This is a genomic window from Methyloversatilis sp. NSM2 (genome assembly GCF_038066675.1).
Classification (GTDB): Bacteria; Pseudomonadota; Gammaproteobacteria; order Burkholderiales; family Rhodocyclaceae; genus Methyloversatilis; species Methyloversatilis discipulorum_A.
The window spans coordinates 340,174-397,844 of record NZ_JBBUKV010000017.1 but is presented as its reverse complement, the minus strand read 5'-3'; the positions used below and the strand labels follow the sequence as shown (position 1 = coordinate 397,844).

The 57,671-nt window shown below is 68.3% G+C and carries 50 protein-coding genes (2 of these 50 only partly in view); 19 read left to right on the top strand and 31 right to left on the bottom strand.

Translation table 11 applies throughout. The features are described from left to right. The 11 genes from WJU27_RS20690 to WJU27_RS20640 all read right to left on the bottom strand — a co-directional run. On the bottom strand, positions 1 to 312 hold the 5' portion of the coding sequence (locus WJU27_RS20690) for a hypothetical protein (protein WP_020165637.1). It extends 36 nt beyond the left edge of the window; 312 of the gene's 348 nt are visible here — the first part of the coding sequence; the start codon lies at positions 310 to 312; its stop codon lies off the left edge, out of view. An 89-nt stretch (positions 313 to 401) separates the two neighbouring features. After that, the gene (locus WJU27_RS20685; protein WP_341423284.1) at positions 402 to 572 is read right to left on the bottom strand and encodes a hypothetical protein; all 171 of its coding nucleotides are present in this window, start codon (positions 570 to 572) and stop codon (positions 402 to 404) included. 28 nt (positions 573 to 600) lie between these two features. Next, a complete protein-coding gene (locus WJU27_RS20680) occupies positions 601 to 729 on the bottom strand; it encodes a hypothetical protein (RefSeq protein WP_341423283.1) in 129 nt (42 codons plus the stop codon). Positions 730 to 988: 259 nt separating this feature from the next. After that, positions 989 to 2,407, bottom strand: coding sequence for a Re/Si-specific NAD(P)(+) transhydrogenase subunit beta (gene pntB, locus WJU27_RS20675; protein WP_020165639.1), 1,419 nt, complete (start codon positions 2,405 to 2,407; stop codon positions 989 to 991). A 66-nt stretch (positions 2,408 to 2,473) separates the two neighbouring features. Next, entirely contained in the window at positions 2,474 to 4,108 is a 1,635-nt protein-coding gene (locus tag WJU27_RS20670) for a Re/Si-specific NAD(P)(+) transhydrogenase subunit alpha (RefSeq protein ID WP_341423282.1), read from the bottom strand. 587 nt (positions 4,109 to 4,695) lie between these two features. Continuing rightward, on the bottom strand, positions 4,696 to 5,511 hold the full coding sequence (locus WJU27_RS20665) for a PP2C family protein-serine/threonine phosphatase (RefSeq protein ID WP_341423281.1): 816 nt from the start codon (positions 5,509 to 5,511) through the stop codon (positions 4,696 to 4,698). A gap of 102 nt (positions 5,512 to 5,613) precedes the next feature. Beyond that, the gene (locus WJU27_RS20660; protein WP_341423280.1) at positions 5,614 to 6,468 is read right to left on the bottom strand and encodes an HDOD domain-containing protein; all 855 of its coding nucleotides are present in this window, start codon (positions 6,466 to 6,468) and stop codon (positions 5,614 to 5,616) included. 116 nt (positions 6,469 to 6,584) lie between these two features. Continuing rightward, complete coding sequence (gene glcF, locus WJU27_RS20655) at positions 6,585 to 7,826, bottom strand: glycolate oxidase subunit GlcF (protein WP_341423279.1); 1,242 nt, start codon at positions 7,824 to 7,826, stop codon at positions 6,585 to 6,587. Between the two features lie 10 nt (positions 7,827 to 7,836). Further along, entirely contained in the window at positions 7,837 to 8,913 is a 1,077-nt protein-coding gene (gene glcE / locus WJU27_RS20650) for a glycolate oxidase subunit GlcE (protein WP_296807348.1), read from the bottom strand. A gap of 2 nt (positions 8,914 to 8,915) precedes the next feature. Then, positions 8,916 to 10,424 (bottom strand): FAD-linked oxidase C-terminal domain-containing protein, encoded by a 1,509-nt coding sequence (locus WJU27_RS20645; protein WP_341423278.1) that lies wholly within the window; start codon positions 10,422 to 10,424, stop codon positions 8,916 to 8,918. A 260-nt stretch (positions 10,425 to 10,684) separates the two neighbouring features. Next, entirely contained in the window at positions 10,685 to 11,974 is a 1,290-nt protein-coding gene (locus WJU27_RS20640) for a glycerate kinase type-2 family protein (protein WP_341423277.1), read from the bottom strand. 210 nt (positions 11,975 to 12,184) lie between these two features. On the opposite strand from WJU27_RS20640, the gene WJU27_RS20635 reads away from it, so the two are divergent. Together WJU27_RS20635 and murI are read left to right on the top strand one after the other, a co-directional pair. Next, positions 12,185 to 12,751, top strand: coding sequence for a cob(I)yrinic acid a,c-diamide adenosyltransferase (locus WJU27_RS20635; protein WP_341423275.1), 567 nt, complete (start codon positions 12,185 to 12,187; stop codon positions 12,749 to 12,751). A gap of 39 nt (positions 12,752 to 12,790) precedes the next feature. Continuing rightward, complete coding sequence (gene murI / locus WJU27_RS20630; protein ID WP_341423274.1) at positions 12,791 to 13,591, top strand: glutamate racemase; 801 nt, start codon at positions 12,791 to 12,793, stop codon at positions 13,589 to 13,591. Here murI and WJU27_RS20625 read toward each other — a convergent pair whose 3' ends face one another. The 8 genes from WJU27_RS20625 to WJU27_RS20590 all read right to left on the bottom strand — a co-directional run bounded on the left by WJU27_RS20625 (position 13,592) and on the right by WJU27_RS20590 (position 24,757). Further along, a complete protein-coding gene (locus tag WJU27_RS20625; RefSeq protein WP_020165649.1) occupies positions 13,592 to 14,458 on the bottom strand; it encodes a decaprenyl-phosphate phosphoribosyltransferase in 867 nt (288 codons plus the stop codon). It lies immediately after the preceding gene. Positions 14,459 to 14,465: 7 nt separating this feature from the next. After that, the gene (locus WJU27_RS20620) at positions 14,466 to 15,971 is read right to left on the bottom strand and encodes an ArnT family glycosyltransferase (RefSeq protein ID WP_341423273.1); all 1,506 of its coding nucleotides are present in this window, start codon (positions 15,969 to 15,971) and stop codon (positions 14,466 to 14,468) included. 3 nt (positions 15,972 to 15,974) lie between these two features. Then, complete coding sequence (gene aroG, locus WJU27_RS20615; protein WP_341423272.1) at positions 15,975 to 17,045, bottom strand: 3-deoxy-7-phosphoheptulonate synthase AroG; 1,071 nt, start codon at positions 17,043 to 17,045, stop codon at positions 15,975 to 15,977. A gap of 112 nt (positions 17,046 to 17,157) precedes the next feature. Further along, complete coding sequence (locus WJU27_RS20610) at positions 17,158 to 17,679, bottom strand: DUF2062 domain-containing protein (RefSeq protein WP_029143818.1); 522 nt, start codon at positions 17,677 to 17,679, stop codon at positions 17,158 to 17,160. Positions 17,680 to 17,693: 14 nt separating this feature from the next. After that, positions 17,694 to 19,178 carry a metalloprotease TldD gene (gene tldD / locus WJU27_RS20605; protein ID WP_341423271.1) on the bottom strand — a complete coding sequence of 495 codons (1,485 nt, stop codon included), beginning with the start codon at positions 19,176 to 19,178 and terminating at the stop codon, positions 17,694 to 17,696. A gap of 18 nt (positions 19,179 to 19,196) precedes the next feature. Continuing rightward, positions 19,197 to 19,979 (bottom strand): GNAT family N-acetyltransferase, encoded by a 783-nt coding sequence (locus WJU27_RS20600; protein WP_020165654.1) that lies wholly within the window; start codon positions 19,977 to 19,979, stop codon positions 19,197 to 19,199. An 11-nt stretch (positions 19,980 to 19,990) separates the two neighbouring features. Beyond that, the gene (locus WJU27_RS20595) at positions 19,991 to 20,809 is read right to left on the bottom strand and encodes a carbon-nitrogen hydrolase family protein (protein WP_341423270.1); all 819 of its coding nucleotides are present in this window, start codon (positions 20,807 to 20,809) and stop codon (positions 19,991 to 19,993) included. A gap of 27 nt (positions 20,810 to 20,836) precedes the next feature. Further along, on the bottom strand, positions 20,837 to 24,757 hold the full coding sequence (locus WJU27_RS20590) for a YhdP family protein (RefSeq protein WP_341423269.1): 3,921 nt from the start codon (positions 24,755 to 24,757) through the stop codon (positions 20,837 to 20,839). A gap of 159 nt (positions 24,758 to 24,916) precedes the next feature. On the opposite strand from WJU27_RS20590, the gene glnE reads away from it, so the two are divergent. From glnE to trhO, 4 genes are all read left to right on the top strand, one after another. Next, a complete protein-coding gene (gene glnE, locus WJU27_RS20585; RefSeq protein WP_020165657.1) occupies positions 24,917 to 27,658 on the top strand; it encodes a bifunctional [glutamate--ammonia ligase]-adenylyl-L-tyrosine phosphorylase/[glutamate--ammonia-ligase] adenylyltransferase in 2,742 nt (913 codons plus the stop codon). A 26-nt stretch (positions 27,659 to 27,684) separates the two neighbouring features. Then, a complete protein-coding gene (locus WJU27_RS20580) occupies positions 27,685 to 28,062 on the top strand; it encodes a hypothetical protein (RefSeq protein WP_020165658.1) in 378 nt (125 codons plus the stop codon). 129 nt (positions 28,063 to 28,191) lie between these two features. Beyond that, the gene (locus WJU27_RS20575; protein ID WP_020165659.1) at positions 28,192 to 29,166 is read left to right on the top strand and encodes a sulfite exporter TauE/SafE family protein; all 975 of its coding nucleotides are present in this window, start codon (positions 28,192 to 28,194) and stop codon (positions 29,164 to 29,166) included. 61 nt (positions 29,167 to 29,227) lie between these two features. Next, entirely contained in the window at positions 29,228 to 29,941 is a 714-nt protein-coding gene (gene trhO, locus WJU27_RS20570) for an oxygen-dependent tRNA uridine(34) hydroxylase TrhO (RefSeq protein ID WP_020165660.1), read from the top strand. A gap of 37 nt (positions 29,942 to 29,978) precedes the next feature. On the opposite strand, the gene WJU27_RS20565 is transcribed toward trhO, so the two are convergent. Together WJU27_RS20565 and WJU27_RS20560 are read right to left on the bottom strand one after the other, a co-directional pair. Beyond that, positions 29,979 to 30,896 carry a DUF808 domain-containing protein gene (locus tag WJU27_RS20565; protein WP_020165661.1) on the bottom strand — a complete coding sequence of 306 codons (918 nt, stop codon included), beginning with the start codon at positions 30,894 to 30,896 and terminating at the stop codon, positions 29,979 to 29,981. 92 nt (positions 30,897 to 30,988) lie between these two features. Further along, on the bottom strand, positions 30,989 to 31,261 hold the full coding sequence (locus tag WJU27_RS20560) for a hypothetical protein (RefSeq protein ID WP_020165662.1): 273 nt from the start codon (positions 31,259 to 31,261) through the stop codon (positions 30,989 to 30,991). 81 nt (positions 31,262 to 31,342) lie between these two features. Between WJU27_RS20560 and WJU27_RS20555 the strand changes: the two genes are divergently transcribed. Further along, entirely contained in the window at positions 31,343 to 32,011 is a 669-nt protein-coding gene (locus WJU27_RS20555) for a biliverdin-producing heme oxygenase (RefSeq protein ID WP_020165663.1), read from the top strand. Here the strand turns inward: WJU27_RS20555 and WJU27_RS20550 are convergent. The 8 genes from WJU27_RS20550 to WJU27_RS20515 form a co-directional block, all read right to left on the bottom strand. Beyond that, the gene (locus tag WJU27_RS20550) at positions 31,995 to 34,166 is read right to left on the bottom strand and encodes a GAF domain-containing protein (RefSeq protein ID WP_020165664.1); all 2,172 of its coding nucleotides are present in this window, start codon (positions 34,164 to 34,166) and stop codon (positions 31,995 to 31,997) included. The genes WJU27_RS20555 and WJU27_RS20550 overlap by 17 nt on opposite strands. Before the next feature lie 2 nt (positions 34,167 to 34,168). Continuing rightward, complete coding sequence (gene ppsR, locus WJU27_RS20545; protein ID WP_232416066.1) at positions 34,169 to 35,356, bottom strand: transcriptional regulator PpsR; 1,188 nt, start codon at positions 35,354 to 35,356, stop codon at positions 34,169 to 34,171. Positions 35,357 to 35,614: 258 nt separating this feature from the next. Continuing rightward, positions 35,615 to 36,106 carry a TspO/MBR family protein gene (locus WJU27_RS20540; protein WP_020165666.1) on the bottom strand — a complete coding sequence of 164 codons (492 nt, stop codon included), beginning with the start codon at positions 36,104 to 36,106 and terminating at the stop codon, positions 35,615 to 35,617. Next, positions 36,103 to 37,272, bottom strand: coding sequence for a geranylgeranyl diphosphate reductase (locus tag WJU27_RS20535; protein ID WP_341423268.1), 1,170 nt, complete (start codon positions 37,270 to 37,272; stop codon positions 36,103 to 36,105). Before WJU27_RS20535 ends, WJU27_RS20540 begins: the two co-directional genes overlap by 4 nt. Positions 37,273 to 37,274: 2 nt before the next feature. Next, positions 37,275 to 38,639, bottom strand: coding sequence for a BCD family MFS transporter (locus WJU27_RS20530; protein WP_341423267.1), 1,365 nt, complete (start codon positions 38,637 to 38,639; stop codon positions 37,275 to 37,277). 1 nt (position 38,640) lies between these two features. After that, positions 38,641 to 39,522 (bottom strand): chlorophyll synthase ChlG, encoded by an 882-nt coding sequence (gene chlG, locus WJU27_RS20525; RefSeq protein ID WP_081629107.1) that lies wholly within the window; start codon positions 39,520 to 39,522, stop codon positions 38,641 to 38,643. A gap of 161 nt (positions 39,523 to 39,683) precedes the next feature. Next, positions 39,684 to 41,096, bottom strand: coding sequence for a transcriptional regulator PpsR (gene ppsR / locus WJU27_RS20520; RefSeq protein ID WP_232416067.1), 1,413 nt, complete (start codon positions 41,094 to 41,096; stop codon positions 39,684 to 39,686). Positions 41,097 to 41,201: 105 nt separating this feature from the next. Continuing rightward, positions 41,202 to 42,098: a cobalamin B12-binding domain-containing protein gene (locus WJU27_RS20515; protein WP_341423266.1), complete on the bottom strand. Its 897-nt coding sequence runs from the start codon at positions 42,096 to 42,098 to the stop codon at positions 41,202 to 41,204. Positions 42,099 to 42,499: 401 nt separating this feature from the next. Between WJU27_RS20515 and bchF the strand changes: the two genes are divergently transcribed. From bchF to puhE, 12 genes are read left to right on the top strand one after another with little or no spacing between them, the layout of a single operon-like run. After that, positions 42,500 to 43,021, top strand: coding sequence for a 2-vinyl bacteriochlorophyllide hydratase (gene bchF, locus WJU27_RS20510; protein ID WP_020165672.1), 522 nt, complete (start codon positions 42,500 to 42,502; stop codon positions 43,019 to 43,021). Then, entirely contained in the window at positions 43,018 to 44,298 is a 1,281-nt protein-coding gene (locus WJU27_RS20505) for a ferredoxin:protochlorophyllide reductase (ATP-dependent) subunit N (protein ID WP_020165673.1), read from the top strand. Before bchF ends, WJU27_RS20505 begins: the two co-directional genes overlap by 4 nt. A gap of 11 nt (positions 44,299 to 44,309) precedes the next feature. Beyond that, on the top strand, positions 44,310 to 45,893 hold the full coding sequence (bchB, locus tag WJU27_RS20500; protein WP_341423265.1) for a ferredoxin:protochlorophyllide reductase (ATP-dependent) subunit B: 1,584 nt from the start codon (positions 44,310 to 44,312) through the stop codon (positions 45,891 to 45,893). Then, positions 45,868 to 49,644: a magnesium chelatase subunit H gene (locus WJU27_RS20495; RefSeq protein WP_341423264.1), complete on the top strand. Its 3,777-nt coding sequence runs from the start codon at positions 45,868 to 45,870 to the stop codon at positions 49,642 to 49,644. The genes bchB and WJU27_RS20495 overlap by 26 nt, the downstream gene beginning before the upstream one ends. A gap of 31 nt (positions 49,645 to 49,675) precedes the next feature. After that, complete coding sequence (bchL, locus tag WJU27_RS20490) at positions 49,676 to 50,602, top strand: ferredoxin:protochlorophyllide reductase (ATP-dependent) iron-sulfur ATP-binding protein (protein WP_020165676.1); 927 nt, start codon at positions 49,676 to 49,678, stop codon at positions 50,600 to 50,602. 2 nt (positions 50,603 to 50,604) lie between these two features. Then, positions 50,605 to 51,300, top strand: coding sequence for a magnesium protoporphyrin IX methyltransferase (gene bchM, locus WJU27_RS20485; RefSeq protein WP_020165677.1), 696 nt, complete (start codon positions 50,605 to 50,607; stop codon positions 51,298 to 51,300). Next, positions 51,297 to 52,751 carry a BCD family MFS transporter gene (locus WJU27_RS20480; protein WP_020165678.1) on the top strand — a complete coding sequence of 485 codons (1,455 nt, stop codon included), beginning with the start codon at positions 51,297 to 51,299 and terminating at the stop codon, positions 52,749 to 52,751. Before bchM ends, WJU27_RS20480 begins: the two co-directional genes overlap by 4 nt. A 25-nt stretch (positions 52,752 to 52,776) precedes the next feature. Then, positions 52,777 to 53,547, top strand: coding sequence for a photosynthetic reaction center subunit H (gene puhA, locus WJU27_RS20475; protein WP_020165679.1), 771 nt, complete (start codon positions 52,777 to 52,779; stop codon positions 53,545 to 53,547). Further along, complete coding sequence (puhB, locus tag WJU27_RS20470) at positions 53,544 to 54,254, top strand: photosynthetic complex putative assembly protein PuhB (RefSeq protein WP_341423263.1); 711 nt, start codon at positions 53,544 to 53,546, stop codon at positions 54,252 to 54,254. The genes puhA and puhB overlap by 4 nt, the downstream gene beginning before the upstream one ends. Positions 54,255 to 54,264: 10 nt before the next feature. Continuing rightward, positions 54,265 to 54,735 (top strand): photosynthetic complex assembly protein PuhC, encoded by a 471-nt coding sequence (gene puhC, locus WJU27_RS20465; RefSeq protein ID WP_341423262.1) that lies wholly within the window; start codon positions 54,265 to 54,267, stop codon positions 54,733 to 54,735. Continuing rightward, the gene (gene acsF / locus WJU27_RS20460) at positions 54,732 to 55,808 is read left to right on the top strand and encodes a magnesium-protoporphyrin IX monomethyl ester (oxidative) cyclase (protein ID WP_341423261.1); all 1,077 of its coding nucleotides are present in this window, start codon (positions 54,732 to 54,734) and stop codon (positions 55,806 to 55,808) included. The genes puhC and acsF overlap by 4 nt, the downstream gene beginning before the upstream one ends. A 5-nt stretch (positions 55,809 to 55,813) precedes the next feature. After that, positions 55,814 to 56,608, top strand: coding sequence for a putative photosynthetic complex assembly protein PuhE (gene puhE, locus WJU27_RS20455; protein ID WP_341423260.1), 795 nt, complete (start codon positions 55,814 to 55,816; stop codon positions 56,606 to 56,608). 342 nt (positions 56,609 to 56,950) lie between these two features. Here the strand turns inward: puhE and WJU27_RS20450 are convergent, their stop codons facing one another. Then, on the bottom strand, positions 56,951 to 57,400 hold the full coding sequence (locus tag WJU27_RS20450; RefSeq protein ID WP_020165684.1) for a CBS domain-containing protein: 450 nt from the start codon (positions 57,398 to 57,400) through the stop codon (positions 56,951 to 56,953). Between the two features lie 199 nt (positions 57,401 to 57,599). After that, on the bottom strand, positions 57,600 to 57,671 hold the 3' end of the coding sequence (pufC, locus tag WJU27_RS20445; RefSeq protein ID WP_341423259.1) for a photosynthetic reaction center cytochrome PufC. It continues 1,014 nt past the right edge of the window; only the last 72 of its 1,086 coding nucleotides appear in the window; the start codon falls outside the window, past its right edge — the gene reads right to left on this strand; it ends in the stop codon at positions 57,600 to 57,602.

Here is a 57,671-nt window from a genome sequence, read left to right as displayed (position 1 = left end):
CACGCGGTCGAGGCCGATGCGACAGACGACCGACTCATTGGCCGGCACCGGGTCCTGCCCAGGGGTGAAATACATCGCGTCACGCAGATGGATGAAGGCGCGCGCTCCGTCGTCGGTCGGCGAGCCCGCCGCCAGCGCATCCTTGATGCCCTGTTCGATCGACGACGTCAGGACGTGGTGCTGCATGTACTGCGCCCGGCTGATGACGAAACCGGAGATGAGGAAGCCGTCGACCACGAGCGTGACCGCCGTTTCAAGCTGATTCTCGGATTCGGCGAACTTGACGATGAGTTCGAGTATCGGGTCTTGCATGGCGCCTCCTTGATGAGGGGTTCGTGATCAGCTTCTGCCGCATCCCAAGAGTACTCCGCAGCAGCGCGCAGAACCATCAGCCCGGAAACTCAGGCTGACTGGCTCTTGTCGGCGTCGGCTTCAGGCGATGGCGGCAGGATGAAGGCAGAAAGGCGACGGGCCTCGTTCATCAGACCCTGCAGCTTGGCGAAGGCGACGCAGGAACCGGAGAAGGACACCGCACCGATCAGCGCACGCAGCGTGGCGAGCGCGACGCGCACCGTGCCGTGGATTTCGCCGCGCGCGAACTCAGATGGCGACCATCTGCTGCATGTCGGCCATCTTGACCACCTTGCCCGACCACCAGGCCAGCGCACCGCCGAGCACGATGCCGATGATCATCAGACCGTAGTTCTGCATGCCCGGCGTGGCGAACATGGAAACTTAGCTGCGACCCCGATTACCTCCGCATTTTCATCTCCATTGGCGTTGTCGAGGCAACCGTCCGGGCTGACGGCAGCCGTACATCGTATGCCCACCACCATGGGGCCGGCGATTGTGTGTTCCCCTGACCCGAAACGGACGCAGGGCCTCAGGCCGCAGCGGGGCGTCACGCTGCGCTACAAATAAAAAAGGCGGGCCACAGGGCCCGCCTTGGCACGTCGGGCCGGGCCTTCCGGCCCGACACCGTGTCCGATCAACTCTTGAGCGCCACCAGGATCTCGTCGAGCATCTTCTTGGCGTCGCCGAACAGCATGCGGTTGTTGTCCTTGTAGAACAGCGGGTTGTCCACGCCCGCGTAGCCGCTGGCCATGGAGCGCTTCATGACGATGCTGGTGCGGGCCTTCCAGACTTCGAGCACCGGCATGCCGGCGATCGGACTGGTCGGATCGTCCTGCGCGGCCGGGTTGACGATGTCGTTGGCGCCAATGACCATGGCCACGTCGGTGTCCGGGAAGTCCTCGTTGAGTTCGTCCATCTCGAAGACGATGTCGTAGGGCACCTTGGCTTCGGCCAGCAGCACGTTCATATGGCCTGGCATGCGGCCGGCCACGGGGTGGATGCCGAAGCGCACGTTCACGCCCTTCTCGCGCAGGGTGCGGGTGATCTCGAACACCGTGTGCTGGGCCTGCGCGACGGCCATGCCGTAGCCGGGAACGATGATCACGTTCTTGGCCTCGCGCAGCATCTCGGCGGTCTCGGTGGCGCTGACGGGCGTCACCTCGCCCTGAGGCTCGGCGGCAGCGCCGTCGGCCTTGGCGGCCGGCTTGCCTGCGCCACTGCCGAAGCCACCGGCGATCACGCTGATGAAGTTGCGGTTCATCGCGTTGCACATGATGTAGGACAGGATGGCGCCCGATGAGCCGACCAGCGCACCGGTGACGATCAGCAGGTCGTTGCTGAGCATGAAGCCGGTGGCGGCTGCCGCCCAGCCGGAGTAGCTGTTGAGCATGGACACGACCACCGGCATGTCGGCGCCGCCGATGGCCATGACCATGTGCACGCCGAACAGCAACGCGATCACCGTCATCACGATCAGCGGCGTCATGCCGCTCTGCACGTCGTGCGCGTTCAGGAAAACCCGGCCGAACCCGATCACCACCAGCAGCGCGATCAGGTTGAGCCAGTGGCGCGCAGGCAGCAGCAGGGGCTTGCCGCCGATCTTTCCGTTGAGCTTGCCGAAGGCAATCAGCGAACCTGAGAAGGTGACCGCACCGATGAGGATGCCCACGTAGATTTCGACTTCATGGATGGCTTTCTCGACACCTTCGAGTTGCAGTGACGTGTCGACATAGCTGGCGAAGCCGACCAGGCAAGCGGCCAGACCGACCAGGCTGTGCATCAGCGCGACCAGCTCGGGCATCTGGGTCATCTTGACCGTTTTTGCGGCGTACAGGCCGATGCTGCCGCCCACCACCAGCGCGCCGACGATCCAGGGAATGCCGGCGGGTGAAACGCGCGGCCCGAAGACCGTGGCGAGCACGGCCAGCGCCATGCCGACCATGCCGTACAGATTGCCGCGGCGCGATGATTCGGGGTTGGACAGGCCGCCAAGACTGAGGATGAACAGGATGGCGGCTCCGAGGTAGGCCACCGTGGCAAGGCTTTGGGACATGGGTGTCTCGTCTCTTTCTTGTCTTGATCGGTCGGGGACGGAGCCGAAGGTCCGTCCCCGGGGTCCTTACTTCTGGAACATCGCCAGCATGCGGCGCGTCACGGCAAAGCCGCCGAACATGTTGATCGCGGTCAGCACGATGCCGGCGAAGGCGAGCCAGAGGATGAGCTGGTCCGGTCGACCGTTCGCACCGGCATCGGGCGGCGCGATCTGGATCAGCGCACCGATGACGATGATGCTGGAGATGGCGTTGGTCACGCTCATCAGCGGCGTGTGCAGCGCGGGCGTGACGTTCCAGACGACCATGTAGCCGATGAAGCAGGCCAGCACGAACACCGTGAAGTGGCCCAGGAACGCGGCCGGCGCGAACGAACCGATGGCCCCGAACACCAGAGCCCCCACGGCGAAGATGATGGCCAGCGTCTTGGCGGGCATCGGGCCGCCGGGGCCATGCCCATGACCGCTCTTCTTTTCAACCGCTGCCGCAGCCGGCTTGGGCGCGGGCTTCGGAGCGGCGGCGATGGGCGGTGCCGGCCAGGTGATCTCGCCGTCCTTGATCACGGTCAGGCCACGGATGGCATCGTCGTCCATGTTGACGTTGATGACACCGTCCTTGGTCTTGCACAGCTCTTCGGTCAGGCGGAACAGGTTGGTGCCATAAAGCGTGGACGACTGGCGTGCCATGCGTGAGGCCAGGTCGGTGAAGCCGACAATGGTCACGCCGTGCTTGACGACGGCCTTGCCCGGCTCGGTCAGTTCGCAGTTGCCGCCCTGCTCCGCCGCCATGTCGACGATCACGCTGCCGGGCTTCATGCTCTTGACCATCTCGGCCGTGATCAGGCGCGGCGCGGGTTTGCCGGGGATCAGCGCGGTCGTGATGATGATGTCGCACTCCTTGGCCTGCTGCGCGTACATTTCGCGCTGCGCGGCCTGGAAGCCTTCGCTCATGACCTTGGCGTAGCCGCCACCGCCCGAGCCCTCTTCCTCGTAATCGACCTTGACGAACTCGCCACCAAGCGAGACGACCTGGTCGGCCACCTCGGCGCGGGTGTCGTTGGCGCGCACGATGGCGCCCAGGCTGGCCGCCGCACCAATCGCGGCCAGGCCGGCCACACCGGCACCGGCAATGAACACCTTGGCCGGCGGCACCTTGCCCGCGGCGGTGATCTGGCCATTGAAGAAGCGCCCGAAGGCGTTGGCCGCCTCGACCACCGCGCGGTAGCCACTGACGCCGGCCATGGAGGTCAGCGCGTCCATCTTCTGCGCGCGACTGAGCGTGCGCGGCAGCGCGTCGATGGCCAGCACGGTGACCTTTTTCGCCGCCAGCTGCTGCATCAACTCCGGGTTCTGCGCCGGCCAGACGAAGCCGATCAGGGTCTGCCCTTCGTGCATCAGCGCCACCTCGTCGGCGGTCGGCGGACGCACCTTGAACACGATGTCGGCGCTGCTCCACAGCTCGGTCGCAGAGCCGGCGATGCTGGCGCCCGCTTCGCGGTAGGCGTCATCGGACAGGTCGGCCAGATCACCCGCGCCGGTCTCCACGACGACGCCAAAACCCAGCTTGGCCAGTTTGGTCACCACGTCTGGCACGGTGGCCACGCGCTTTTCGCCCGGGAAGATCTCTCGGGGGACGCCGATGCGCTGCGGCGTGGGGGCTGCCGCGCTGGCCGCGGCGTTGTCGTTCGATGCGCCAGAACTCATGGGTAGGTCCTCGGTCGGTTTGTTGGAATTTGGTCAGTTGCTGCGCGATGGGCGTATCAGGGAGCGGAAGCAGTGGCGGAACCGTCGGCCTGCGCCGAACACTGAAGACGCTGCCCGTCGCGGCCTTGTGCAGTTGGCGCCCTCAGCGCATGCTGGCGGCGGACACGCCCTTCGGCAGCGGTTCTGTCGATGGCCCAGAGGTGCCGGGGATCACGGGCAAGGCTTCGGGCACCACAAGGCCATCAAATCCACGAAGGCGGCGTTGTAAGGATCGTACCCTCCCCTGTTCGAAAACGGCCCCTGGCCGCACATGACCGGTACGGCGACAGGCGCATGACAGCCCGCTCGGCGCACCTGCCGGTGCGTCTTCTCCTGCCTTCCGGAGCGCGCAGTCTAGCGTGTCGGGCTTCACGGCGCAGCACTTTGTGCCACAAAAGATGCACGTTGCGCCGCAACACGCTATAGCCGCGCAATGTTCTTGACAAAGGGCAAGGCCATGTGCTGCGGCGCAGCACATGCAGAGCCTCGTGCGATGACGATCAACAGGGGATGCAGCAAAGGGACGCGCGGCGAGATGCCGCGGCGGGTCAGGCGGGGAGTTTGCCGAGCTTGCGACGAGCGGCGTCGAGACGCTCTTTTTCGGCCTTCTGGCGGGCTTCGACGTCCACCAGCTTGATGATGATGAGCGACACGTTGTCGCCGGTCGGGCGACCGCGTTCGCGGGCGCGCTTGATGAACACCTCGGCCGCCTCGCGCGCCGAATACACCGACAGCACGCCGCCCATTTCCTCGTCGGAAAAATACGCCCACAGACCGTCGGAACAGATGACGAAGGTGTCGCCATCGGACAGCGTGTCGGTGCCGCCGAAATCGATCACCGGTTCCTTCTGCGCGCCGAGGCAGTGCAGAAGCAGGTTGCGCTGCGGGTGCGTCTTGGCGCCCTCTTCGTCGAGGCGCCCCTGACGCATCAGTTCGCCGACCAGCGAATGGTCCTTGCTGCAACTGACCAGCTTGTCGTCGCGGAAATGGTAGATGCGCGAATCGCCGCAATGCGCCCAGTCGGCGCGGCCACCGTTCATCAGCAGCACGCAGGCGGTGGAATGCGGATCCTGCTCGGAAGTGAAGCGGGTGAGCTTGATGACGACGTGCGATTCCTCGACCACGCTGCGCAGCAGATCGTGCGGCGACTCGATCGCCGGAGCGAAGCTCTCGAAATTCTCGCGCGCCTTATGTACGACCTGCTCGGCCGCCATCGCGCCACCGCTGTGGCCGCCCATGCCGTCGGCGAGCACAGCCATCAGCATTCCCTTGTGGCGGGAATGCGGAAACACCGCTGCGCGATCCTGCTGTTCCTTGCGATCGCCGATGTGCTGCGCGACGCAGCTGTCTAGTTTGAGCGCCATGAAGCTTTCCGGATACCTGTAGCCGATTCTAGCTTCTCAACAGCACACGCTCGTGTAAGCAGCTGTTCATGTCTGCAAGCACAGGTGCAATTTCACGATTCTTCACACCGAGAAGCTCACGTGCTGTTCGTTGATCTCGTCGATGTACTCGTCGAGCGCGCTCGCGTGTATGCCCAGTTCTTCGAGCACTTCGCCCGAACGCATGCTCCAGATGGGGTCAGGCAAGCCCTTGTTGAGCAGATAGACGTGCGTCGCCAGCGCGACGATGCCTATCGTGCTGCGCAGGCCATAGGTATCGTCTTCCGGCATTTCGTGGTGATAGCGGATGGCCTGAACGATCAATTCCGGCAAACCCCAGTTGCGGGCGACCCAGTAGCCCACGGTCGCATGATCGAGCCGGTAGCGGACGTTCTCCAGACCGGTATCGACCCAGTAGGACTCCTCATCCAGATTCAGCGTGCTCCAGTAGTCGGCGAAGCGCTGCATCAGCAGAGGAACGCCGCAGTCGTGGAACATGGCGGCCAGATAGGCCTGATCGGGAAACACGTTGCAGACCGCGACGCGTTCGCCGGCGATCTGCGAGGCCAGGCTGGCTATCGTTTCGCAGCGCTGCCAGAAGCGTTCCATCTGCGGTCCCGGACCGCCTGCCGCCTGTCGGATCGAAATGCCGCGCACCAGATTGATGGTCTGGTTCAGGCCGACCAGCATCAGCACCTGTTCCGCATTGGCGGGCGCCCGTCCGCGCCGGTAGGCGGGCGAGCGACATACCTTGAACAGCGCAGCAAGCACCCCCGGATCGCGCGAAATGCTGTCGGCCAGGAAGGCAACCTCGAAATCCGGGTTGCGCATCAGGTTCTCGATTTCCTGCAGCAGTCGGGGCTTGGGGGGAAGAAGGACGGCGGACGATTCGAGTACTGCATCGATGACTTCGGGTGCGGGTACGGCTGCATGCTGCATGGCGGGCTCACTCGGAACTGTATTGCGGGCTGCGAGCATTAACGGCCGCTGCCGGCAGTACTTGAGCAAGAAAATGCAACGGATCCGCGGCAAGCGGACCCGGGCCGGTTGCCGCTTCAGGCGCCTAAGTTGAGCGCCTGATCGAGCCACTCGATCCAGTGCCTTACCGGCGTGGCAGTACCGGTCTGCAGGTGGGCAATGCAGCCGACGTTGGCACTGGCGATGCCGGCCGGCTGTTCGGCCTGCAACGAGCGCAGCTTGTTGTCGCGCAAGGTCGTCGCGAGCGCCGGCTGCAGCAGCGAATAGCTGCCGGCCGAACCGCAGCACAGATGACTGTCGGCGACCGGCTTCAGGTCGTAGCCGGCGGCGCGCAGCAGCGCTTCGGCGTGTCCGCGCACCTGCTGGCCGTGCTGCAGCGAACAGGGCGGGTGGTAGGCAAGAGGACGACGCCCGGTGCCACCGGCGGCGAACAGCCCTTCGATCTGTACGCGCTCCGCGGCCAAGATTTCCGACAGGTCGCGGGTCATCGCCGCCACCTTCGCCGCGCGCTCGGCGTACAGCGGGTCATCGGCCAGCAGATGGCCGTACTCGCGCACCGTGCTGCCGCAGCCGGAGGCCGTCATCACGATGGCTTCGACGTCGCCGCGCTCGATCGCCGGCCACCAGGCATCGATCAGCGCACGCATGTCCTGGCGGCCGCCGTCCTGGTCGTTGAGGTGGAAACGCAGCGCGCCGCAGCAGCCGGCGCGCGCGATCTCGACCAGCGAAATGCCGAGCAGATCGAGCACGCGCGCTGCCGCGGCGTTCACGTCCGGCATCAGCGCGGGCTGCACGCAGCCAGCCAGCACCAGCATGCGGCGCTGATGGCGCACCGGCGGCCAGGCGCCGGCGCTGCGCGCGTCGGCCACCTTGGCGGCGAGCGGCGCCGGCAGCAGCGGCTTGGCGAGCCGACCGAGCGCCAGCGCGGTGTTGAACACCGCCGGGCGCGACAAACCTTCGCGCAGCAGCCAGCGCTTCGCGCGCTGCGCGAGCGGGCGCTTCGCACGCCGCTCGGCCACCGCGCGACCGATATCGACCAGTTCGCTGTAGCGCACCCCGGACGGACAGGTCGATTCGCAGTTGCGGCAGGTGAGGCAGCGGTCGAGGTGAGGCAGCACGGTGTCGGCAGGCACCTCGCCTTCGAGCATCTGCTTCATCAGATAGATGCGACCACGCGGACCGTCGAGCTCGTCGCCCAGCAGCTGGTAGGTGGGACAGGTGGCGTTGCAGAAACCGCAGTGCACGCACTTGCGCAGCAGGGTGTCGGCGGCGTCGCCTTCGGGGGTGTTGCGGATGAAATCGGCCAGTCCGGTCTGCATCAGTCGGCGCTCACAGTTCAGCGTACAGGCGTCCGGGGCTGAACACGCCGGACGGGTCGAAAGCCTGCTTCAGGCGGCGATGCACCGCCATCACTTCAGGCGCCAGCGGCTCGAACACGCCGCGTTCCCGATCGACGGCCCGGCCGCCGCGGAACAGCGTCGCGTGACCGCCGACGGCGTTCACCGCATGACGCAGCGCGTCGGCGTCGACATCGCTGCGCAGCCAGCGCTGCATGCCGTTCCACTCGATCAGGCGGGCGCCGTCGAGCGGCAGCACCGGCGTCATCGGCGGCAGCGACAGACGCCACAGTGGTGTGTCGCCGGCGAAGAAATCGTGCGTCTGTTCGCGCATCGACTGCCACAGCGCAGCAGCCTCGGCCGCATCGAGCAGGTCGCCGCCGATGTTGCGCACGGCCGCGTCGAGCGCGGTCTGCGCGCCGGACAGTCGCACCGCCAGCCGGCCATCCAGCCAGGCCGTGGCTGACACCGGCAGTGGCTGGGCGCCCCACTCGCGCATGCGGGTCAGCGCCTGCGCCTCGTCGAGCGCGAACACGCGGGTCTGTTCCGCCTGCGGCCGCGGCAGCACCTTCAGCGTCACTTCGAGCACCAAGCCCAGCGTGCCGAAGCTGCCAGCGATCAGGCGCGATACGTCGAAGCCGGCGACGTTCTTCATCACCTGACCGCCGAAGCGCAGCACGCGGCCCTGGCCGTCCATCAGAGTCACGCCGAGCACGAAGTCGCGCAGGCTGCCGGCACTGATGCGGCGCGGCCCGGACAGTCCGCTGGCGACGGCGCCGCCCAGCGTGGCGTGGGCACCGAAGTGCGGCGCCTCGAACGCCAGCATCTGGCCGTGTTCGGCCAGCAGGCTTTCGATGGCCGACAGCCGCGTGCCGGCGTGCGCGGTGATGTAGAGCTCGGACGGTTCGTAGGCGATGACGCCCTGGGCACCGCGCATGTCCAGCGGCACGCCGTCGAGCGAGCGGGCGAGGAAGTCCTTGGAGCCGCTGCCATGCGGGCGCAGCGCGCGACCGTGCGCGGCGGCCTCCAGCACCTGCTCGCGCAGCACTGCATGAAGAGTGTGGGTCATGGTCAGAAACGCGGCAGTTCGGGATGCGGCAGCTCGCCGTGATGCACGTGCATGCGGCCCATTTCGGCGCAGCGGTGCAGCGTCGGCACCGCCTTGCCCGGATTCATCAGGCCGGCCGGGTCGAAGGCGGCCTTCACGCGGTGGAACATGTCGAGTTCGTCGGAAGCGAACTGGCTGCACATCTGGTTGATCTTCTCCAGCCCCACGCCGTGCTCGCCGGTGATGGTGCCGCCCAGCGCCACCGACAGTTCCAGGATTTCGACGCCGAAGGCTTCGGCGCGGTGCACCGAATCCGGGTCGTTCGAATCGAACAGGATGAGCGGGTGCAGGTTGCCGTCGCCGGCATGGAACACGTTGAGCAGGCCCAGGCCGTACTTCTGCGCCATGACCTCCATCGCCTCCAGCATTTCGGCCAGCCGCTTGCGCGGAATGGTGCCATCCATGCAGTAGTAGTCGGGCGAGATGCGCCCGGCCGCCGGGAAGGCCGCCTTGCGGCCGGCCCAGAAGCGCAGCCGTTCCGCTTCGTCGCTGGAGATGCGGATTTCGGTCGCGCCCGCGGTGTCGAGCAGCGCACGGACGCGGGCGATCTCGTCCTGCACCTCCTCCTCGGTGCCGTCGGACTCGCACAGCAGGATGGCCGCCGCGTCCAGCGGGTAACCGGCGTGCACGAACTGCTCGACCGCGGCGGCGGTGGCCTGGTCCATCATTTCCAGCCCGGCCGGGATGATGCCGGCGGCGATGATGTCGGCCACCGCCTGACCGGCGCGGCGGATGTCGTCGAAGGCAGCCAGCACGCAGCGCGCGACGCGCGGCTTGGGTACCAGTTTCACGGTCACTTCGGTGACGACGCCGAGCAGACCTTCCGAACCGATGGTGACCGCCAGCAGGTCGTAACCGGGGCTGTCCGGCGCGGCGCTGCCGATTTCCATCACTTCGCCCGCCATCGTCACCATGCGCACACGCAGCACGTTGTGCACGGTCAGTCCGTACTTCAGGCAATGCACGCCGCCCGAGTTCTCGGCCACATTGCCGCCGATGCTGCAGGCGATCTGCGACGACGGGTCGGGCGCGTAGTAGAGACCGTAGGGCGCCGCCGCCTCCGACACCGCGAGATTGCGCACGCCCGGCTGCACGACGGCCTGCTGGGCGAGGCGGTCGACCGACACGATGCGGTTCAGCCGCGCCGTCGACAGCACCACACCCTGCTTGTGCGGCGTCGCTCCGCCCGACAGGCCGGTACCGGCGCCGCGCGGCACCACCGGCACGCCCAGACGATGACAGGTGCGCAGCACCGCGATCACCTGCGCTTCGGTGGTCGGCAGCGCGACCGCCAATGGCATCTCGCGCATCAGCATCAGGCCGTCGCATTCATAGGCGCGCAGACGGCCGAGGTCGGTGATCAGACAGTCCTCCGGCAGCACGCGGGCCAGTTCAGCGATCAGGGCCGGGCGGTCGGTACTTCCGGGTGGCGGAACAGCGGTGGCTTCGTGGGCCTGTGGCAGAGCGCTCATGGCGGCTTCCGGTGGGGCAGAGACAGGCGGCAGATGATACCCGCAGTGCCCCGGCGGCGCCTCCTGCAGCGCGGGATCGCTGTCCGTGGAAGTCACCTCTGCTCGTAATGCGGCGTCGGAAACCGCGCCGGCTCCCGATACAGGCCGCTGTCGGGGTCAGAAGACCCCTCCCACAAGACCCCGGCTCGCGACTGCGCTTCCGGAGGCGGCAAAAAGAAACGGCGCCCGCAGGCGCCGTTTCCGGGGAGAGCCGAGGTCGTTCAGACCTTCTTTTCGACGTAGATGGCGCGGAAGTCGTTTACGTTGGTCAGCGTCGGGCCGGTCACGATGAGGTCGTCGATGCCGAGGAAGAAACCGTAGGCGTCGTGCTGGTCCAGCATCGTGCGGGCGTCGATGCCGGCGGCGCGGGCGCGGGCCAGCGTGTCGTCGGTGACGATGGCGCCGGCGTTGTCCTCGCTGCCGTCGATGCCGTCGGTGTCGCCGGACACCGCGTGGATGCCTTTCATGCCGTCCAGCGCGATCGCCAGCGACAGCAGGAATTCGGAATTGCGGCCGCCGCGCGGCTTCTGGCCCGGCTTGATCTGACCCAGAGTGACCGTGGTTTCACCGCCCGACAGCAGCACGCAGGGCGGTTGGACCGGCGTGCCATTGATCGCGCAGGCCTTGGCGATGCCGGCCAACACCTTGCCCGCGTCGCTCGATTCGCCTTCGATCATGTCGCCCAGCACCAGCGGGGTCACGCCGTGCGCGCGCGCCACTTCGGCGGCCGCCAGCAGCGAGGCCTGGGCAGTGGAAATGACCCGGGTTTCGCAGCGCGCCAGTCGCGGATCGTCGGCCTTCGGCGTTTCCGATTCCGGCTTCGCCAGCCAGGCCATCACGGCCGCCGGCACTTCGATGTTGTAGCGGCGGATGATGGCCAGCGCGTCCTCGCGCGTGGTGGTGTCCGGCACCGTCGGGCCGGAGGCGACCACGGCCGGGTCGTCGCCCGGCACGTCGGAAATGACCAGCGTGAACACGCGCGCCGGATAGGCGGCCTGCGCCAGCCGGCCGCCCTTCATCGACGACAGGTGCTTGCGCACGCAATTCATTTCCTGGATGGCGGCGCCGCTGGCCAGCAGCGCGCGATTCACCGCCTGCTTGTCCTCCAGCGTCAGGCCTTCGGCCGGCGCCGACAGCAGCGCCGAGCCACCGCCGGAGATCAGGGCGATTACCAGATCGTCTTCGCTCAGGCCCTGCACCTTGTCGAGAATGCGCTTCGCTGCCTGCTGACCGGCCGCATCCGGCACCGGGTGCGACGCCTCGACCACCTCGATGCGCTGGCACGGCGCGCCGTGGCCGTAGCGGGTGACCACCAGGCCGGACAGGTCGCCCGACCAGTTCTTCTCGACCGCCATCGCCATCGACGCCGCGGCCTTGCCAGCGCCGACGACGATGGTGCGGCCCTTGGGCGGCGGCGGCAGATTGGCCGGCACGCACAGATCGGGATTGGCAGCGTCGAACGCCGCCTGGAACAGCTTGTTCAGGAAATCTTTCGGTTCGGGGGTACTCACGGCAACTCCGTCTGTTCTGTTCATTTGCGGGGGATGTGTGGTCTGCGTGTATGTGCATGAACCGCGCAGCGCTGCCGGGTGATGGCCGCCCGCATATCCGGCTGTCGCGGGGTGGGCGCCAGCATGGGATGATGTGCAATTCTAGCGTGCGCCGGCCTTATATTTGCGCGCACTTATAATCAATACCTCTTATCCAAGTCATCACACGCCATGGGTCATCGACTATCCAAGATTGCCACCCGCACCGGCGACGGCGGCGAAACAGGCCTCGGCGACGGCACCCGGGTTTCCAAATCCAGTGCGCGGATACACGCGCTCGGCGACGTCGACGAACTGAACAGCGCCCTCGGCGTGCTGCTGTGCGAAGACATGCCGGCCGATCTGTCGGCGCTGCTGACCGAAATCCAGCACGATCTGTTCGACCTCGGTGGCGAACTGGCCATCCCCGGCTACCACCTGATCAAGACCGAACAGGTGGCGCGCCTCGATGCCGAACTGGAACGCCTGAACGCCGAGCTGACGCCGCTGAAGGAATTCATCCTGCCCGGCGGCACCCGCGCGGCAGCCCACGCCCACCTCGCCCGCACCATCTGCCGTCGTGCCGAACGCGTGGTGATCGCTGCGGCCGCCGAAGGCAAGGTGTCGGAGGCGAGCCGGCAGTATCTGAACCGCCTGTCCGACCTGCTGTTCGTGCTCGGCCGCACCTACAACCGGCTGGCCGGCTGCGGCGACGTGCTGTGGCAGCGCGGCCGCGCCCACGACGGCGCAACGGACTGAAGGGATGGCCGCGGACACGTCCGCGACCGAGCACTGCCCGTGACCAGCACTCCCGACGCGCCGATAGGCGTATTCGACTCCGGCCTCGGCGGCCTGTCGGTGCTGCGCCATGCGCGCGCGGCGCTGCCGGCCGAGGATTTCCTGTACGTCGCCGATTCCGGCTTCGCTCCCTATGGCGAGCGCAGCGCCGACTGGATACGCGCACGCAGCGCCGAGCTGGGCGAATTCCTGATCGCACGCGGCGCCAAGGCGCTGCTGATCGCCTGCAACACGGCCACCGCGGCGGCCGCGCAGGCGCTGCGCGAGCGCTGGCCGGCGCTCCCCATCATCGGCATGGAACCGGCGGTCAAACCGGCGGTGGCGGCGACGAAGACCGGCACGGTCGGCGTGCTGGCCACCACCGGCACGCTGGCCAGCAGTCGCTTCGCGGCACTGCTCGACACCTTCGGCCGCGACATCCACGTGGTGACCCGCCCGGGCAGCGGTCTGGTGGAAGCGGTCGAGCGCGGCGACTTCGACACGCCGGCCACGCGTGCGCTGGTGGCCTCGCACGTCGAACCGCTGATCGCCGAGGGCGCCGACGTGATCGTGCTCGGCTGCACCCATTACCCCTTCCTGCGCCCGCTGATCGAACAGGCGGCCGGGCCCTCGGTACGCGTGATCGACACCGGAGATGCGGTCGCCCGCCAGCTCGCGCGCGCGCTCGGCCGGGCCGGTCTGCTGCGCAGCGGCCACCACGGCGGCGAACGTTTCTGGAGCAGCGCGCCGCCAACGCAACGCAACGCTGCGCTGCAGCGGCTGTGGGGGCAGGACGCGACGGTCGAACCGCTGACCGGCTGATCAGCGCAGGATGAGGACGGTGACGACCACCCAGCCCGCCATCGCGACGATCAGGTGGACATCGCGGAACAGGTCGTGCGACGGATCGCCGCCGCCGCCCTGCCGATGCAGCAGATAGAGATAGCGGAACAGGCCGTACAGCACGAAGGGCAGCGTGTAGATCAGGTCGCCGGTGCCGTGGGTACGCACCGTGTCCTCGTCCACCGTGTACAGCGCGTAGGCCACGACGGCGCAGGCGCCGCTGATGGTGATGAACTGGTCGAGCAGTGCGGCCGAGTACTGGTCCAGCACCTTGCGGTGGGCGCCGCCGCCCTCCTCCATCAGCATCATTTCGGCGCGCCGCTTGGCGAAGCCGAGGAAAAGCGTCAGCAGCAGGCCGCACATCAACAGCCAGTTCGACGGCGGGATGCCGAGGCCGGTCGTGCCGGCCAGCAGGCGCAGCATGAAACCGGCGCTGATCAGGAACACGTCGAGCACGACCACGCGTTTCAGGCCGTAGCTGTAGCCGAGGTTGATCAGCCCGTAGATGCACAGCAGCCACACCAGCATTTCGCCAACCTGCCAGGCCAGCGCGAGCGAACTGGCGGACAGCGCCCCCATCAGCAGCACCGCTACCGAGGGTGACAGCGCGCCGGAAGCCAGCGGACGCCGCCGCTTGACCGGGTGCAGCCGGTCCTGCGCGACGTCGCGGAAGTCGTTCAGCGCGTACACGGCACTGGACATCAGGCAGAAGGCGGCGAAGGCCAGCAGCGCCGACTGCACCATGGCGGCCTGATGCCAGGCGTGACCAAACAGCAGGCCGAAGAACACGAAGCCGTTCTTCACCCACTGCTTCGGACGCATCAGCTGCAGGGCGGCGACGATCATCGCGGTCTCAGTTGAAATAGCGTTCCTCGAAATAGCAGCCGCAGTCCGGCAGCCATTTCGGTATTGCGTACCACAGGCGGCGCGCCGGCTCCAGCACGCCCGCATGGTAGGCCGCGTAGTCGAACCCGTGGCCGCGGATGCGCCAGAAGGTGGCACCCCGCACCTGCAGCGTGTCCTCGCTCACCTCGCGGAAATAGGGCGTGTAGTCGGCCAAGTCCGGCTTCTCCTTGCTCAGGATCAGGATGTCGCGGCCGGCCAGCGCGCGGAAGTCGGTCAGCACGTCGTCGTGCCGCGCATGGCTGGACGCCGGGCCGAACACCGGCCAGTAGCGGCCGTGGTTGTAGCCCAGCGTGACCGAGGGCGAATAGCCGTCGGTCATCAGCACGTAGCGCTCGACGTCGCTGCCCAGCGCGGCGATCACCTCATCCGCCTTCACCGTCTGCACGACGCCGGCGTACTTGCGCGGCCCCAGCCGCTGCGCCCAGCTATCGACCGGCTGCGTCGCCACCGCGACCACACCGGCCACGTGCAGCAGCGCCAGTACCGCGGTGATGTTGCGGGTACGACGCAGCACGCCGTCGGGCACCGCGCGCGCATACATCAGGAAGGCCAGCGGCACGAAGGAGAACACCCAGTGCAGGCCTATGGTCTTGACCAGCGACAGCAGACCGAACACCGCCAGCGGCACGACCACCAGCGCCGGCAGCGCGGCCTGGCGCATCCAGGCGCCGGGCGCACGCAGCAGGCGCCACGCCACCATGGGCGTCAGCAGCCACAGCATCATGCCGGCGTACAGCAGCGGCGTCTTCCACGACAGCCCGGCACCGCCGTGTCGATTGAACACGTTGAACATGACGTTGGCCCAGCAGTGCTGGCTGTTCCACCACGCGTTGTACAGACCCGCCGGCAGCGCCCACAGCACGAGCAGCGCCAGCCCTTTCCACTTCCAGGCTGCGGGGCGCCACAGCGCCCACACGATGTAGGCCAGTCCGAGCAGCACGGCGAAGTACTTGGACAGGAAGGCGCCGCCGAGCAGCAGACCGGCCAGTGCGAAAGCGGGCATCGACCGTGTGCGCTGCGCGTGCAGGAACACCAGCGCCGAGGCAACGCTGAAATACACCAGCGGGATGTCGGTCGTGATCAGCACGTCGAGCACGCTGGCCGGCGCCAGCAGCATCAGCGTCGCCGCGCCCCAGCGTGTGGCGGCGGCATCGTCGCGCAGAAAGCCGAGCAGCATGAAGGACAACAGCGCCGGCTGCAGGATGGCCGGCAGACGCAGCCACCACTCGGCTTCCGACACCGATATCAGCGCCGCCAGCCACCAGCCCACCATGGGCGGATGGTCGTAGAAGCCGCCAGCCGGAATCTTGCCCCACCAGTAGAAGTAGGCTTCGTCGCCGGTAAAGGGCAGCACCGCGCCCAGCCAGCCGCGGAAGACCAGCGTCAGCAGCAGGCTGATGAAATAGAAACGGCGCCAGCTGGAAGCCGGCGCCGTAGCGAACAGCGTATTCACCGATCAGTCGCGGTCGGCCAGCGCACGGCGACGCGCGCGCACGGCTTCGGCCAGGATGTCGAGCAGTTCGACGCTCTTTTCCCAGCCCAGGCAGGCGTCGGTGATGCTCATGCCGTATTCCGGCTCCTTGCCGGCAACCAGATCCTGACGGCCTTCCTTCAGATGCGATTCGACCATCACGCCGAAGATGCGGTCCTCGCCGCAGGCCATCTGCGCCGCGACGTCGCGCGCGACGTCCATCTGCAGCGCGCACTGCTTGCGGCTGTTGGCGTGCGAGAAGTCGATCATCACCTTGGCCGGCACGCCGGCGGCGGCCAGTTCGCGGCACACCTTCTCGACCGCCTCGGCATCGTAGTTCGGCTCCTTGCCGCCGCGCAGGATGACGTGGCAGTCCTCGTTGCCGGCGGTCGACACGATGGCCGAGTGGCCGGCCTTGGTGACCGACAGGAACACGTGCGGCGACTGTGCCGACTTGATCGCGTCGGAGGCGATGCGCACGTTGCCGTCGGTGCCGTTCTTGAAACCAACCGGGCAGGACAGGCCGGACGCCAGTTCGCGGTGCACCTGGCTTTCCGTCGTGCGCGCGCCGATGGCACCCCAGGCCACCAGGTCGGCCGTGTACTGCGGCGTGATGGTGTCGAGGAATTCGGTGCCGGCGGGCAGGCCCTGCTCGTTCACTTCCAGCAGGATGCGGCGCGCCAGGCGCAGGCCGTCGTTGATCTTGAAGCTGTTGTCCAGATAGGGGTCGTTGATCAGCCCCTTCCAGCCCACCGTGGTACGCGGCTTCTCGAAATAGACGCGCATGACGATTTCGAGGTCGGCCGAAAGACGCGCGCGCTGCGCTTTCAGCAGCTTCGCGTATTCCATGCCGGCCTTGTAGTCGTGGATCGAGCACGGGCCGATCACCACCAGCAGGCGGTCGTCGGCGCCGCGCAGGATGCGGTGGATGGCCTGGCGCGCGGCAAACGTCGTTTCGGACGCCACATCGCTGGCCGGCAGTTCGCGCAGCACGTGCGCGGGCGGCAGAAGTTCGCGGATTTCCTTGATGCGGACGTCGTCGGTGATCTTGTGCATGGGAGCGTTCATGGCTACGTTGTTCGGTACCGCGCCGGCAGGTGTGCCGTTGCAAAGCGGTGGATTCTAACCCGGCGCGGGGTTTCCTTCGTTCGAGCGCATCGTGGCCGGCTCAGTTGCGGCGCTCGCGCCACAGCAGGTGGACCGCAAAATAGCCGATCACCGAGGCGCTGCAGGCCATGATGAACAGCCCGGTCACCAGCGGCAGGCCGGCTGCGCTGAGCCAGATCCAGAAACCTTCGAGCCAGCCGGTCGCCAGTTCGCCGATCTTTTCCGCACTCTGTTCGATCTGCTGCGATTCGCGGACCGACGCCGGCTTGGCGAGCACGAAGCTGCCCAGTTCGTAGGCCGCCCAGTAGATCGGCGGAAAGGTGAAGGGGTTGGTGATCAGCGTGCAGCCGGCGCTGATGGCGATGTGGGCACGCAGGAAGAGCGCGGTGGCGATGGCAAACAGGAACTGGGCGAACGGAATCATCAGCCCGAAGAACAGGCCGATCGACACCGCCTTCGCGACGCTGTGGCGGTTGGCGTGCCACAGTCTGTCGTCGCGCAGGTGATGGGCGAACGGCGCGACGACGCGGGAGGCGAGGATCTGCTCGCGCGTCGGGAACCAGCGTCTCAACCAGGTAGGCATGCTGCAACTGACCGTCAGGCCGTGCCTCCGACGGTGAGCCCGTCGATGCGCAGCGTCGGCTGACCGACACCGACCGGCACACTCTGACCTTCCTTGCCGCAGGTGCCGACACCGCTGTCCAGCGCCATGTCGTTGCCTATCATCGACACCCGTGTCAGCGCATCCGGCCCGTTGCCGATCAGCGTCGCGCCCTTGACCGGATAGGTCACGCGGCCGTTCTCGATCATGTACACCTCGGCACCCGAGAACACGAACTTGCCGCTGGTGATATCCACCTGGCCGCCGCCGAAATTGACCGCGTACAGGCCTTTCTTGACCGAACGGATGATCTCTTCCGGCTCGCGGTCGCCGTTGAGCATGTAGGTATTGGTCATGCGCGGCATCGGCAGATGGGCGAAGCTTTCGCGCCGGCCATTGCCGGTCGGCGCCACGCCCATCAGGCGGGCATTCAGGCTGTCCTGCATGTAGCCGACCAGGATGCCGTCCTCGATCAGCGTCGTGCAGCGGGTCGGGTTGCCCTCGTCGTCCACGGTCAGCGAACCGCGGCGGTTGGGCAGCGTCCCGTCATCGACCACGGTGACGCCGCGCGACGCGACCTGCTGGCCGATGCGGCCGGCGAAGGCGGAACTGCCCTTGCGGTTGAAATCGCCTTCCAGGCCGTGGCCGATCGCCTCGTGCAGCAGGATGCCGGGCCAGCCCGGGCCGAGCACCACGCTCATCGTGCCGGCCGGTGCGGGGCGGGCGTCGAGATTGACCCGTGCCTGATGCACCGCCTTTGCCGCGTAGTCGCGCAGCACCGCGTCGCTGAAGTAGCCGTAGTCGAAGCGACCACCGCCGCCACTGGAGCCCTGCTCGCGGCGATCGCCGTCCTGCATGATGACGGTGACCGACACCCGCACCAGCGGGCGCACGTCGGCCGCCATGTGACCGTCGCTGCGCATCACCATCACCACCTCGTGCGTGCCGGCGATGTGTGCCATCACCTGGGTGACGCGGCTGTCCTCGGCGCGGGCGTAGCTTTCGAGCCGTTCGAGCAGCTTCACCTTGTCGGTGTCGCTGAGCGAGGCGTGCGGATTGCGCGACGAATACAGCGGCACCGGCGACGCCGAGGTGACCGTGCGTGCGCTCAGGCTCTGCCCCTGCGAGGCGATCGCGCGTGTCGCGCGGGCGGCCGCTTCGAGCGCCGGCAGGCTGATTTCGTCGGAATAGGCGAAGGCCGTCTTCTCGCCCTGGATCGCACGCACGCCGACGCCCTGTTCGATATTGAAGCTGCCGGACTTGACGATGCCCTCCTCCAGGCTCCAGGCCTCGCTGCACTGGTGCTGGAAGTAGAGATCGGCGTAGTCGATGCGGTGGCTGCCGAGCAGACCGAACACGCGGTCGAGTTCGCCGCGGTCGAGATCGAAGGGGGCGAGCAGCGTGGCACGCGCGGTGCCCATCAGGTCGGCGCCGGTGAGCGCAGTCGGTTCGCGGGTCGTGACGGTGGAGCCGGTGGTCATGAATGCATCAGTCCTGGTTCAGTTGCGCGCCGGACGCCCGAGGCGTTCGGCGATGGCGTCCTCTTCCTGGCGCGGGAAGAAGTACTTGTACATCGATTTCTCTTCCTTCAGATCACGCCAGCGGCCGCCCAGTTCATCGACACGGCTGCGATAAAGCTCGCGCGTCAGCCGCAGCAGGATGGCCGGCGCGCCGACGCGCTTGCACATGCGCTCCTCGGCGGCCGGGACGAAATCGAGATATTTCTCGTAGAACGCGCGATGGCGCGGGTTCACCTCGATCAGCACGTCGTCGCAGTCCTGGATGCGGAAGGCGTAGATGCACATCAGGTGGAACAGCGTGCCCATCAGCCGCTTCGAGCGCACCGACTGCTCGACCGCGAACTTGCCGAACTCGCACACCTTGCGACCTTCGTCGCGCAGCGCGTGCATCACGTCCGGATAGGTTTCGTCGGCCGACAGGCCGGTGTCGGAGTCGAGATTGACCGTGATGGTGCCGTAGATGTGGCCGTCGAACTCGGCTACAAGGGTGATGCGGTTCGGCGCCTCGTCGATCTGCTTCTTCGTGTGATAGCCGCGCCACGAGTACATCTTCTCGATCAGCAGGCTGGTGCCCTCGCGCTTCTCGTTGTCGCTGCTCAGCAGGCGCACGCGGAACTTGTCCTTCTGCTGCGCCATTTCGCGCGTACCCGGAATGTCCTCCTGCTCGATGCACATCGAGCGCAGCCGTTCGACGTCCATGACCGTCACTTCCGCCAGCGTGTGCGGAAATTTCGACGGATTCCGAGTGGTCTGGTCATTCATGCGGGGAGACCTCAACAAGCGATGCGCCGGTGGCCCAAAGCAGGAAGATTCTGCCTTATTTCAACAAGATAGTCCGAATCCAGATCACCTACGACCACGCCCGGACCACGCGCCAGGCGATTGATCACATTGCCCCACGGATCGATCAGCATCGAGTCGCCCCAGGTGCGCCGGCCGGACGGGTGCACGCCGCCCTGCGCCGCCGCCAGCACGTAACACTGATTCTCGACCGCGCGCGCACGCAGCAACAGTTCCCAGTGGGCCCGGCCGGTGGTTTCGGTGAAAGCGGCACCGAGCACCAGCAGCTTCATGTCACCAAGCGCGCGGAAATACTCCGGAAAGCGCAGGTCGTAGCAGATCGACAGGCCGACCCGGCCGAAAGGGGTCTCGATCGACACCGGCTGATGACCGGCTTCGATCGTCCGCGCCTCGTCGTAATTCTCGGTGCCGCGGGTGAAGGCGAACAGATGGACCTTGTCGTAACGGGCCACCTGGCTGCCGTCCGGGCCGTAGGCGAGGCAGGTGTTGCGGACCTTGTTCGCGGCATCCGCCACCAGCGGCACCGAGCCGCCGATCAGCCAGATGCCGTGCCGGCGCGCGCAGTCGGCGAGGAAACGCTGGATCGGGCCTTCGCCCTCTGATTCGCGTATGCCTATCTTGTCGGCCTCGTCGCCGGAAATCAGCGGAAAGTACTCCGGCAGCGCCACCAGCTGCGCGCCCTGACGCGCCGCCTCGGCAATCCAGTGCCCCGCTTCCTGCAGGTTGTCCGCCACCACCGGGCCGGACACCATCTGCACGGCAGCAACGCGGGTCTTGGTCGTAGTGTTCATGACGCACCTTTCAATCGGATGACAGGCTCATTCGGCCGCCGGCGCCGTCGACAGCTTGGCCACCAGCGGATCCTCCCACGAGCCGGTGACGGCGTAGCGGAACGAGAATATCTGGCCGAGCGGATCCTTCAGCACCTTCTGCGCCAGATAGGTCGCCACCCCGACCGCCGGATTGGCGATCAGCGCGCCGACCGACACGCTGTCGCTCAGCGCCGGCTGGACGTTCACCGTCAGGTTCTGGGTTTCGGCAGCGATGTTGGCACTGCCGCTGATCTGCACGCGCGCGGCCGGCCCGGCCAGTTCGAGATTGTCGGTGTTCATGATGCCACGCTCGACCGCCACCGTTCCTTCGATGCGATCGAAGGCGAAGCCCTCGCTGAACACGTCGCGGAAGTCCAGCGTGATGCGCCGTGGCAGCGACTGCAGGCTGAGGATGCCGAGCAGGCGACCGGCGCCCGGATTGATCTTGCTGAACTGGCCGTTGCTCGCCTTCAGCTCGAACGATCCGGACAGCGACGGGTAGTCGATCGACAGCGGACTGCCCTGCCAGCGCAGCATGCCCTTCATGCCGGCCGTACCGCGGCGCAACGCGCCGGCGTGACCGAGGCGGTCGAGCAGCTTTCCAGCGTCCTCGCTGTCGATGACGAAATCGAGCCGCGTCTCGCGCGTGCCGCGCAAGCCGGCCAGCGCGCGGCCCCAGGCGCCGCTGGCGACGAAGCTGCCCTCGGGCATGGTCAGCGCCAGCCGGTTGATCAGCCAGGCGCGGCGCTCGTTGCTGGCCTGCAGTTCGAGCCGGCCGAGGTTGCGGCCGTCGAGCACGAAGCGCTCGGCCTCGATGTCCAGCGCCGGCAGTTCGTCCAGTTCCTCGTCCGGCTCGACGCTGCTGACCTGGGCGCCCGCCTCGTCCGCCGTGTCGATGCGCAGCTGATCGAAGCGCGCTTTCACCTGACCCTTGCCCTGCGCGTTCCAGCTCACGCGACCGCGCGCCTGGGTGCTGGCAAGATCGATGTCCCACACCTCGCCACGGCGCGTCGCATCGATCTTCACCGCCTCCAGCCAGTGCCCGGACAGGCGCAGATTCTTCGCGTCGAGCTTCACCCGCGACACCGGCAACGCGTCACCCGTCGTGCCGCCGGCAGACGTCGGCGCGGCAAAGGCGCGGCGCAGCGCGTCGAGATCGACGGTCTCGGTGCTCAGCGCCAGCGCGAGGCCCTGATCGGGAAGAGCGGGCATCTGCGGCAGGCCGACCGCGCCACGCTCCAGCACCCAGCCGGCCGGCGTCGAGCGACGCACGAGGTCGGCGCTGCCGAGCCGGCCGGCGTCGATGTGCAGCAGTTCGCGTTCGGCACCGAGCGCCGGCAGGCCGCGCCGTGCCGCTTCGCGCGCATCGAGCGTGCCAAGGCGCTCGACCTTGAGCGCCAGCGCTTCGCCGACCGACTTGCCGAAGGGCGCCGGCAGCGTCGAGGCGACCTGCGACAGATCGGCGTCCAGAACCATGTCGGTGCCGTTGCGGCGCACGCCCAGCCGCGCCTGCCAGCCGGCGACGCCGGACAGCGCCGCCATCCACGGCTGGCCGAACTGGGCGCGCAGCGCGTCCATCGAGGCGCGGCCGCGCACGTCTACATTGACCGTGCCACCGCCGCCGGAGCCGACATCCAGCGTCATCGGAAAGCCGAGCACGCTGGCCTGGGCGCCGCGGATGGACAGCGAGCTGTCGGTAAAGGCCACCTTGCCCGACGCGTCGGTCAGCGGCGGCAGCGTGCTGTCCAGCACGAGCTTGTTGGCGGTGAAACTGTATTCGCCCTCGACCTTGGTGTCCTTCGAATGGCGCAGCGGGATGGTGAGTGCGATCGCCAGCTTGCCGTTGCCTTCGGCACGCATGGTCGAGGTGAAGCCGTCGATGCGTTCGGCCACCGGGCTGGCGTCGATGTAGCGCAGGAAATCTGCGGTCGCACCGCTGGTCGAGCCTTTCACCAGCAGCAGTTCCTCGGCCGCGTCGAGATCGGGAATCTCGGCCGTGGTCGGGCCCAGCTTGGTGTTCATGATGCGGCCGTCACGCGAGGTGATGAGCATGCGCGGCCCCTCGAACAGCACATCGGCGCGCAGGCCGGTCAGCGGCGGCCAGCTGGGACCGAAATCGACGGTCACGTCCTCGGCCTTCACCTTCACCTGGAAGATGCCGGGCTGGCCACGGTCGAACGGGAAATCATCGAGCCGGCCGCGCAACTTCAGCGTCGCCTCCGGCGCGCGCCCCGCGGTCAGCGCAGTGCGCAGCCAGTCGCGCGTGTCGGGTCCGATGTCGAGCGGCAGATAGCGCCACACCGCCCGCGCGTCGCCGTCGAGCAGCTTGGCTTCGATGTCGATCTCGCCGGCCGTGTTACCCGCCGTGCGGTAGCGCCCGCGCGCCTGACCGTGTACGTCGTCGTTGCGGAAGGCGAGCGATTCGATCACCACCTCGGTTTCGCCGTCGCTGCGCGACCAGCCGGCGCGTGCCTTGAACTGTGAGAACGGGATTTCCGGCTGCGGGAACACCGCCGGCAGGTCGAGCACCAGCTCCGGCGCGTCGATCTGCACGCTGCCGCGCACGTCGCTGCCCTCGATGCGGCCACTCAGCCCGCTGACCCCGGGCAGTGCGCCGTCCGCGCGCAGACCGACCCGGTCCAGCCGCGCGCTGACGCGGAAGGCGGTCGGCGCCGACAGCGGGCCGGTCCACCCACCGTCGAGTTCATGCACGACGCCCTGCGCCGCGTGACGCAGCAGCCGGTCGCGCACCGGGTCCGGCAGCGGAAGGTAGGCCGACAGCCGGGTCAGCGCGTCGAGATCGAGCGCGCTGGCCGACACCTCGCCACGCTCCACTTCATTGCCGGCCGCCGCCTGCCAGCGCAGATCGACGCTGGTCGGCGGGACGCGCAGTCCGTCGCGGGTCGCCAGCTGCAACTGACGGGCCGAGGCGACGACGCGCTCCTGGCTCAGTTGTTCGGCGCTGACGCGGCCGGACAGGCTGACCAGATCGAGCAGCGGCAGATCGGGCGCCAGGCGCAGCCGCACGTCGGCCAGCGCCAGTTCGCCAGTCACCTCGGCCAGCCGGGCGCCGTCGAAACGCGTCCATGCACGCGCCGCACCACGCCCCTGCGACAGTTCGAGCGGGTAATCGACCCAGGTCTGCCAGACCGCCATATCGGCGCCTTCGAGCGACACGAACAGTTCGCCCGACGCGCTGCGCCAGTCCTCGCGGTCGGGCAGCGTCACGTCGCCGCGGATGTCCAGTCGCTGTGCCAGCTCGCTCGGCGGCCGTGCCGACAGGCCGAAGCGATGGTCGCGCCCGGAATTGTCGAGGCGGAAATCGACCTGGGTGAGCTGCAGCGGCGGCGCCGTCTCGCGCAGCGCGTCGTCCCACTCCAGCCGCGCGCCCCGGATATTGATCTGACCCTGCGACAGCAGCCAGCGCATGAAGCCGCCCCGCTCGCCGTCCTGTCTTATCTCCAGACCGGCGACGAAGAAGCGTCCGTCCGCTTCGCGGCGTATCCAGAGATCGGGGCCGTTGATGTCGAGCCGGTGCAGATGCAGTTCGCCGCGCACCAGCGACGAAAAGCCGAGCGCCGCTTCGACCTGTTCCAGCCGCAGCGCCGGCTGGCCGGCTTCGTCGAGCAGGGTCAGACCGCGCAGCGACAGCTGCGGATGCAGACCGCTCCAGTCGGCACTCAGGCTGTCGATGCGCACCTGGCGCTGCAGTGCGTCGCCGAGCGACTGTTCGATGCGTGCGCGGTGCTGATCCACCTCGGGCAGCACCCAGTGGCGAGCGACCAGCACGATGCAGGCGACGACGACGTAGGCGATCAGCGCCGCGTCGAACAGCCGCCCGGCGATGCGACGCCACATGGAGCGGGCCGCCGCCGCGCGGACGGTGGCGACCGCGGCGGCGAGTTCAGCGTGGGCGGAGTCGGACAAGATTTGCGGGCAGTCAAACCGGCGATGACTGCATTTATGGAACGATGCGGGAGTTTACCCGCAACGCAGGCGCTGTCGCGCTTTGTAAGGCCATGCTTACATGCCGGCCCGCAACGCGGTTTTTTGCATAATCGACATCTTCATACCGGAAAACCTCTCATGGACGCCCCCGCCGCCATTGCCCACGCCCGCCGCCACAGCCGCTACCTCGCCCGCCTGCTGGACGCGCGGCCGGCGCTGGAAGACGCGCTGGGCAGCACGCTGCAGGCCCAGATCAGCGCGGCCCTGCTGGGCGAATGGCTGACGCAGACGCCGTTCGGACACGGCGACGAGGCGGCGCTGAAGTCGGCGCTGCGCCGGCTGCGTGCCCGCACCATGGCCCACCTGATCGTGCGCGATCTGGCGGGTCTGGCCGATCTGGACGAGGTGACCGAGGGCATGACGCTGCTGGCTGAACAGACGGTGCGGGTGGCGGTCGATCAGGCGCGCGCCGCGCTGGTCGAGCGCTTCGGCGAGCCGCGCGGCGAGGCGGACAACGCCGTGCAGCCCTTCATCTGCATCGGCATGGGCAAGCTCGGCGGGCGCGAGCTGAACGTCAGTTCCGACGTCGATTTCATCTTCGTCTACCCGGAATCGGGCGAAACCGACGGCGAAACGCCCACCGGCCCGGGCAAGCGCATCGACAACTTCGACTTCTTCACCCGCCTCGGCCGCAAGGTGATCGAGCTTCTGGCGGACGTGACCGCCGACGGCTTCGTGTTCCGCGTCGACATGCGGCTGCGCCCGAACGGCGATTCCGGCCCGCTGGCCTGCAGCTTCGACATGCTGGAGAACTACTTCGTCACGCAGGGCCGCGAGTGGGAGCGCTACGCCTGGATCAAGGCGCGCGCGCTGACCGGCGGCGTCAATGACGAACTGGAATCGCTGCGCAAGCCCTTCGTGTTCCGCAAATACCTCGATTTCGGCGCGATCAACGCGATGCGCGACCTGCACGCGCAGATCCGGCGCGAAGTGGCGCGCCGCGACATGGCGGACAACATCAAGCTCGGCCCCGGCGGCATCCGCGAGATCGAGTTCATCGCCCAGGTATTCCAGCTGATACGCGGCGGCCGCGAGAGCGCGCTGCAGATCCGGCCGACGCAGAAGGTGCTCGACCGGCTGGCGATGCGCGGCGTGCTGGGCGAGGACGCAGTCGAGCAGCTGCAGTCCGCCTACGTCTTCCTGCGCCGGCTCGAACATCGGCTGCAGTATGTCGAGGACGCGCAGACGCACAAGCTGCCGGCCACCGCCGAAGACCAGGCGCTGATCGCCTCGGCCATGGGCTTCGGCGATTACGCCGCGCTGCTGGACGAACTGGACCACCACCGCGGCCATGTGAGCCGCCATTTCGACGCCGTATTCGGCGCGCAGGACAGCTCGACCCCGACGCCGCGCGCCGTCTGGCAGGACATCGGTCAGGACAGTGCCCCGTGCGACGACTGCCACAGCGCGCTCGATGGCATGGGCTTCGCCGACACCGAGCAGCTGGCGCGCCGCCTGTCCGCCTTCAAGTCGGGCAGCCGCTACCGCCAGTTGCCCGACAGTTCGCGCACGCGGGTCGACGCGCTGGTACCCAAGCTGCTCGAAGCCTGCCGCGATACGCCGCAGCCCACGGCCACCGCGCTGCGCGGCCTCGACCTGCTGGAAACCATCAGCCGGCGCGCCGCCTATCTGGCACTGCTGGCCGAGTTTCCGCAGGCGCTGAGCCAGGTGGCGCGGCTGATCGGTGCGTCGAGCTGGGCGGCGAACTATCTGGTACGCCATCCCATCCTGCTCGACGAACTGCTGGACGCCCGCCTGCTCACCGCCGAACCGGACTGGCCGGCCTTCGAACAGGCGCTGCGCCAGCAGCTGGACGAGCTGGGCGACGACACCGAGCGGCAGATGGACACCATGCGCGACGCCCACCACGCCCAGGTGTTCCGTCTGCTGGCACGCGATCTGGCCGGCGAGCTGTCGGTCGAACGCCTGTCCGACCACCTCTCGGCGCTGGCCGACGCGATGCTGCGCATCACGCTGGACATGTGCTGGCGCAAGCTCACGCGCCGCCATTGCGACACGCCGCGCTTCGCCGTCATCGCCTACGGCAAGCTGGGCGGCAAGGAATTGGGCTACGCGTCCGACCTCGACGTCATCTTCCTGTTCGACGACCCGCACGAGTCGGCGCCGGAAACCTATGCCCGCCTCGCGCAGCGCATGCTCACCTGGCTGTCCAGCCATACCAGCGCCGGCATCCTGTTCGAAACCGACACCCGGCTGCGACCCAATGGCGAATCGGGGCTGCTGGTCAGTTCGATCGAGGCCTTCCGCGACTACCAGCAGAAATCGGCCTGGGTGTGGGAACACCAGGCGCTGACGCGCGCCCGCTACTGCGCCGGCGATACGGCTGTCGGCGAACAGTTCGAGGCGATCCGCCGCGAACTGCTGACCCAGCCGCGCGATGTCGCCGCGCTGCGCCGCGAAGTGCTGGACATGCGGCAGAAGATGATGGACGGCCACGCCAACAAGTCCGAACTTTTCGACATCAAGCACGACGCCGGCGGTCTGATCGACCTCGAATTCGCCGTGCAGTACATGGTGCTGGCCCACTCGGGCGCGCATCCCGAGCTGACCGGCAACCTCGGCAACATCGCGCTGCTGCGCATCGCCTCCGAAGTCGGCCTGCTGCCGGCACTCGATGCGGTCGCCGCCGGCAACGCCTACCGCCGGCTGCGCCACCTGCAGCACGGCCTGCGGCTCAACGATGCGCCGAAAGCCCGGGTGCCGAAGGACGAGGTGGTGGCCGAGCGCACCGCGATACGCGCCGTATGGTCGCGCCTGTTCGACGACGCGTCGAACTCGGGCGACGTCGAGCGACTCTGACGCATGGATACCTGATGGAGTCACGCATGCACACGCTTACCCTGCGCCGCAGCCTGCTGCTCGCCGGCCTCACGCTCGCCCTTGGCGGCTGCGTCACTGCGCCGCCGCGCCCGCCGGCGCCGACCACCGACGAAATCGTGCAGATGTCGAAGGACGGCATCCCGCCGGCGGAAATCATCCAGCGCCTGGAGGAGAGCCGTGCGCTCTACCCGCTCAAGGCCTCGCAACTGGCGAAGCTGCGCGAGGAAGGCGTGTCGGACGAGGTGATCGACTACATGCAGCAGACCCTGATCGAAACCGAGCGCATGCGCGAGGCGATGCGCGAGCGCGACCGCATGTGGATGTATGGCTATCCCTATTACCCGGCCTACCCCTGGGGCTACTGGCGGCGGCCTTACCGGTAGTACGGCCTCGCCCCGGGCGACACCTGCCGATAAATACCGACCGGTGATATCTATAGAACTAAATATCACTTTTTTGAATAAGCATTGCTGACTAGACTGCGCGCTCCCTGAGATATCGAGCGACGCGCAGTGAAAATCCGCCACATCGACACCCGGCCCACCGAGGTCGGACAAGCCCACGAAGCGCTCGGCCTGCCGCCGGTCGAACAGGTGATAGACCGCGCGCACGCGCACCCGCTGGCCACCGTCGCCAGCTGGTTCATGGGCTTCACGCTGTTCGGTCTGGCCGCCATCCTGCTCGCCCGCGGTCTGCCACTGGGCGACCCGTCGGCGGCGCTGGACATCGTGATCGGCGTCGTCACTTCGGACGAATTCCTGAAGGCGGCCGCCGTCGGCTTCATCGCGCAGAGCATCGACGGCGCGCTCGGCATGGCTTACGGCATTTCCGCCACCACCTTTCTGCTCGGCACAGGTGCGTCGCCCGCGGTGGCGAGCGCCAGCGTGCACATCGCCGAAATCTTCACGACAGGCCTGTCCGGCCTGTCGCATCTGCGGCTGGGCAATGTCGATCGCAAGCTGATGCTCAAGCTGCTGATACCGGGCGTGATCGGCGGCGTACTCGGCGCGCTGGTGGTGACGAAGTTCGACGGCGCCGCGCTGAAGCCGTGGATTTCCGGCTACCTGCTGGTGATGGGCATCTACGTGCTGGCCAAGGCCTGGCGCCATCGCCGCAAGCCGGCGCAGGAGCCTAAGCATGTCGCCAAGCTGGCGCTGTTCGGCGGCTTCGTCGATGCAGCCGGCGGCGGCGGCTGGGGACCGGTGGTCACGACCAGCCTGGTCGGCGCCGGCCAGGACCCGCGCCGCACCATCGGTTCGGTGAACTTCGCCGAATTCTTCATCGCCATCGCCAGCGCCGGTGCCTTCGTCATCTTCATCGACGCCGCCCCGTGGGCGACCGTGGCCGGTCTGGTCGCCGGCGGCATGTTCGCCGCACCGCTGGCCGCCTTCCTGTGCCGCGCGCTGCCGGCGCGTGCGCTGCTGGTGCTGGTGGGCACGCTGATCAGCGGCCTCAGCGTCTACAACCTGATGAAGGCGCTGGGCTGAGCGCCGCCGGAGGCGTATCAGGCGACAGGTATACTTGGCGCCTGATCTCCGGACCGTGAGCATGACCCGTTACGCCAACACCGCCGCCTACCGCTTCGTCCGCCTCGACGACCGCGAAGCGCTGCGCACTCGCATCCACGAAGCGGCGCAGTCGCGCCAGCTGCTCGGCACCGTGCTGCTCGCCAGCGAAGGCATCAACATCTTCCTCGCCGGACTGAAGAGCGACCTGCGCGACTTCTTCGCCGACCTCGGGCAGGACCCGCGCTTCGCCGCACTCGACGTGAAATGGAGCGGGTCGGACACGCTGCCGTTCAAGCGGCTGCGCGTGCGTCTGAAGAAGGAAATCGTCACCGTCGGCGCGCCCGACTTCGACCCGACGGAGACGCCGGCGCCCTATCTGCCGCCGGCCGAACTGAAGCGCTGGTACGACGAGGGGCGGCCCTTCGTCATCATCGACACGCGCAACCGCTGGGAAGTCGAGCAGGGCAGCTTCGACAACGCGCTCGATCCCGGCGTCGACAGCTTCGGTCAGTTCCCGGCCGCGCTCGAACAGTACGCCGACCTGAAGGACACCCCCATCGTCACCTTCTGTACCGGCGGCATCCGCTGCGAAAAGGCCGCACCCTTGATGAAGAAGGCCGGCTTCAACCAGGTGTGGCAGCTCGAAGGCGGCATCCTGCGCTATTTCGAGGAAGTGGGCGGCGCCCACTGGCACGGCAACTGCGTCGTGTTCGACGACCGCGGCGCACTGAAGCCCGATCTGAGCCCGGTCTGAGCCCGGTCTGAGCCCGGCCAGCGGAGTCCGCGCCGGGTCAGGCGGTCGCGCTGCCGCGCAGCTTCTTGGCACCCAGCACCACGGCCAGCGTGATCGCACCGGCGACGACGCCGGTCAGCGCGTCGGCGACGAAGGGCAGCAGCACGCCCAACACCGAACCCACCGCTTCCGACAGATGATGTATCCGGTCGTGCAGCGCCGGGATGCCGTGTGTCAGGATGCCGCCGCCGACCAGGAACATGGCGGCGGTACCGGCCACCGACAAAGCCTTCATCAACCACGGCGCCAGTGCGAGGATGCCGCGACCGAGCGCACGCGTCGCACCCGAGGCGGCGCGGCTGAGGTAGAGGCCGGCGTCGTCCAGTTTGACAATGCCCGCCACCAGTCCATACACCCCGACCGTCATGATGGCGGCAATGCCCGCCAGCACCGCGACCTGGGTGCCGAAAGGCGCGTCGGCCACGGTACCCAGCGTGATGGCGATGATTTCGGCCGACAGGATGAAGTCGGTGCGGATGGCGCCCTTCACCTTTTCCTTCTCCAGCGCGACCAGGTCGACCTGTTCGTCGGCCAGCGCCTTCATGTGCTCGGCGTGGTGCGCGGCGTCTTCATCGGCGCTGTGCAGGAATCTGTGCGCCAGCTTCTCGACGCCTTCGTAACAGAGGAAGAGCCCGCCTATCATCAGCAGCGGCGTCACCGCTGCCGGCAGGAAGGCGCTGATGGCGAGCGCCGCCGGCACCAGGATGAGCTTGTTGCGTACCGAACCCATGGCCACCGCCCACACCACCGGCAGTTCGCGATCGGCCTTGACGCCGGCCACCTGCTGCGCGTTCAGCGCCAGGTCATCGCCAAGTACGCCGGCCGTCTTCTTGGCGGCGACCTTGGTCAGGACGGACACGTCGTCCAGTACGCTGGCGATGTCGTCTATCAGTGCGAGAAGGCTGGCTCCGGCCATGGCGAAATCCTGTGAATGTTGTCGGGATCGATCCGTACGGCATGGATCGCGCGGCGCATGCTACCGGAAGTCGGCGATGAGACTGCAGTCGATCAGCGCGCCCGCGGTCGGCGCAGGTAAAGATCGCATCCGTGCGCCACGCCGGACGCCGCCAGCCAGAACAGCACCAGCGTCGCGCCGCCGCCGGTGAGGGCTGCGCGCAGGGCCAGCATCAGGCACAGGCCAGCGGCCAGCGTCGGCAGCCAGCGGCCCGGCGCGAAGCCCAGACCGCGCCGGCGGTGCAGCAGCGCCAGTGCCGCCGCTTCGAACAAAACCCCTATCATGATCAGGTCGATCAACAAACCATTCGCCAACAGGTCGGACATGCGAGCGCTCCACGCTGAGATCGGCAGCAGGCTGCCGCATCCGCACACCGTACACGACTGACAGGCCGAAACACCTCTCCCATGCACGCCACCGAACAGCCCCCGCTGTCGCAGCGCCTCAGACAGGTGACGGCGGCACATCACGCACGCGCCGAGCGCAGCGGTCCGATGCCGGCGCTGCTGCGCGGCGAACTCGGTCTTGCCGCCTACTGCACCCTGCTGCGCAACCTGCACCCGATCTACCGCGAACTGGAGGCCGCGCTGAGGCAGCATAAGACCCACCCGGCCCTGGCCGGGCTGGACATCGACGGGCTGGCGCGCAGCGCCGCGCTGGAAGCCGACCTGGCCACACTGCACGGCGACGGCTGGGGACACGCGCTGCCGCTGGTCGACGCGGCGGCATGCTACGCGGCGCGCCTGCGCGAACTGTCGGCACACCGGCCGGAACTGCTGCTCGCGCACATGTATGTGCGCTACCTCGGCGATCTGCAGGGCGGCCAGATCCTGCAGCGCATCGTCGCCCGCTGCTACGCGCTGGACGGCGAAGCCGGCACGCGCTTCTACCGCTTCGGCGCGCACGCGCCGGCCGAGCTCAGCGCACGACTGCGCGCCGCACTCGATGGCCCGTCGCGCGACGACGCCACGCGGGCGGCCATCGCCAGCGAAGCCGAAGCCGCCTTCCTGCGTCACGTGGACATTTTCGAGGCGCTGCCGGCCGGCGACGCCGCCGCGCTCAGAGTGGGCGGTTGAATTCGCGCAGGCGGGCATAGACCGCCGCGGCGCGCGTCGCCGACGCCTCCAGTTCCTCGATCAGCGTAGCGACCGGGATCGACGCCGTGGTGTCGGTCAGTTCCATCGCCGCCACGCTCGCATTGGCCAGGATGGCGCCCATCACCTCGTCGGGCAGGCCGCGCGCCTCGCGCGTGGTCAGCTGCGCATCGGCCTGGCCGGTCATCGTCAGCGACTGTTCGAGATGGCGACGCGCCGCCTCGGTGCGCTTCGCATCGGTGAGGTCGGTGAAGATCAGGATGCAACCGAGCACGGCATCGCGCGGGCCCGGCACGACGTCGGCGCGCACGCCCAGCGCAATGCCACCGCTCATCCGCCACTCGCCGCGCCACGACACACGTCCTTCGCGCAGCGACCTCAACACATCGCGCACAGAGGCCTGATCTTCGAACAGCGCCGCCAGTTCGTCGAAATTCGCCGGCTGCCGGCAACCGCCCGGCAGGATGCCGGCGAGCGCCGGACTGGGAAACAGGATGCGACCGTCGCCGTCGGCAACCAGCAGGGGCTCCGGCGACTCGTCGACGGCAGTGCGAAATTTTTCAAGCTGGTGCTGGGCGATGAGCAGGCGCACCGCCTGCGTCTGCATGATCACATCGCGCAGCGAGGCGCCGATCGCGCGCGCCAGCGCCAGATCGGCGCGCGACCACGGGGCCGCGGTGCCGCGCACGATTTCCGACCACGCCTCGAAGGAGCGCCGCGGCGACAAGGTCAGCGGATCGTTGTCGACCATGGGCTTCGCGGGGTCGCCGGCCCAAGTCAGCTTGGCACGCTGCTCGCGCCGGAACCACATCAGCAGATTGCGGCCGCGCGTCGACAGATCGATCGCCAGCACGCCGCACACCACCGGCGTCAGGTAGGCCAGCGCCGGGTTGGCGCGCTCGACCGAGGCGCAGCTGAACAGCATCTGCTTCATTTCGCCGGACACCCAGCCGGCCAGCGCGCGCACCGCCTCGGTGGACGGCACCTCGCCGGCGGTCAGCAGTTCGCCGTCGTGCAGCAGCGCGACACCGCTGGCGTCCATCGGCAGCAGCAGCGTGCGCGCGTTGCGCATCAGTGCCGCACGCCAGTCGCCCTCGGTCGACGTCGCCTCGATCAGCCGCAGTTCCATGCGCCGCACCAGCACGTCGACCTGGGTGCGTACATAGTTCTCGATCGCCGCGATGCGCGTCGACATCACCTCCGCCAGCACGTCGACGGCGGCGCGCTGTGCGTAATGGATACGCCGCGGCGCATAGTGATGACAGGCGATCAACCCCCACAGCCGCCCCTCGCGCACCAGCGACACCACCAGCGTCGCGGTCACGCCCATATTGCGCAGGTACTGGATGTGCAGTGGCGACATGCTGCGCAGGTGGCACATCGACATGTCCAGCTCTTCGCCGCTGTGCGGCAGCCGGCGCGGTTCGACGGCGACCGGCAGGTAGCGCGCATCGACCAGCACGCGCACCCGGTTGCGCAGATAGAGGTCGCGCGCGCGCTGCGGAATGTCGGTTGCCGGATAGCGGTGACCGAGCAGGGTGTCGAGCCGGTCGTCGCGCGCCTCGGCGACGATTTCGCCATGGCCATCGGCATCGAAGCGATACACCATCACGCGGTCGTAATGGGTCAGTTCGCGTATCGACTGCACCGCCGTGTCCGCCAGCGCATCGACGCTCATCGCCTCGCTGAAGCGACGCACCGCCGTCGCCAGCAGCGCCTGTGCCGCGACATCTTCGGCCGGTGGCCCGGCGGTTTCGAGCTCGACGATCAGCGTGCCGGACTGCCCGCGATGCGCCATGCCCTCGAAATGCCGCAGCAGCCCGCCGTGGCCGGTGCTGCAGTGGAAGGGCGTCAGTTCGACTTCCGTCAGCGTCCGGCCCAGTTCGCGCACACGCGCCGCCAAGTCGCCGCCAAGCGCCGGCAGCGGCGCCTCGACCACCGCCGCGTGCGGCACGCCCAGCCACTGTTCGGTATTCAGGCTGGCCTGCAGCACCTGCAGGTCGGATTCACGCACGACCAGCAGCACGCCGTGCGGCTGTATCGAGCCGGCAAGGTGGATGAGCTCGCGCTCGCAGTTGGTCAGGTCGGCCTGACCGAAAGGCGGACTGTAGAGAGGATCGTTCACTTTGCGCGACACGCTCAGTGCATGCGACCCCTGACCCCCACGCCGGGACCGCGCGGCTGCACTGCGCGGATGATGAGACCGATGGTGTTCGAGTCTCCGTTATGGATCAGTACTGCCGACAGTTCAACATCGACGTCGTGCCCGCGCTCGTTGCGCATGCGCGTCGCCAGACGCAGCGTGCCGCTCTGCCGCACCGCGGCGAGCAGACCACCCAGTCCGTCGCTCTCGCCCGACAGCCACGCCGCCATCGAGCGGCCACGCAGCGACGCCATGTCGACGCCCTGCACCAGCTCGACGAAGGCCGGGTTGGCACTCAGCAGCACCCCCTGTTCGTCGGTGAAGGCGACCGCATCAGGTGTCAGGCGCACCAGTTCCGGCAGCATCGCATCGTCGACCGCCGGCGGCATCTGCCCGCCTTCGGGCCAGGCGCGCATCAACAGCAGCGTGCTGCCCTCGTCGCGGAACAGCGATACCCAAGCGTGGATGCGGCCGCCCGACGCCAGGTCGAGCATCGCGTCACCCGGGCGCTCGGACACCCGTACCGTGCCCAGTAGCTCCTCCAGCGCGGGCAGCGAGGACGGCGCCAGCGCGTAGCCGGCCTGACGGCCCGGCATGTCCTGCACCGTGCCGCCGAACAGACGGCCGGCGGCACGGTTGGCATCGACGATGCGCAAGGTGTCGGCGTCCACCACCAGCACTGCGTCGGTGGCGATCTGGAACAGCAGGCGGTAGCGGGTTTCCGCCTGGCGCATGCGCCAGTAGTCGCGCTCCATCGATTGCTGGGCGTCGACCAGCCGCTGCTGCATCGCCGAGACGGCGCGCAGGTCGCGTCCGACCACCAGCAGCGGACCGCCGTGGCCGAGGCGCACGGCGGTGTAGGCCACCGGCAGATCGCTGCCGGCCAGCGACGGGTGGTTGATGTGGCGGGTGCGCGAAACGCCGGACTCGGCCGCCTCGCTCAGCAGGTCCTCGACCTTGCGGCGGGTGTCCGGCGTCACCGTGTCTATCCACTGGCGGCCCAGCCATTCGCCCGCCGCTGCGCTGACCGGCTCGGTGCCGCCCAGCGCAACACTGCGGATGACGCCCTTGTCGTCGATCACCAGCGCAATGTCGCTGGCGACCGACACCAGCATGTCGGCCAACTCCGGTGCCACATCGGAGAAGGCGCTCAGGTCTCCTGGATCGTTCGGTAGCTTGTTCACGGCATGGGCCTGGTTAGCAGGACGGAGAGATACGGGACCGACCTGCTGCAAATTTCGGGCCCGGCCTGGACCGGGACATGCGCTGCCGCGTGGTTCGGAAAAGCCCGGTACGCGCAATTCAACGGAAGCACACCCGCTGATCACCGGACTGCCGACGGCGCAATCGCGACAACGCCTTCAATTGCTTGAGTTTAACGCCTGCATGCTACGGCAAGTCGCTTGCCGGCACACGTGACCGGCGTCAAAAAGTGCGGCGCGTCAGCCAAAGGGGGCATTCAGGCGGACGATGGACAGATTCAGCGCTGCCGCAAACGCGACCCACACCGCATACGGCAGCAAAAGCGCGGCCGCACGTGCGGACCATGGTCGCAGGCGGACCATCAGGAACACCACCGACAGCCACAGCAGCACGACTTCGGCCAGCGCCCAGTCGGGACGGCGCAGATGGAAGAACAGCGCACTCCACAGCACGTTCAGGCCACCGTTGGCGGCGAACATCGCCAGCAACTGGCGACGCCCTCGCGCGTCCGGCGCATGGCGCCAGCCGAGCACACCGGCGGCGGCGGCAAGACCGAAGATGAGGGTCCAGGCCGGCCCGAAAGCCCAGTCCGGCGGCTGCCAGGAGGGTTTGGCGAGCGCACGGTACCACTCGCTCAGATCGGTCATGGCACCGCCCAGGCCGGCCACCGCAAGCGCGGCAAGTGCAGCGACGGCCACCGGCTTCCAGCGCGTGGCCGTCCGGGCATTCATGGCGACACGATGCCGCAGAGGTGCGCGAGGTCCTTGAAGAAGATGCGCATGTGCGCCAGCGGCCGCGCGCGGACCAGCCGCTTGTGCATATAGGCCTGCCAGGTGAGCTGCTGCACGTCGGGATCGCGGCAGATGCTGACGAAGCGTTCGCGCCGCTTGTCGCTCGCGTACCAGAAGCGCTGCATGATGCCGAGCACCATGAACACGCGGCCGTGCGCCTTCATGAAACGCTTGCGCGCCAGCCTCAGCGCGCGCGCATCGCCGGTGACCAGATAGGCATCGACCGCCTCGGCCGCCAGCCGGCCGCCACTGAGCGCGTAATAGATGCCTTCGCCCGACGCCGGCGCGACGACGCCGGCCGCGTCGCCGGCCAGCACGACGTCACGCCCGTTGTCCCAGCGCCGCAGCGGGCACATCGGAATTGGCGCGCCTTCGCGGCGAACGGTGCCGGCGGCGCCGAGGCCGGCGCTGTCGCGCAAGGCGCTGACGCCGCCGCGTATCGAGAAGCCCTTGCGCGCCGAGCCGACGCCAACACTGACCGTGTCGCCGTGCGGGAACACCCAGCCGTAGAAATCGGGCGACAGCCGGCCCTGGTAATAGACATCGCAGCGGCTGCCGTCGAAACCGGTCTGCGGCGCGCGCACGATCTCGTGGTAGGCGAACACGCAGGGCACCTGGTCGGCGCCCGGCACACACTGCCGGCCGACCGCCGACAGCGCACCGTCGGCGCCGATGATGGCGCGGGCACGCACGCAGCGTTCGCCCTGCTCGCCGACGCGGTAATGCACGACAGCCGAGCCGGCACCGTCGCGGCTCACCCGCTGAAAGCTGCCGGTGCGCCGATGCGCGCCGGCGAGTCCGGCACGCTCGCGCAGGTATTCGTCGAACTGCTCGCGATCGACCATGCCTACGAAACCGCCGTCGATCGGCATGTCGACCTCGCGCCCGCTGGGCGCCACCATGCGTGCCGAACGGGCACGGGCGACCAGCAACTCATCCGGAATGCGGAACTCCTCGATCGCCTTCGGCGGTATCGCGCCGCCGCAGGGCTTGATCCGCCCGCCGCGATCGAGCAGCAGCACCGCGTAGCCGCGGCGCGCCAGATCGGTCGCCGCGGTGGCCCCGGCGGGCCCGCCGCCGACCACCACCACATCGTAGTTTTCCATGATCAGGCCTCTCCTTCCGCGCGTGGCATCAGCGGCAGCGGCGCAGCCGGCGCACGCGCCGCCACGGTCGCCGGCTGCAGGCCGGAAATCCGCATCGCCATGGCGGCCGATACGATGAACAGCAACGCCTCGCCGGCGAACACCAGCGCGTAGGCGACGCCCGGCTCGGCGATCAGGGCGCGCGTCAGATCGACCGCGACAGTGCCGGCGAAGCCGCCCAGTGCGAAGGCGATCGCCTGCGCCGCACCCCACAGACCCATGCGCACGCCCTCGCGACCGGCGCCGCCCTGGCCGGCCAGGCGCATCATCGACGCGATCGCCGCCACCGCGAACGCGCCATTGGATACGCCGAGCAGGAACACGGTTTCGCGCAAGGGCCAACCCTGGCCGCTGAAGCCGGCAGCGGTCAGGCCCGCCAGCGCGCAGGCCGAGGCGATGCAGCCGCCGATGATCCACAGCCGCAGCGAGCCGATCTGCCGCCCGCCGAACACGGTGCCGGTCAGCGCCACCAGCAGCATGCCGGCGAACACGCCGCCGTGCTGCAGACCCGACAACTGGGTCGACTGCCCGGGCGAGTAGCCGAACACAGTGCCGGCAAAGGGTTCGAGTATCAGGTCCTGCGCGCTGTAGGCGAGCATGGACACGAAGACGAACAGTGTAAAAAGCCGCGCATGCGACTCGCCCCAGACCTGGGCCAGTGCAGCGCGGAATGGGGTGCCTTTGGGAGGAGAGTGCGGCAGCCCCGTCGAAACCGGTTTGGTTGCGGGGCTGACGCCCTCGACGCCGCGCACGGCGACGAGTGCAAGCATGAAGGCGCAGACCGAGGTGCCGGCAACGACCTGCAACAGCCGCTCGCCGGAGAACGGATCGAGCAGCTTGCCGGTGATGCCGGCCGTCACGGCGAAGCCGAGAATCATCATCATCCAGACGATGGTGGCGGCGGCCGCACGGCGGCCGTCGTCCACGCGCTTGGCGAGCAGCACCAGCAGCGAGGTGCCGGCGGCGCCGACACCGACGCCGATCAGCATGAAGGCAAGCACCGCCAGTGCGACACCGGCGACGAAGTGGTCGGCCATCAGCACGGTGGCGAGCGCGGCCAGCGTGCCGCCGGCGGCAAGCACCGCCATGCCGCCGATGATCCAAGGCGTGCGCCGCCCACCCAGATCCGAACCGTGCCCGAGGCGCGGCCGCAGCATCTGCACCGCGTAATGCAGCGCCACCAGGATGCCGGGCAGCATGGCCGGCAGAGCCAGTTCGACCACCATGACGCGGTTCAGCGTCGACGTGGTCAGCACGACGATGGCGCCGAGCGCGGTCTGCACCAGACCGAGGCGGAAGATGCCGATCCAGCCGAGGGCATGGTTCATGTCAGTCGCCTCCGAGCGCGCGCAGCGCGAAGGCGCTCACCAGCATGCCGAGCACGTAGAGCGTAATGCCGGTGCCGTTGTACCAGGGCGCGCGAGCGCGCGGGTCGTCCAGCAGCCGGGACATCAGCATCAGCTGGGCACCGAGCAGCATGCCCACCAGCGCAGCATGCGCCGGCGCCCCCCAGTGCGCGAGCAGCGCGACGACGACGACCTGCGGCACCGCCATCACCCAGCAGGCGACCCGACCGGCGCGCGCAACGCCCAGTTGTACCGGCAGCGAAGCGATGCCCATGCGGCGGTCGCCATCGACCGACTTGAAGTCGTTCAGCGTCATGATGCCGTGCGCGCCGGCGCTGTACAGACCGGCCAGCAGCAGACTGCGCAGGTCGGGCATGGCGCCGCCGGCCATCACCGCGGCACCGGTGACCCAGGCCAGTCCTTCGTAACAGAGCGCGCAAGCACTGTTGCCCCACCAGCCGTTGGCCTTCAGCCGCAGCGGCGGCGCGCTGTAGGCCCAGGCCAGCAGCAGGCCAAGCGCGGCGGCGGCAAAACCCCAGGGACCGAGCGCGGTCGCCACCAGCAGCGACAGCACCGTCCAGACGACGGCGATATAGAGGCCCCAGTGACCCGGCATGCGACCGGATGGAATCGGACGCTGCGGTTCGTTGATCGCATCGACGTGACGGTCGAACCAGTCATTCACCGCCTGGCTGGTCGCGCAGACCAGCGGCCCTGCCAGCAGCACGCCGAGCAGCACGACCTGCCAGCGCTCTCCGGCCGGCAGGCCGGAGGCAACGACGCCACAACCGAAAGCCCACATCGGCGGAAACCAGGTGATGGGCTTCAGCAGTTCGGCAACGGCAGAGAGGGCTGGACGAGTCATGAGCTAACAGTAGGCTTGACACACGAGAGCGTCAAGACAAACTTACACTCAGCCAGTCCATTTTGATTGACACCGGCCGCAAGGCCGCCGCCCGTGCCTCACGACAGTTCCGCGCGGACGCGATCGGCGGGGCCCGGCCCGGCCGACCGACCCGCTTCGGATCACTCCTCGCCCGGCTCCTGCCCGCCGTCGTCGCCCTGATCGGCGTTGAGATCGCCGATGCCATAGCGGCGCAGCTTCACGTACAGGCTCTGCCGGCTCAGGCCGAGCATTTCGGCCGCCGACGCGCGGTTGTCGTGCGTCATGTCGAGTGCCGCCTCGATGCACAGCTTCTCGATCAGATCGGTCGATTCGCGCACCAGATCCTTCAGCGACACGCGCCCAACCAAGCCGGTCAACTGCTCGACCGAACGCGGCATCTCGCGGCTGATCCGCGGTTCCGGCTCGATGCGGCGGCTGACGCCGCGCACCGTGAAACCGATGCACGGACGCTCACCGCGGTCCACCGCGACCGCCGACACCTCGACGTCGACGTCCGAACCGTGCTCGCCGCGCAGCACGGTCGAAAACAGGCGGATCGAACCGTGCTGGCGCACGTTCACCATCAGCACCTTGAAATCGACACCGGGACGGCCGAGCCAGCGTTCGAGCGACTGCGTGCGTGCCTGCTCGATGCTCGCCAGCTGGGCGAGATCGACGAAGGCCTGGTTGGCGGTCAGGATGACGCCGTCCTCGCCGGTCAGCACGAAGGCGTCCGGCACCATTTCGACCGCATCGGCCACCGACATCCGCTCGCCGGATTCGGTGCCGGAGGCACCGACCTGCGACAGCCGCACCAGATACAGCGATGTTGCGTCCTGTCGCACCAGCGAAGCGGCCACCAGCCAGTCGCTGCCGCCCGGCCCACGCACGCGGACGTCGTCGGAACGACCGTTGGCACGCACCGCGGCGAACAGCCCCTGCACCGCCTGGTTGCCGGCGTCGTCCAGCCCTTCCGGGAAATTGCGCCCAACCACACTGCGCGCGTCCTCACCCAGCATCCAGTTGGCGGCGGCATTCGCCTCGACGATGCGCTGGCTGACGGTATCTACCACCAGCACCGCTTCCGACGTCATCTGGAACAGCAGGCGGTAGCGCGCCTCGAGCTGGCGCAGGCGCGCGTAGTCGCGCTCGATCGACTGCTGCGCGTCCACCAGCCGCTGCTGCAGCATGGACAGCGCCGTCAGGTCGCGGCCGAGGGCGACGACGGTGCCGTCGTGGCCGATGCGCACGGTCGAGTAAAGCAGCGGCAGATCGCTGCCGCCCTGCACCGGATGATTGACGTGCCGTGCACGGCGGCTTTCGCCACTGGCGGCGTCCTGCAGCAGCGCCTCGACCTTGGGGCGGCTTTCGACCGTCACCACCTCGGTCCACCGGCGCCCCAGCCAGCGCGCGCCGGCTTCGGGCAGCAGCGCGCCGTCGTTGAATGCAAGGTCGCGGATGACGCCCTTGTCGTCGAGCAACAACGCAACGTCGGAGGCGGCGGCAATAAGTCGTGCAGCCGACTCGGCATCGACGCCATGTAACAAACCCATCGGCGAATCAAAAGGCTTCACCGTCAACCTTCCCGCATCGGCGTCCATTTTCGCGATCTGATCGCGCCCCTGCTCCGAACCCAATCGATACCCTCCAGAAACTGATCACCCATGCGCAAATCGCACAGGCAGCAATGCCTCGGCCACATCGACCGCGGCACTCGCATCGCGCGCCGTCGCGTCGGCGCCGACCAGCGGCACCCACTCCGGCCGGCTGGCGAAGATCGGGCCGCCGACCATCACCACGATGTCGCGTTGCAGCGACACGCGGCGAGCGGCGGTGATCCACTCCGCCAGTTCGTCGAAGCGCGTTTCGCTGCCGAGTGACACGCCCACCAGATCGAAGCGCTCGGCGCGCAGCAGGCGCAGCGCTTCGCCGCGCGGACCCGGTGTGTCGAGGCGCACGTCCCAGCGGCGCTGGCGGAAGAAGTCGGCCACCATGGCCATGCCGAAGGTGTGCTGCTCCCCCGGCAAGGTGGCGAGCAGCACGCGGCGGCCTGTCTCGCCCGAATGCAGATCGCTGCGGAAACTCGGGCTGACGTCGTGCAGCACCTGCTGGATCCGCCACAGGCCGAGCGTGACCTGAGTGAAATCGCACAGATCCGCTTCCCACAATTCGCCGAGCCGACGCGCCGCCGGTGCCAGCAGGTCCAGACAGATGACCCGTGGCTCGACGCCGCGGGCGCGGATCGCCTGCACGCAGCTGCGTACGACGCCGGCGTCCTGTGCCAGCACGAGATTGGCGAACTCGTGGATTTCGCGCGCCGAGATGGTTGTTGCGCTGACCCCGGCCGGCGGCAGATCGACCAGATCACCGTGCGCCAGCATCAGCCGCGGAATGATTTCCGCCTCTATCGTCTGCGCCAGATCACCCAGCCAGTCAGGGGCAGCGAACACCGGCGGGCCGATCGGCGGCCCGCCGAACTGACTGACCCCGCCCTGCTCCTGCGCGGACAAACCCTCACCCGACATCTGCGCCCTGCGGGCGCTTCGCTGCGTCATCCCGGCCATCTTCCTGCCTCCTTGGGTCTTTTTGTCGTGCCCCGGCCGTGTCGGATGCGCCCCCGGTGGACGCCCCATGGATGCGGACGGGCTTTACGGCTGCTGCGGGTGGTGAACCCAGTGTCCGTGGTGGCACTGACGACGAGGGTGAGCAAGTCTCTGGGCAGGAAGGCGGGGTTCGAATCTGTCTGCAGAACTGGACGCCAACATTGTAGGAATAGAGCGCGGCACCCCGCACTGTCAAGTTAACTTGTCAATTTTGATGACGCGCCAGCCGGAACGGGCCTCTGGACCACGCGCACTGTCATCCGGTCGATGTAATTTCGTCGTGACGTCAATTTACATTGACACTTTGTCCCCAGCCGTCTAGATTCGATTACGAGGACAGAGGAGACGCGACGATGCGCAACAGAGAGGCCTCACCGGCGATGCGGCACACACCGCTTTACACGCCGGAGGAACGCCGCCGGCGGGACGAATCACCCTGGACCCTGGTTCAGGGGGTGCTGGCGCCGGTGCAGTTCGTCGCCTTCGCGATCAGCCTCGTGCTCGTGCTGCGCTATCTGTGGTCCGGCGAGGGCCTGCAGGCTGCAACCTGGTCGGTGGTGATCAAGACCCTGCTGCTGTACGCGATCATGGTCACCGGCTCGATCTGGGAGAAGGCGGTGTTCGGCGTCTGGCTGTTCGCCCGCCCCTTCTTCTGGGAAGACGTATTCAGCTTCGCGGTGCTGGCGCTGCACACCGCCTATCTGGTCGCACTGGCGACCGGCACGCTGGACGGAACCGGCCTGATGTGGCTGGCGCTGGCGGCCTACTTCACCTACGTCATCAACGCCGGACAGTTCCTGCTCAAGCTGCGCGCCGCGCGGCTCGACACGGCGAGTCCGGCGGCCGGCAACCACGGCGCGGTGGTGCAGGCATGAGCAATCTGCACGACATTCCGATCGCCACCCGCAGCGGCTGCGACGAGCGCCCGGTGCTGCGCGAACGCGGCCAGCGCGAGGTGTTCTGCGGTCTGACCGGCATCGTGTGGCTGCACCGCAAGCTGCAGGACGCCTTTTTCCTGGTGGTCGGCTCGCGTACCTGCGCCCACCTGATCCAGTCCGCCGCCGGCGTAATGATCTTCGCCGAACCGCGCTTCGGTACAGCCATCCTGACCGACCGCGACCTGGCCGGCATGGCCGACGCCAACGACGAACTCGACCGCCTGTGCGTCACGCTGCTCGAACGCCGGCCGGAAATCCGCACGCTGTTCCTGGTCGGCTCCTGCCCGTCGGAAGTGATCAAGCTCGACCTCGCGCGTGCCGCCGAGCGGCTCAACGCCCGGCTGCTGCCGCAGGTGCGCGTGCTGAACTATTCCGGGTCCGGCATCGAAACCACCTTCACCCAGGGCGAAGACGCCGCGCTGCGCACCTTCGTGCCGCTGATGCCGCACACCGACGCGCGCCAGCTGATGGTGGTGGGCTGTCTGCCGGACATCGTCGAGGACCAGTTCCGCCGCCAGTTCGAACAGCTGGGCATCGCCAACGTCGTATTCCTGCCGGGCCGCCGCGCGGCCGACGTGCCGGCGATCGGTCCGAACACCGACCTGCTGCCGGCCCAGCCCTTCAATGGCGACACCGTGCGCGCACTGGTCGCCCGCGGCGCCCGGCTGCTGCGCGCGCCCTACCCTTTCGGCGCCGAAGGCACGACCGCCTGGCTGCAAGCGGCCGCCCGCGCCTGGGGCGTAACCCCGGCCGCATTTGACGCGGTGACCGGCCCGGCGCGTGCGCGCACCGAAACGGCACTGGCACGGCAACGCCCGCTGCTGGCCGGGCGCAGCCTGTTCATGCTGCCCGACTCGCAGCTCGAACCTTCGCTCGCGCGCTTCCTGCACCGCGAACTGGGCATGCGACTGATCGAGGTCGGCACGCCCTTTCTCGATCGCCAGATGGTCAGTGAGGAACTGGCGCTGCTGCCGGAGGACATCGTGCTCAGCGAAGGCCAGCACCTCGATCGCCAGCTCGACCGCGTGCGCGCCGCCCGCCCCGACCTCACCGTATGTGGCCTCGGCCTGGCCAACCCGCTGGAGGCCGAGGGGCTGGCCACCAAATGGTCGATCGAACTGGTGTTCTCGCCGATACACGGCTACGACCAGGCGGGCGACCTGGCCGAACTGTTCGCCCGCCCGTTCGCGCGCCGCGCACGGCTGGCCGTCTGAAGGGGCACGCGATGCAGCTCACGCTCTGGACCTACGAAGGACCGCCGCACATCGGTGCCATGCGCATCGCCACCTCGATGCGCGACCTGCACTACGTGCTGCACGCACCGCAGGGCGATACCTATGCCGACCTGCTGTTCACGATGATCGAGCGGCAGGACCGCCGGCCGCCGGTCACCTACACCACCTTCCAGGCACGCGACCTCGGTGGCAGTACCGCCGAGCTGGTGAAGGCAGCAGTGGCCGAGGCTTTCGAGCGTTTCCGTCCGGCCGCGCTGCTGGTCGGTGACTCCTGCACCGCCGAACTGATACAGGACCAGTCCGGCGCGCTGGCCGCCGGCATGCAGCTGCCGATACCGGTGGTGGCGCTGGAACTGCCCGCCTATTCGAAGAAGGAAAACTGGGGTGCCGCCGAAACCTTCTATCACCTGACGCGCACGCTGCTCGCCGACCAGGTGCCCGCGCCCGAAAGCAAGCGCCCGGCGCGTGACCCGGCACGCCGGCCGCGCGCCAACCTGCTCGGCCCGACCGTGCTCGGCTTCCGCTGTCGCGACGACGTGACCGAAATCCGCCGCCTGCTCGACGCGCTCGGCATCGACGTAAACGTTGTGGCGCCGCTCGGCGCCTCGGTCGACGATCTGCGCCGCCTGCCGGATGCCGACTTCAACATCGATCTCTACCCGGAAGTATCGCGCACGCTGACCGGCTGGCTGAGCCGCAGCTTCGGCATGCCGGCCACGCGGACCATTCCGATGGGCGTTGGCGCGACGCGCGACTTCATCGCCGAAGTCGCCGCCCTGGCCGGCGTCGATCCGTCGCCGCTGCTGGCCGCCGAAACGCCGGGCGCCGCCGGCCGTGGCAGCTCGGCCTCACGCCAGCCCTGGTATGCGCGCTCGGTCGACTCGACCTATCTGACCGGCAAGCGGGTGTTCATTTTCGCCGATGCCACGCACGCCATCGCGGCCGCGCGCATCGCCGCCGAAGAGATGGGCTTCACCGTGGTCGGCCTCGGCTGCTACGCGCGCGACTTCGCCCGTGACGTGCGCGAGGCGGCGGCGCGTTACGGCGTCGAGGCGCTGATCAGCGACGACTACCTCGAAGTCGAAAAGGCCATCGCCGCCGCCGCGCCCGAACTGGTGCTCGGCACGCAGATGGAGCGCCACATCGCCAAGCGGCTGGGCATCGCCTGCGCCGTCATATCGAGCCCGATCCACGTGCAGGACGTGCCGGCCCGCTACAGCCCGGTGTATGGCTTCGAAGGCGCCAACGTGCTGTTCGACAGCTGGGTGCATCCGCTGGTGATGGGGCTCGAAGAACACCTGCTGCAGATGTTCCGCGACGACTTCGAATTCAACGATGCCGCGCCCGCCTCGCACCTGCCTGCCGTCGCCGCACAGACGATGGCGGTGGCCGAACTGGGCATGAGCGACGACGCCCCGGCCTGGACCGCAGACGGCGAACGCGAACTGAAGAAGATTCCGTTCTTCGTCCGCGGTAAGGCGCGCCGCAATACCGAAAGCTACGCCCGCAGCCGCGGACTGAGCACCATCACGGTGGAGACGCTCTACGATGCAAAAGCTCACTTCGCGCGCTGAGCCCTCGACCGCCGATGCCACGCCCATACGCGTGGTCATCGTCACGATGGACACCCACCTGGCCAGTGCCACCGAGCGCGCACGCAGCGCGCTGCGGCGCGAACTGCCCGGTCTGGAACTCGAGGTGCACGCCGCCTCCGAATGGAGCGACCGGCCGGAGGCACTGGCGCGCTGCGAAGCCGCAATCGGCGCCGCCGACATCGTCATCGCCACCATGCTGTTCATGGAGGATCACTTCCGCCCGGTACTGCCGGCGCTGATCGCGCGCCGCGAGCACTGCGACGCCATGGTGTGCGCGATGTCGGCCGGCGAGGTCGCGCGGCTCACCCGCATCGGCCGCTTCGACATGAGCGCGCCACCGAGCGGACCGATGGCACTTCTCAAGCGGCTGCGCGGCAACGCCGGCAAGGGCGGCAGCAGTTCCGGCGAACGGCAGATGCGCATGCTGCGCCGCCTGCCCAAGCTGCTGCGCTTCATTCCCGGCACCGCACAGGACGTGCGCGCCTACTTCCTGACGCTGCAGTACTGGCTGGCCGGCTCACAGGACAACGTCGCCAACATGGTGCGCTTCCTGATCGACCGCTACGCCGACGGCCCGCGCGCCCACCTGCGCGGCCGCATGAAACCGGGCGCACCGTTCGACTACCCCGAAGTCGGCGTCTATCACCCGCGCATCGCCCAGCGCATCGCCGAGCAGGTCGCCGCGCTGCCGACTGCGCCGGAAGCGCGCGGTACGGTCGGCGTGCTGCTGATGCGTTCCTACCTGCTGGCCGGCAACGCCGCCCACTACGACGGCGTGATCGCCGCGCTGGAGGCGCGCGGCCTGTCGGTCATCCCCGCCTTCGCCACCGGCCTGGACGCACGGCCGGCGGTCGAGCGCTTCTTCATCCGCGACGGCCGCGCCGTGGTCGACGCGGTGGTGTCGCTGACCGGCTTCTCGCTGGTCGGCGGCCCGGCTTACAACGACGCGAAGGCGGCCGAAGACCTGCTGGCAAGACTGGACGTGCCCTACCTCGCCGCCCACCCGGTCGAGTTCCAGACGCTGGAACAGTGGGGTGCTTCCGAGCGCGGCCTGCTGCCGGTCGAGAACACCATCATGGTGGCCATTCCGGAACTCGATGGCGCCACCAGCCCGATGGTATTCGGCGGCCGTTCGGCCGGAGCCGGTGGCACCTGCGAGGGCTGCGCACGCCGCTGCAGCTTCCCGCCCAGTGAAGGCGGACGCGACATGCACGTGTGCGCCGAGCGCGCCGACATGCTGTCCGACAAGGTGGCGCGGCTGATCGCGCTGCGCCGCGCCGAGCGCGCGCAGCGGCGGGTCGCGGTCGTGCTGTTCAACTTCCCGCCCAATGGCGGCGCGGTCGGCACCGCCGCCCACCTGTCCGTCTTCGCCTCGCTGTACCGCACGCTGGGCGCGCTGAAGCGCGAGGGTTACCAGATCGACATGCCGGCCAGCGAGGCGGCATTGCGCGACGCGCTGCTGACCGGCAATGCCGAGCGCTTCGGCGCACCGGCCAACGTGCATCACCGGATACCGGCGGACGAACACGTGCGGCGCGAAACCTGGCTGGGCGAGATCGAGGCGCACTGGGGACCGGCACCGGGCCGCGACCTGAGCGATGGCCGTCACCTGTTCGTGCTCGGCGCCCGGTTCGGCAACGTGTTCGTCGGCGTGCAGCCGTCCTTCGGCTACGAAGGCGACCCGATGCGCCTGCTGTTCGAACAGGGTTTCACGCCGACGCACGCCTTCTCCGCCTTCTACCGCTGGCTGCGCGAGGACTTCGCCGCGCATGCCGTGCTGCACTTCGGCACCCACGGTGCGCTCGAATTCATGCCGGGCAAGCAGGCAGGTCTGTCCGGCGCCTGCTGGCCGGACCGCCTGATCGGCGCGCTGCCCAATCTCTATCTGTACGCATCGAACAATCCGTCCGAGGGCGCGCTGGCCAAGCGCCGATCCGGCGCCACGCTGATCAGCTACATGACGCCTCCGGTCACTCAGGCCGGCCTGTACGCCGGACTGGCCGAAATGAAGGTGTCGGTCGAACGCTGGCGCGCACGCGAACCGGGCAGCGAGCGCGAGGCACCGGCACTGGCCGCGCTGATCCAGGCGCAGGCGGCGGCGCTCGAACTGAGCGCGGCGACACCGCCGTGGACCGACGCCGAAGCCGCCATCGCGACGCTCGGTCTGCAGATGCATGAACTGGAGCGCACGCTCATCCCCTGCGGTCTGCACGTGGTGGGCGAAGCGCCGACAGAAACCGAACGCGCCGACCTGCTGCACGCGGTCGCCCAGGCCGGTCACGGCATCGAGCTGCCGCGCACCATGATTGCCGCCGTCATGCGCGGCGACAGCCCGGAGCGCATCCGCAGCGCAGGCAATCTGGCCGATGACGACGGCACGCGCGCACTGATTGCCGAACTGACGAAAACGAACAGCCTGCTGGCCAAGGACCACGAGGTCGATGCGCTGGTGCACGCTCTGGACGGCCGCTTCGTGCGTCCGGCCCCCGGCGGAGATCTGCTGCGCACACCGGCGGTGCTGCCGACCGGCCGCAACCTGCACGGCTTCGACCCTTTCCGCATCCCGAGCGCCTTCGCCGTCATCGATGGCGCGAAACAGGCGGCCCGCCTGCTTGCCCGCCACACCGACGACGGTCACCCCTTCCCGGAATCGATCGCCATGGTGCTGTGGGGCACCGACAACCTGAAAAGCGAGGGCGGGCCGATCGCGCAGGCGCTGGCGCTGATGGGTGCGAAGCCGCGCTTCGACAGCTACGGCCGCCTGGTCGGCGCGCAGCTGCTGCCGCTGGAAGAACTGGGCCGGCCGCGGGTCGACGTCGTGATCACGCTGTCCGGCATCTTCCGCGACCTGATGCCGCTGCAGATCCGCATGCTGGCCGAAGCCGCCTTCCTTGCCGCCAGCGCCGACGAGCCGCTGGCGCACAATTTCATCCGCAAGCACGCGCTGGCCTTCCAGGCCACCAACGGCTGCGACCTCGAAACCGCCGCGCTGCGCGTATTCGGCAATGCCGAAGGCGCTTACGGCTCGAACGTGAATCACCTGATCGAGAACAGCCGCTGGGACGACGAGGACGAGCTGGCGGAAACCTATACCCGCCGCAAGGGCCACGCCTACGGCCGCAGCGGCCGGCCGGTTGCCCGCAGCGCGCTGCTCACAAGCGTGCTGGCCGACGTCGAACTGGCCTACCAGAACCTCGAGTCGGTCGAACTGGGCGTGACCACGGTCGACACCTATTTCGACACGCTGGGCGGCATCTCCCGCGCGGTGCGCCGCGCCCGCGGCGCCGACGCCGCGGTGGCACCGGTCTATATCGGCGACCAGACCCTGGGCGAAGGATCGGTGCGCACGCTGGACGAACAGGTGGCGCTGGAGACGCGCACCCGCATGCTGAATCCGAAGTGGTACGAAGGCATGCTGGCGCACGGCTACGAAGGCGTGCGCCAGATCGAAGCGCACATCACCAACACCATGGGCTGGTCGGCCACCACCGGCCAGGTGTCGCCCTGGGTGTACCAGCAGCTGACGCAGACCTTCGTGCTCGACGAAAAGATGCGCAGCCGGCTGGCCGAACTGAACCCCACCGCCGCCGCCAAGCTCGCCAACCGGCTGATCGAGGCGCACGACCGACGTTACTGGCAGCCGGACGACAGCGTGCTCGCGCGCCTGCGCGAAGCCGGCGACGAACTGGAAGACCGCCTCGAAGGCGTGTTCCAGCGGGCCAGCGCATGAAGCACCTCACCCACCTTTCCAGGGCCGCACCGTGAATACAGTCACCACCACCCATGTCCCGCTGTCGTCGCTGAAGACGCGCCGCGGCCCTTCGCATCCTGACGGCGAAGGCAGCGTGCAGGTGCATCAGGACCCGGCGCTGCGCATCGGCACCGCCAAGGTGTTCGCCGTCTATGGCAAGGGCGGCATCGGCAAGAGCACGACATCGTCCAATCTGTCGGTCGCCTTTTCCAAGCTCGGCAAACGCGTACTGCAGATCGGCTGCGACCCCAAGCACGACTCGACCTTCACGCTGACCAAGTCGCTGGTGCCGACGGTGATCGACATTCTCGAGACCGTCGATTTCCATTCCGAAGAACTGCGGCCGGAGGACTTCGTGTTCCCCGGCTACAACGGCGTCATGTGCGTCGAAGCGGGCGGCCCACCGGCTGGTACCGGTTGCGGTGGCTACGTAGTCGGCCAGACGGTGAAGCTGCTGAAGGAGCACCACCTGCTCGACGAAACCGACGTCGTGATCTTCGACGTGCTCGGCGACGTGGTGTGCGGCGGCTTCGCTGCCCCGCTGCAGCACGCCGACCGCGCGCTGGTGGTGACCGCCAACGACTTCGATTCCATCTTCGCGATGAACCGCATCGTCGCCGCCATCCAGGCCAAGTCGAAGAACTACAAGGTGAGGCTGGGCGGCGTCATCGCCAATCGCAGCAACGCCACCGACCAGATCGACCGCTTCAACGAGCGGGTCGGCCTGAAGACCATGGCGCAGTTTCCCGACCTCGACGTGATCCGCCGCAGCCGGCTCAAGAAAGCCACGCTGTTCGAGATGGATCCGACGGTCGAGGTCGAGGCGGTGCAGCACGAATACCTGCGGTTGGCCGCCTCGCTATGGGCCGGCACCGATCCGCTGGAATGCGCGCCGATGAAGGACCGCGACATTTTCGACCTGCTGGGATTCGACTGATCATGGACAGCTCCTACCTCGAACGCCGTGGCGAGATCGCCACCTATTTCGACCGCACCGCGGTGGACGCTTGGAAGCGACTCACCTCGGACGCACCGGTAGGCCGCATCCGCGCCACCGTGCGCGCCGGCCGCGATCGCATGCGCGCCACGCTGCTCGACTGGCTGCCCGACGATCTGAGCGGCTGCCGCCTGCTCGACGCCGGCTGCGGCACCGGCGCGCTGGCGGTCGAGGCGGCGCGCCGCGGCGCCCATGTGGTGGCGATCGACCTGTCGCCGACCCTGATCGGACTGGCGCGCGAACGCATGCCACACGGCCTGGCCGGCCACATCGACTTCCGCTCGGGCGACATGCTGGACCCCGCGCTCGGCCACTTCGACCACGTGGTGGCGATGGATTCGCTCATCCACTACCGTCCGCGCGATGCCGTGCGGGTGCTGTCGGGCCTGGCCGCGCGCACCGCCGCCTCGCTCATGTTCACCTTTCCGCCCAGCACGCGCGCACTCGATGCGATGCACTTCGTCGGTCGCTTCTTCCCGCGCGGCAACCGCGCGCCGGCGATCGAACCGGTACGCGAAGCGGTGCTCGGCCGGCTGATCGCCGAGGAGGACGGCCTGCGCGCGATGGCACCCCTGCGCAGCGAACGCGTCGCCAGCGGCTTCTACACCTCGCAGGCGATGGAACTGGTGCGCACATGAACGCACCGCGCAGAGGGCTCGGCCTGCCCGCACTGAACGCCCGCGCCGCACGGCTGTGGACCGGTGTCGGCACGCGCTTCCTGCCCTTTGCCGACGCCGCCAGCGAGGCGCTGCCGCTTGGCCGCCTGCTGCGCCTGTCGCTGTTCCAGGTGTCGGTCGGCATGGCTACCGTGCTGCTCATCGGCACGCTGAACCGGGTCATGATCGTCGAGATGGGCATGGCGGCCTGGCTGGTCGCCGCGATGGTGGCGCTGCCGCTGCTGTTCTCGCCCTTTCGCGCCCTGCTCGGCTACCGCTCGGACACCCACCGCTCGGCGCTCGGCTGGCGCCGCGTGCCCTATCTGTGGATGGGCACGCTGGTGCAGTTCGGCGGACTGGCCATCATGCCTTTCTCGCTCATCCTGCTGTCCGGCGATACGCGTGGCCCCGAATGGGTGGGTCAGGCCGGTGCCGCGCTGGCCTTCCTGATGGTCGGCGCCGGCATGCAGACGGTACAGACCGCTGGCCTCGCGCTCGCCACCGATCTCGCGCCGCCGGCGGCACGGCCGCGCGTGGTGGCGCTGATGTACCTGATGCTGCTGGCCGGCATGGTGGGCAGCGGCGTCGCATTCGGTCTGCTGCTCGCGGACTTCTCGCAGCTGCGGCTGATCCAGGTGATCCAGGGATCGGCCCTGGTGACCATGGCGCTGAACATCGCCGCGCTGTGGAAGCAGGAGGCGCGCAGCGCGCGCAGCACCGACGCGCCGCGCCAGCCCTTCCGCGCGATATGGCAGCAGTTCTCGACGCACGCGCGTGCCACCCGCTACCTGCTGGCGCTCGGCCTGGGCAGCGCCGCCTTCAGCATGCAGGACATCATTCTCGAACCGTATGGCGCCGAGGTACTGGGCATGGGCGTCGGCGCCACCACCGCACTGACCGCGCTGATGGCCTGCGGCGCGCTGGCCGCCTTCGCCTTCGCGGCACGCACGCTGGCGCGTGGCGTCGATGCCTGCCGCGTCGCCGCCTTCGGCGCGCTGATCGGCATCGTCGCCTTCTCGACCGTCGTGTTCGCCGAGCCGCTGCAGTCGACCGCGCTGTTCCGCGGCGGCGTCGGCCTGATCGGCTTCGGCGGCGGACTGTTTTCGGTCGGCATGCTGACCGCCGCAATGGGCCTCGACAGCGGCGGCATGAACGGGCTGGCGCTCGGCGCATGGGGTGCGGTGCACGCCTGCAGCACCGGCCTGGCGATCGCCCTCGGCGGGGCGCTGCGCGACCTCGTGTCGACGCTGGCAACCGCCGGCGCGCTCGGCCCGGCACTCGCCTCGCCGGCCACCGGCTACAGCTTCGTCTATCACTGCGAAATCTATCTGCTGTTCGCCAGCCTGGTCGCACTCGGACCACTGGTGCGCAGCGCCCCGCGCGCGCCGGTCCCGGCCAGCGCGAAGTTCGGACTGGCCGATTTCCCCGGCTGAACATCCATCACACAGGAGAATGACCATGGAAACCGGCGCCATCACCCAGTACTTCGACGTCGCACAGATCGTGCTGTACGTCTTCTGGATATTCTTCGCAGGGCTGATCTACCACCTGCACCAGGAGAGCAAGCGCGAGGGCTACCCGCTGGAATCGGACCGTTCCGACAGCATCCGCGTGCAGGGCTTTCCGCCTATCCCCGACCCCAAGACCTTCCGCCTGCAGGACGGTCGCACGGTGACCGTGCCCAATGACTTCAGGTCGCCGCAGACGCTGAAGGCCACGCCCAGCGGCAACTGGCCCGGCGCTCCGCTGGACCCGACCGGCAACCCGATGCTCGACGGTGTCGGCCCCGGCGCCTGGGCCGACCGCGCCGACCTGCCCGATCTCACCTTCGACGGTTCGCTGCGCATCGTGCCGCTGCGCGACGCGCCCGACTACGACGTCGCGCACCAGGACACCGACCCGCGCGGTCTGCCGGTAATCGGTGCCGACGGCGCACAGGGCGGCGTGGTGCGCGACCTGTGGGTGGACCGTTCGGAAGCGATCTTCCGCTACCTCGAACTCGACGTGCCGGCAGGCGGTGGCACGCGTCGCGTGCTGCTGCCGATGAACTTCTGCCGCGTCGGCGAACGCGCGGTCAAGGTGGCGTCCATCCTCGGCCACCAGTTCGCCAGCGTGCCGCAGCCCAAGGCGGCCGATCGCATCACGCTGCTGGAAGAGGAAAAGGTGATGGCCTACTACGGCGGCGGCACCCTGTACGCCGAAGCGTCGCGCAAGGAACCCCTGCTGTGAGCGGCCTGCGCGCAGTCCGCCACGACGGCCACGAACACGAGTTCGAAGCCGCGCCCGGCCTGCCGGAGCGGCTGCCGTCAGACGAAACCCTGCTCTGGCAGGGTGGCCCGGACTGGAAGCAACTGGCACGCGAGCGCTTCCACGTGCGCGCGCTGGCGCTCTACTTCGCAGTCATCCTCGCGCTGCGCGCCGGTTTCGTCGTCGCCGACGGCGGCAGCTTCGGCGACGCAGCCAGTGCCGTGCTGATGCTGCTGCCGCTGGTGCTGGCCGCGCTCGGCATGATGACGCTGCTGGCCTGGCTGAGCGCGCGCACCACGGTCTATACGATCACCGACCGGCGCGTCGTCATGCGCGTCGGCATCGTGCTGAGCCTCACCTTCAACCTGCCGCTGAACCGGATCGAGGCGGCCGGGCTGAAGCTCACGCGCAAGGGGCACGGCAACATTCCGCTGCTGCTGGCCGCGCCCGATCGCATCGCGCTGCTGCACCTGTGGCCGCATGCCCGTCCGTGGCGGGCCGCCCGGCCGGAGCCGATGCTCTGCTGCATCGCCGACGCCGCCCATGTCGCCAGCCTGCTGACCGATGCTTGGCAGGCCGCGCGCAGCGACGCGCCGCAGACGGCTCCCGCAGCGGTCGCGCAGAGGGCCGATGCGCCGGCGCCGCGTGCCCGCCGCACCGGTCGCGCACCGCAGCTGGCCACTCACTGAGGAACGCGGCATGAGCGCACACACCGAAGCCGCACTGCCGCGTTGGCCGCTGCTTGCCATTGGCCTGATGCTGGCCGGCGTGCTGGCCACGGTGGCGCTGGTCCGTCTGTCCGGGACGCCGATCGCGACGCCGGACGCCGCTGCGGTCGCGGTACGTGAGCTGCGCTTCGAGGACAGGCCGGACGGCAGCATCGCGGTGATCGATGCGCGTACCGATACGCAGATCGACTCCTTCGTCGGCGAACAGGGCTTCGTGCGCGGCACCTTGCGCGGCCTGGTGCGCGAGCGCCGCCGTCAGCAGATCGGGCCGGAACAGCCGTTCTCGCTGATCGCCCGCGCCGACGGCCGGCTCACACTGGTCGATCGGAGCACCGCGCGCCGCGTCGACCTCGAATCCTTCGGCCCGGTGAACGCCGGCGCCTTCGGCCGGCTGCTCGACGCCGGTCGCCCCACCCTGCATGCATCGGGAGCACAGCCATGAGCACTGCCACACAGCCTGCGCCGCAGGTCGCCGTTTCCGCCGAAGCCACCGACAAGGCGCGCGTCAGCACCATGCTGAGCCCGCGCTTCTACACCACCGATTTCGCCGCGATGAACCGCCTCGACGTCGGCCCGGTGCGCGCCGAGTGGGACGCGATGATGCTGGAGTACGAAGGCGACAACAATCACGACCACTTCCAGCGCAGCGCCGATTTCGGCGAACAGATCCGCGACCTGCCGCCGGCGCTGCACCAGGAGTTCATGGACTTCCTGATCAGCTCGATCACCTCCGAATTTTCCGGCTGCGTGCTGTACAACGAAATAAAGAAGAACGTCGACAACCCGGACATCAAGGCGCTGATGGCCTACATGACGCGCGACGAGGCGCGCCACGCCAACTTCCTGAACATGTCGCTGAAGGACTACGGACTGGGCGTCGATCTGGGCAGCCTGAAGCGCACCAAGCGCTATACCTTCTTCAAGCCGAAGTACATCTTCTACGCCACCTATCTGTCGGAGAAGATCGGCTACGCACGCTACATCACCATCTACCGTCAGCTCGAACGCCACCCCGAACTGCGCTTCCACCCGATCTTTCGCTGGTTCGAGCGCTGGTGCAACGACGAATTCCGGCACGGCGAATCGTTCGCCCTCATCCTGCGCGCCCAGCCTCACCTGCTGCGCGGCGCCAATCTGCTGTGGGTACGCTTCTTCCTGCTCGCGGTGTACGCGACGATGTATGTGCGCGACCACATGCGGCCGCAGCTGCACCAGGCCATGGGGCTGGAGGCCGACAGCTACGACTACGCGGTATTCCGCATCACCTCGGACATTTCCAGGCAGGTGTTCCCGCTGACGCTGGACACCGACAGCCCGTCCTTCCGCGCTGGCCTCGAACGGCTGTTTGCGCTGGCCCAGGCAAACGAGGCGGCGAAGCAGCAGGGCGGCATCACCGGTCTGTTCAAGCGCGGCGCCTGCGCAGTGGCCGCCTTCGGCACCTTCGTCCGCCTCTACCTGCACCCGGTCAAGCCGAACGCGGTGCCGGACGACGTGCGCATGTCGCCGGCCTGGTGAGCGCGATGGACGGCGCCCTGCCCGGCTGGGCGCTGCCCCTGCTCTACGCGCTGGCGCTGTGGTGGGCGGCCACCGGCGCCATCCTCTATCTGGACGGTCTGCCGCGACGCACCTTCCGCCTCAGCATGACGGTGGCCAGCGTGCTGGCGATCGCCGCGCTGGCCGGCCTGCAGCACAGTGCGCAGCTCGACAGTGCCCTCGGCAGCTACTGCGGCTTCACCAGCGCGCTGGTGGTGTGGGGCTGGATGGAAATGAGCTTCCTGATGGGCTGGGTGACCGGCCCGCGCAAACACGCCTGCGCCGCAGGTTGCGACGGCGTCGCGCATTTCCGTCACGCGACCGAGGCCATCATCCACCACGAACTGGCCATCGCCGGCGGCGCGTTGCTGATCTACCTGCTCACGCTGGACGCCGCCAATGCGACCGCGCTGCACAGCTATCTGCTGCTCTGGGGCATGCGGCTGTCGGCCAAGCTGAACCTGCATTTCGGCGTGCGCAACTTCAGCGAGGAATTCCTGCCGCCGCACCTGCTCTACCTGAAGAGCTTCTTCCGCCGGCGCCGCATGAATGCGCTGTGGCCGCTGTCCATCGTCGCCGGTAGCGTGCTCACCGGCGAGCTGATCGGTCACGCCGCCGCGGCCGCACCCGGCAGCGCCGACGCCGTGGCCCTCACCCTGCTCGCCACGATGGCCGGCCTGGCCGTGGTTGAGCACCTGTTCATGGTGCTGCCGCTGCCGTTCAACGCGATCTGGAACTGGGGGCTGAAATCTCGCGCTCGGGAAGAGGTGAAGCCGCTCTGACCGCGGGAGCGACCTCTGGTCGCGATGCGGCGATTGCGGACCGCCCAGACCGCTATCGCGAGCAAGCTTGCTCCCACAGAAACCTTGCCCATGCTGCCGACGCGGCGCGTTCTTGTGGGAGCGGCCCTGGCCGCGACAGGGCTTTCGCTGTCCGCCGGCTCCGATCAAGGTCGATGTCGGGGTCAGAAGACCCCTCCCACAGAAACCCGATCCCGGCGCCGGCCGCAGGGCAGACGCACCCCCTGTGGGAGCGGCCTTGGCCGCGACGAGGCTTTCGCTGCCCGCGGGCTTCGATCCCGACCACTTTCGCGAGCAAGCTCGCTCCCACCGGAGCCTTGTGCCCTAGCCGCCAATGCGTGCGAAGAACAGGCCGCGGTTGATGTCGCCGATGCTCACCATGCCGACCAGCTTGCCGTCGCGCGCGACCGGCATGCGGCGGAAGTTCTTGACGCCCATCCACGACGCCGCTTCGAGCACGGGCGTATCGGGTGACAGCGCCAGCGGGTTGCGCGTCATCACCGCGTCGACGCGCATCGCCAGCACGGCGTCGTAGCCCTGCTCCATCGCGAGAAAGTCACGTGTGCCGACGTTGTCGTGGATGTAGTCGCCGAGCTTGGGATACATCGGCAGCATGATGTCGCGCACCGACACGATGCCGACCAGGGTGCCGTCCGGCTCGATAACCGGGATGGCGCCGCAGTGACGGCTGAGCATGTGGATGACGACGGATCTGACGCTGTCGCCGGGTGCTGCGCTGAGCACGCCCGACGACATGACTTCGCTGACCTGCATGACTGTCTCCTCTGCGCGGAGTGCGGGAGGGGCCAGCCGACCCGGGCGCTGCGCGGTCCGGACGCACCGGGTGGCGCGCCCTGTCTGCGTGGTGTCCGGATCCGCTCCCGCAGAGGCGCTGTCTGGCCCAGCGCGGAGGAGAACTGCAGGAGCGGCCGAACGGGGTCGGGTCGGCGCACCGTGGCGCGCCGACCGTGGATCAGGGCTTCGCCGCTTCCGCCTCGGCGGCCGGTTGCGGCGCCTCGGCTGCGGCGGCAGGCGGCAGTGCCGC

Coding starts and splice junctions, on each gene's coding strand:
- WJU27_RS20680 (WP_341423283.1), bottom strand. CDS start 729: ATGTTCGCCACGCCGGGCATGCAGAACTACGGTCTGATGATCATCGGC.
- pntB (WP_020165639.1), bottom strand. CDS start 2,407: ATGTCCCAAAGCCTTGCCACGGTGGCCTACCTCGGAGCCGCCATCCTG.
- WJU27_RS20670 (WP_341423282.1), bottom strand. CDS start 4,108: ATGAGTTCTGGCGCATCGAACGACAACGCCGCGGCCAGCGCGGCAGCC.
- WJU27_RS20665 (WP_341423281.1), bottom strand. CDS start 5,511: ATGGCGCTCAAACTAGACAGCTGCGTCGCGCAGCACATCGGCGATCGC.
- WJU27_RS20660 (WP_341423280.1), bottom strand. CDS start 6,468: ATGCAGCATGCAGCCGTACCCGCACCCGAAGTCATCGATGCAGTACTC.
- glcF (WP_341423279.1), bottom strand. CDS start 7,826: ATGCAGACCGGACTGGCCGATTTCATCCGCAACACCCCCGAAGGCGAC.
- glcE (WP_296807348.1), bottom strand. CDS start 8,913: ATGACCCACACTCTTCATGCAGTGCTGCGCGAGCAGGTGCTGGAGGCC.
- WJU27_RS20645 (WP_341423278.1), bottom strand. CDS start 10,424: ATGAGCGCTCTGCCACAGGCCCACGAAGCCACCGCTGTTCCGCCACCC.
- WJU27_RS20635 (WP_341423275.1), top strand. CDS start 12,185: ATGGGTCATCGACTATCCAAGATTGCCACCCGCACCGGCGACGGCGGC.
- WJU27_RS20625 (WP_020165649.1), bottom strand. CDS start 14,458: ATGATCGTCGCCGCCCTGCAGCTGATGCGTCCGAAGCAGTGGGTGAAG.
- aroG (WP_341423272.1), bottom strand. CDS start 17,045: ATGCACAAGATCACCGACGACGTCCGCATCAAGGAAATCCGCGAACTT.
- WJU27_RS20610 (WP_029143818.1), bottom strand. CDS start 17,679: ATGCCTACCTGGTTGAGACGCTGGTTCCCGACGCGCGAGCAGATCCTC.
- tldD (WP_341423271.1), bottom strand. CDS start 19,178: ATGACCACCGGCTCCACCGTCACGACCCGCGAACCGACTGCGCTCACC.
- WJU27_RS20600 (WP_020165654.1), bottom strand. CDS start 19,979: ATGAATGACCAGACCACTCGGAATCCGTCGAAATTTCCGCACACGCTG.
- WJU27_RS20595 (WP_341423270.1), bottom strand. CDS start 20,809: ATGAACACTACGACCAAGACCCGCGTTGCTGCCGTGCAGATGGTGTCC.
- glnE (WP_020165657.1), top strand. CDS start 24,917: ATGGACGCCCCCGCCGCCATTGCCCACGCCCGCCGCCACAGCCGCTAC.
- WJU27_RS20580 (WP_020165658.1), top strand. CDS start 27,685: ATGCACACGCTTACCCTGCGCCGCAGCCTGCTGCTCGCCGGCCTCACG.
- trhO (WP_020165660.1), top strand. CDS start 29,228: ATGACCCGTTACGCCAACACCGCCGCCTACCGCTTCGTCCGCCTCGAC.
- WJU27_RS20565 (WP_020165661.1), bottom strand. CDS start 30,896: ATGGCCGGAGCCAGCCTTCTCGCACTGATAGACGACATCGCCAGCGTA.
- WJU27_RS20560 (WP_020165662.1), bottom strand. CDS start 31,261: ATGTCCGACCTGTTGGCGAATGGTTTGTTGATCGACCTGATCATGATA.
- WJU27_RS20555 (WP_020165663.1), top strand. CDS start 31,343: ATGCACGCCACCGAACAGCCCCCGCTGTCGCAGCGCCTCAGACAGGTG.
- WJU27_RS20540 (WP_020165666.1), bottom strand. CDS start 36,106: ATGAATGCCCGGACGGCCACGCGCTGGAAGCCGGTGGCCGTCGCTGCA.
- WJU27_RS20535 (WP_341423268.1), bottom strand. CDS start 37,272: ATGGAAAACTACGATGTGGTGGTGGTCGGCGGCGGGCCCGCCGGGGCC.
- WJU27_RS20530 (WP_341423267.1), bottom strand. CDS start 38,639: ATGAACCATGCCCTCGGCTGGATCGGCATCTTCCGCCTCGGTCTGGTG.
- chlG (WP_081629107.1), bottom strand. CDS start 39,522: ATGACTCGTCCAGCCCTCTCTGCCGTTGCCGAACTGCTGAAGCCCATC.
- ppsR (WP_232416067.1), bottom strand. CDS start 41,096: ATGGGTTTGTTACATGGCGTCGATGCCGAGTCGGCTGCACGACTTATT.
- WJU27_RS20515 (WP_341423266.1), bottom strand. CDS start 42,098: ATGACGCAGCGAAGCGCCCGCAGGGCGCAGATGTCGGGTGAGGGTTTG.
- bchF (WP_020165672.1), top strand. CDS start 42,500: ATGCGCAACAGAGAGGCCTCACCGGCGATGCGGCACACACCGCTTTAC.
- WJU27_RS20505 (WP_020165673.1), top strand. CDS start 43,018: ATGAGCAATCTGCACGACATTCCGATCGCCACCCGCAGCGGCTGCGAC.
- bchB (WP_341423265.1), top strand. CDS start 44,310: ATGCAGCTCACGCTCTGGACCTACGAAGGACCGCCGCACATCGGTGCC.
- WJU27_RS20495 (WP_341423264.1), top strand. CDS start 45,868: ATGCAAAAGCTCACTTCGCGCGCTGAGCCCTCGACCGCCGATGCCACG.
- bchM (WP_020165677.1), top strand. CDS start 50,605: ATGGACAGCTCCTACCTCGAACGCCGTGGCGAGATCGCCACCTATTTC.
- WJU27_RS20480 (WP_020165678.1), top strand. CDS start 51,297: ATGAACGCACCGCGCAGAGGGCTCGGCCTGCCCGCACTGAACGCCCGC.
- puhA (WP_020165679.1), top strand. CDS start 52,777: ATGGAAACCGGCGCCATCACCCAGTACTTCGACGTCGCACAGATCGTG.
- puhC (WP_341423262.1), top strand. CDS start 54,265: ATGAGCGCACACACCGAAGCCGCACTGCCGCGTTGGCCGCTGCTTGCC.
- acsF (WP_341423261.1), top strand. CDS start 54,732: ATGAGCACTGCCACACAGCCTGCGCCGCAGGTCGCCGTTTCCGCCGAA.
- puhE (WP_341423260.1), top strand. CDS start 55,814: ATGGACGGCGCCCTGCCCGGCTGGGCGCTGCCCCTGCTCTACGCGCTG.
- WJU27_RS20450 (WP_020165684.1), bottom strand. CDS start 57,400: ATGCAGGTCAGCGAAGTCATGTCGTCGGGCGTGCTCAGCGCAGCACCC.